This window comes from Ruminococcus bromii, assembly GCF_002834225.1.
Classification (GTDB): domain Bacteria; phylum Bacillota; class Clostridia; order Oscillospirales; family Acutalibacteraceae; genus Ruminococcoides; species Ruminococcoides bromii.
The window spans coordinates 1-57671 of the sequence record NZ_NNSR01000073.1 but is presented as its reverse complement, the minus strand read 5'-3'; the positions used below and the strand labels follow the sequence as shown (position 1 = coordinate 57671).

Sequence of the window (57671 nt, the reverse complement as noted above, 5' to 3'; positions counted from 1 at the left end):
TAAAATGATAGGTCTGGCAACTCCATACAAAACTCAAAATTACGGTACAAAATTGCAGGCCTATGCCATGCAAACAATTTTTTCTGAAATAGGATACGACACTGAAATTATCAACTATACACATATTTCAAGTAAAAAAGACAAAATTCTAACTCTGCTTTCACCCAAGAAGCTCAGAGAAAAAGCCAAGTATAAAAAAGCAACAAAAAAAGCTGTCAGCAATGCCGTTTATGCGGAGTGCATTTCTCTCAGAAACAACCAATTTAATAAATTTGTCAACAACAATCTGCATACAACGCGTAACTTTGTAAATCTTGATTCATTGAGGGAATATTCTAAAAGATACGATGCGGTTATATGCGGAAGCGATCAGATATGGCTGCCTGTACATATAAGACAGAATTATTATACACTTTCATTTGTTCCTGAGGGAACACGGAAAATTGCCTATGCCCCAAGTTTTGGCATAAGCACTGTTGAAAATTCTGACAAAAAACTCTACCAAAATTCAATCAATAATTTTGACTTTCTCTCATGCAGAGAAGAAAGCGGTTGCAAGCTCGTACATAATCTTACCGGTCGTGATGCTCAGCTTGTTCTTGATCCTACCCTTATGGTAAACAAAAAAAGTTGGGATAAGATGAGCGGTGACACTCCAATCGTGGATGGAAAATACATATTCTGCTATTTTCTTGGACAGAACCCTGAACACAGAAAGGTTGTAAGGAAACTTTCTGAACAGACAGGCTTTAAAGTTGTTTGTATTCCGTATATTGAAGGATATACGGAAAGTGATGATAATTATGCAGATATTTCACTATATGATATAGGACCCGACGGTTTTATCAACTTGATAAAGAATGCTCAGTTTGTATGTACGGATTCATTTCACGGCAGTGTTTTTTCAACTATATTTGAGCGTCAGTATTTTGTTTTTGAGCGTTTTGCAAGCGGAATGAAAGGCTCAACCAACACCCGACTTGAATCACTTTTAAAAAGTCTTAAGCTTGAGTACAGACACATAAAATGCAGTGATATTTTACCGGATTGGGACAAAAAGATTGCTAAATCTATTGACTATAATAAAACCAATGCACTTCTTGACAATCTCAAAAACGAGTCATTCAACTACATTTTAAAAGCACTTGACGGAATCCCCCCGAAAAAATCAAAGCATATTGAATTATTTGACAAGTATGATTGTTGCGGATGTTCTGCATGTGCAGATAAGTGTCCAACAAACAGTATTTCTATGAAGCCCGATAAAGAAGGATTTTTATATCCTGAAATTGACGAATCAAAATGCGTTGAATGTTCGGCCTGCCTTAAAGTCTGCCCAATAAAGCAGTTTCGCAAAGGCGAAAATGATTTTACTGCTTTTGCCGCTAAAAGTAACGACAAAGAAATCAGACACGAAAGCACATCAGGCGGTATATTTACCCACCTTGCAAAAGCAATCATATCAAATGGCGGTGTAGTTGTAGGAGCTGCATTTGACGAAGAATTTAATGTAAAACACATTGTAATCGAAAATGATAAAGACATAAAAAAAATCAGCGGTTCAAAATATGTGCAAAGCAGTACTCAAGGCATCTATAAAAAAATCAAAGAACTTCTTAATACAGGGAAAACAGTTATGTTTTCCGGCACGCCTTGTCAAATAAGAGCATTGAAAAGCTATCTTGACAAAAATTACGATAATCTTATTTTGATAGATCTTTTCTGCCATGGAGTACCTTCTCCCAAAATATGGCAAAGGTATCTTGAATTTATAAATCCTGAAAAAAAATGTATACAGTCTGTTTCATTCAGAGATAAACGAATCAGTTGGGAAGACTATTCACTAACCGTCAAATATGATGAAACTGAAAAAAGTACATTTTGGAAAGATGACAGCTATGCCCGTGGATTTGGTTTTTCATTATTTAACCGTCCGTCATGCAGCAAATGCCGTCTTAAATCATTCCCGAGAGTAAGCGACATTACTCTTGGCGACTTGTGGCTTATCGGACAGATTTTCCCTGATTTTGATGACCACAAAGGAACTTCTTTTGTTATCCTAAACAGTGATAAAGGCTGTAAGCTTTTTGAAAAAATAAAGAATGAAATAACATTCAAAGAAATTCCAAAAGATATGCTCAATCTCACCTACCCTGTAATGGGTTCTCCAACCAAAGCACATCAGAATCGAAGCAAGTTTTTTGAACAGCTTGACACAATCCCATTTGATGTACTTGTTAAAAGATACGCAACAATAGACAGAAAACGGGAGTATAAAATAAAACGAAATAAAATTCTTAATAAAATTGGAGTTCTTCCATTACTTAAAAAGATAAAAAGAAAATTATGACGGGAGAGTACTGATGAAAAAACTAATGAATCAAAACTGGTTTATCGCCATAGTATTTATGGTTCTGTATAAACCTGCAATATTTTCACAAATGCCTCAATATCAGACATTTGATAAAATTTCAAATGTGCTGAAGGTACTCATCATTGCCGTCCTTCTGGTGTGGTTTTGCCTCTTTTATCAAAAATTTTCAATGTACTTTGTAATATTTTTGTTTTTTGAAGTTTGGAGGATACTGGCAACGATTTATTGTGACGGAAACTATTCTTCCTTGTTTCTGACAATATTCAATTCTCTTGCAATTGTATTAGTTGTTGAAATGGGACTAAAAACTGACCCTGATGCACTGCTTGACGGTGCGACCTTTGTTTTGGGAATATTCGTGTTAATTAACTTTATCACTGTACTTTTGTTTCCACAAGGAATGTATGAGTTTAACACATTCACAACAAACTACTTCCTTGGTTATAGAAATAATTCGATTATGCTTATTTTTCCTGCAATGATTTTTTCGGTTGTTCGATCCCTCAGATTATATGACAGACTGACTGTGTCTTCTTTTCTAATTTGCGTCATATCAACCGCAACAGTAATATTAGCATTTTCCGCAACCAGTGTTATCGGTATTATGATATTTATACTGTTCCTTTTTCTGGCTCTCATCAACTGGATGCCAAAATTTCTTAACATTGTTACTTATATTGTGATAAATATCATTTACTTCTTTGGAGTAATTATCCTGCGAGTACAGGAAGCATTTTCGTTTATAATTGTTAATGTGCTTGGAAGGGATCTATCTTTCACAGGTCGCACTAACATATGGGACAGTGCTCTTGAGGCATTTTATAAATCACCTATTTTCGGTGTCGGAGAAATCGATAATCAGGCTTCAAGAGATCTGATAGGCGCTACACATGCCCATAACTATTACCTGAATCTTTTGTACAAAAGCGGAGTCCCCGGATTTCTGCTTTTCTTTACCATCCTTATTATTTGTGGTATTGCCTTATACAAAAATCGCAAAAACGGCAAGATTCCGTTTGTTGTGTCAGGTGCTCTTTGTGCATTTATGATTATGCTTCAAAGCGAGGCTTATTACAACATATACTACTTCTTTTCAATTCTCACCTTATCAACTTTTATATCGTATGCTCTTCCCAAAAGAGATAGTGACGGTAACTTTATATATAAAAATAACAAACGAATTAAATCCAAAAAAGCAACGATTAAATTTTAGGGATGTGATTCATACTTGAACAATACAAGTAAGAAAAACGATAAAAATATAAAGGCAAGTGCTTTTTATATGGTTGGCAACCTATTTAACAAAGCTCTTGCATTTTTTACCATACCAATATTTACAAGACTTCTTACAACTTCTGAGTACGGAATTGCTCAAACCTATTTGTCATGGGTCAGCATATTAACTCTTATTGTCGGACTTTCACTTGGTAACTCAATCCGAACAGCATATGTTGATTTTCACGATGACATTGAAGGTTATATGTCATCAATTTTTGGTCTGTCATTACTCAGTTTTCTTGTATCATCAGCTTTAATCATTGCCGGAATGTTTATTTTTGGTAACATTGATATAATTCTCGTCATATGCTGTCTTATACAGTCATATTTTCAATTTGTAGCAACTGCTATGACAACAAAATATATGATGAAAGTTGATTACATAAGAAAAACTCTTTTGCTGGCACTTCCAAATTTGACGATTCAGGTTATTGCAATATTCACCATTATGAATATGCACGACGGCGATAAAAAATACTTCGGATATATTATCCCATACGCCGCAGTATATATGGTGGTCGGAATATATTTTGTAATTTCGTCATTTATCCGAGGAAAAAAGCCTTTAAACAAATTATATTGGAAATATGCACTCACATATTCCCTGCCACTTATATTCCATGGTCTTTCACTTGTTCTTCTGTCAAGTTCCGACAGAATTATGATTACAAACCTGTATAACTCATCTGAAGCCGGAGTTTATAGTCTGATTTATAATTTAAGTATGGTTGCCATGGCAGTCACCGCATCTCTTGAGGCTGTGTGGGTCCCGTGGTTCACCCGAAAACTTATGACAGGTGAGAAATCAACCATTAACAAAAATATCACAAAATATCTTGAAATAGCTCTTGTGCTTATGCTATGCCTTATGTTTGTTGCTCCGGAAATAGTAAAAATTATGGCGACAAAACAGTACTACAGTGGTATATATATGATTCCCCCTCTTGTATTTGCCTCCTATGAGATGTATATGTACACTGTGTATGTAAATGTAGAATACTACTATAAGTCAACAAAATACATTGCGTTTAACACCATCGTTGCCGCAATCACAAACATTGTGCTTAATTTCATTTTTGTTCCCTTATACGGAGGAATGGCAGCCTGCTTTACTACGGTGATCTCCTATATGGTTTCATTCTTAATGCACTCAAAGCATTCACGCAAGCTTGACAGAGAATTGTTTCCCCTTAAACAGTTTGCAGTTCCAACCTTAATTTTTATTATTGCAATCATTATTGCCTATCTTTTGATGGAGTTTTGGATAGTACGATGGATAATTGCAATTGTTGGATTTATCTTTTATGCGGCATATGCACTTTTAACAAAGAGGTTTTCAAACTTTCTAAAATAATAGATCATAAGCGAATAAATTCTTTTTCTACATTAACCACCAATGGCTTTATTGAATCCTGCTACAATAAAATCATAGTGAACGATAATCCTGCTGAATGAATGCGTTCTTTGCGTGGGCAAAATCACACAGAAACATCGCATCAAAGACAAACTCGGCAAGGCGATCAATTATCTGATTGAGGAAGAACCGTATCTGAGAAGGTACATCGAAGACGGCAGACTGCAAATTGACCACAACCGTGCCGAACTAAAACAACAAAATCAAGTGATTAGTATTTCAGCCACCGTGAATTTACACGGTGGCTGTTTTGACGGTTACATTCTCAAAAGAAATGCTTACGGCTACAGAAATTTCAAGCGTTTTCGTAACCGCATCTTACATATGTTTTCCAACAAACATATCAGTTCTGCAACAAAACAAGCGACAGCTTAATTCGCCGCCGCTTGTAATTCTCACATATTCTGTTTTTTCGGGTTACCCCAACTATTGACATTGAGACTTCGTTCGCAACTACCTCTCAGTGAACTTTCACCTTAGAGCATTAATATATAATCCCTCATACTAATAAAAGATCCGATGTCACCAAAGACATCGGATCTTCTCTTATGCATTAATATTTGTTATCAATTGCAATTTAGCAATTATTTCTCACCGAGATTCCAATAGCCAAGGAACATACCGTAACCATCAGTACTAGAACCTGTTACCTTTGAGTCGCATACAACAAATGTTTCACCATTGTGGTCTGCTGTTGTAAATGTACCCTTATTGTATGTTGCGCTATAACTACCGCTCTTAGCATTTAATACATTGTATCCGGGTGAAAGGAGCGTTCTGAAATTACCTTTACTGTTGCAGAATACAACATTCTTAGCATTATCAATTGCCTCAATCTGATCACTGTTAAGTGTTACCGAGTATACAGAATACTTACCACCTACGAGAGCCTTAGTTTTTAACGATGGAGTATACTTATCGGCTGTCTTCTTCATTTCAATCTTAGTAAGATCAGCCGGTGAGTTACTTGAACCATACGCAAGATATACTCCCTTGTCCATTGCTGTCTTGCCCTTTACAGGTGCCGGGAATACGCAGTAGAGTGTTGCTGTGCTTTCTACGATTTTAACTTCTGATGTTGACCAATATCCTGTGAATGTGCCGTAACCCTCAATACTTGAACCGGTGCTAATACCGTCACAGATTACAAATGTGTTCTTTGCTCTGTCGGCAAGCTTAGCTTTTGTTTTTGTGTATTCTGATGAATACTCTTTTCCGGCAGGAGCTTTCATTACGCTGTACTTGCCGTTGATGTAAGTTCTGTATGTACCTGAAGCATTCTCAAAGATTACATATGTTGATGCATCAATTGCAGCCACCTGATCCTCTGTAAGAGTCACAGTATATACCGGATATGTACCTGATACAAGCTGACTAGTCTTTGAATCTACATCTGCATATGTGCTTGTTCTTGTCATCTTAATCTTATTGAATGAACCAATCTTGTAATCATTGCTGTATCCAATATATACACCCTGATTCCAACAGTTCTTCCACTTTGTTGATGCCGGTGCCACTGCGTATACTGTAGTACACTTTGTCCAGTATCCTGTATATGTGCCGTAACCGTCTATGCTTGTTCCTGTTGTTACTTCACCATTCATAATGAATGTGCAATCATTAAGATTTGCAAGAGATGTTTTAGCTGTGTTGTAATCTGCACTATATGTTCCTGTCGGAGCTTTAAGAAGATTGTACTTTGAACTTACATAAGTCTTGTATGTATTCGATTTGTTTACAAGTACTACATAAATTGCCTTGCTAACAGCCTCTGCCTGCTCTTTTGAAAGTGTTACAGTGTAGAGAGCATATGTACCTGCTGTAAGCTTGTCTGTCTTTAAATCAGGTGTAAGGAAATCTGTTGTCTTTGTAAGCTGAATCTTTGTAAATGTGTTAATGGCATACTTATTGCTGTATGCAAGATAGATACCGTCATCCCAACATTTCGGGCTGGATACTGTCTTTGGTACAACAAAGTTAAGTGTCGTTTCACCAACCGGCTTTGTCGGCTGTGTTGCAGGCTGAGTCGGCTTTGTTGCGGGAGCTGTTGTGGGCTGTGTTACAGTTGTAGGCTGTGTTGCTGTTGTGGGCTGAGGAGCTGTTGTTGGCTCTTCGCCCTGAACGAGAACTGCCTCAGCAGTAAATACAGCGCCGTCTGCCTTTTCGCTGCCATACTTATTGACATATGTGATATCAACATCCTTACCGTTAAAAAGATCGTCATATGAGTCAGCCATTGTACCTGTAAGAACCTCAACATCGAGGTCAACTGTTGTGTCGCCGCTGCCTACAACATCAAATGTGAATGTACAATAAACACTCTTCTGTTTGAAGTTGTAAAGATCAAGGCTTGAGCAGTTGAAGAGCACTTCATTCTTAAGAGTTTTGTTCCAAACGATTGTGTCCTTGAATACAGGGAAATCAGTGTTTCTTGTGTTTGTTGAAGCAAGCTTAAGTACAGAGCTGTCATATGAGAGTGTGCCCTGTGTGTTAAGAATCATATTCTTAGCCTGAAGATTGTATGTAACAACAACCTGTTTTGTATTTGCATTATACTCATACGAAACAGGATCTGTTACATTTGATGTAACACTGATTTTGTTTGTAGAAGTTTTTTCGGCAGCACTTGCAGAAAATGGGAGGGCGGTGAACATACACAGCACCATCATAACCGCAAGAACCACAGAAAGCTTTTTCTGGATTTTTTTCATGCTAATTACTCCTTAAAAATAAAATATACTTGTGTCACAAATTGTGACTAACTTCCAAACCTCGGTATTTCAATCGTTCCGAACTACCGAGCTCAATTAAAATTATAGCACAATGTTGTCGTTCATACAACAAAAGTGTTATTCTTTTAACGAAAATTTTTCGCCTTAAAATATGTGCAAAATAACGGTACATTTGCTATTATGCACAAATTTAATGTCTGATTATTGTGAACATCGTCTTCTTTTCGTTTCACAGTAAAGAAATAACCGATAATAATACTATAGTATTTAATTTTATCTATCAACAATTGTTTTGTAAGAAAAAGTCTGTGTCAAGAGCAATTTCGGTGCGGACAGTATTGCTGTCGGCAATTTAATCCGATTGTCCGTTTTATAAAAGCGTCAAAAAGTTTTAAACAGTTCAATTGCCTTTGCCGGATCTGCGGCTCTGAAAACAGCCGTTCCCGCAACGCACACATCAACGCCTGCGTCGGCAGCCTGTTCAATTGTATCTCTTCCGATTCCCCCGTCAGCCTCAATCAGGATATTGTCCAGACCTCTGCGGTGACATTCTCTCTTGATTTCCTTAACTTTCGGCATCATATTCGGCATAAAGCTTTGACCGCCGAATCCGGGTTCAACTGTCATAACAAGTACGACATCAAGCTTTTCAAGATACGGGAACACTGTCCATGCAGGAGTGTTTGGCTTTAGCACAAGCCCCGGCTTTACTCCTCTTGACTTGATTTTATCAATCGTACTGTCAATATCGGAATCACACTCAACATGAAATGTGATGATATCAGCGCCTGCGTCGGCAAAATCATCAATATACTTAAGCGGCTCACTTATCATAAGATGAACATCAAACGGACGGTTTGAAAGCTTTCTTACCGCCTTGATAATCGGTGCACCGAAGGTTATGTTGGGAACAAAGTGACCGTCCATAACATCAAGGTGCATCCAATCTGCACCGGCCTGATCCATTCTTTCTATTTCTTCACCCATTTTTGAAAAGTCACAAGATAAAAGTGACGGAGCTATTTTCATACTTTACATCCTTTCTACGGTTTTTGAAGTGCGGGGGCAAACACAGCGGCGGCACCCCAGAACAACGCATAAATCAAGACTTCAAGCGAACCCATAACACTCACCCCGGCATACAGCGAAAGGGTTGACGCCACAAGCAATCCGAGAATTACGGCAATCAGCTGAATTATAATTGAAAGAGAAATATTATGCTTAATCTTCACACAGCCTGTTACGGCACGGGCAAGCGAAGCGGCCTTGCCGTTTGTAATGAGGTAGGAACGGGAGGTTTCCTCAACCGTATCCTCCGCCTCCTTGAGAACATTTCCGAGTCCTGTCGGAAGCACCTTGATACTGCGGTAGAACAAATCGTAAAGATTTGCAATAAGGTCATTTGTAACATTATAATCGGTTGTTCTGATAAGAAAACTGACGCCGTTGGTTTCGGCTCTTTGCATTTCAGCCTTAAGCTGAGGGTCGGCGGTATATTTTGTAACGAACATTGCAACGAGTCTGCCCGCTCTCGAAAGATATGTAACCTGTCTGCCGCAGGAGGTGTATTTCTCCTCGTATTCAATATTAGGAACTTCAACGCTGTATTTTTCCATAAGGGTGCGTGAGCCGACAAGGATTCTCTCGCTGTTAATCCAGCCGACAAGACCGATTTCGTCCTCGTACAGCACACTTTCAACCTCGGGAAGAGTTTCGTTTGTTTCGGCAACAACCGAATCAAATGCATTTGCAATTGGGTTCTGAGCTTCTTTAAGAATTGCTATGCCACACAAAAGCGACTCGTCAATTGCGTACTCCTCAAAGGTTTTAATTCCCTCAAGTGAGATTGACTCAGCAGGAAACAGCTCGGTTGCATCTATCATAACTGCAGTGCTGTCGCAGAACTGCTTTACCGACGGATAGCCCGAAAGCATTGCACCGTAAGAAAGCAAAGTTTTGCAGAGCTTTCTCACAGGCGCATTTACCGACAAAAGCGTTGCCACCGGAACAGATACCGCCGCTACAAGCGCAAATGCGTTCAACGCGTCTGCAAACGACATTTTAACAATACCGTATATAATCGCGATTATCACTGACGCAACCGTTGTTATCGGGGCAAGCTTTGACGCCAAATCCTCACTCGGGTCGGGCGCATAAGATATTTTCAGAAAGTTTGCCGGAAATTTGGTCTTATGCTGATAGGCAATAATGGGACGGTCGGCGGCGGTGCCGCTCATCATCTGTCTTGCAACAGATTCATTATTATAAATTTTTGAAGCATACTTCTGACCCTTTGACGACACAAAGCGGAAATTGTCCTTTACACGAAGAACCATCAGAAGCTTGCCGACATTGTTCGCAAAAAAAGCAATCAACGGAATTACCGTGTAATAATTTACATAGAAGCCGTTTAAATCGCCGAGGCAGAAAAACGACACTATTATCTGAATCATTCCTGCCGCACCGGCAACTGCAACAGCCGTGTCTGAATTGCCCTTTACACGAACAAGCGGTGAAAGTCCGCTCAGCATTGCAACACGGTTAAGCACAAGTGACGCCGCCATAAGAACAAACAGTAAAATTGCATATGCCGCAGGCGCAAACGGTATTGCGGAACAGATTCCACTCGGGAAAAGTCTTGTCACAACCGTAAGCACAACAACTATAGCCGCAATAATTCCCGAAAGCAGACTTCTCATAAACAGCTTTTTTATATTATGGTTAAGCTCATAAAATATGCTTCTTTCGTCCTCTTCGCCCGTATAATCCTCAACAGGCTCGGCATTTTCGTCTTTGACGGTATCGCTGTCATCCGACTCATCCTTTGAGAAAATTCCTACAAGTGCAGAAATCACTTTTTCGCCCAAAGGACGACTGTCCTTGTGATTTTGCTCGGCAGGGGCAGCTCCTTCATCGGCAACAGCTGTTTCGGGACGAAGCACATGAGCAATTACCGAAGGATTTTTGGAACGGACATATTCCTCATACTCGTTAGCTACGGCATCGGAAAATCTGCCTGCCTTGACATTGAGAATGTTCCTCGGTTCATCGGGACGGTAAACAGGAACCTTTGCAACCACCTTGCGCGGCGGCTTTTCGGGGGGTTGAAGCTGATGGACAGGAGTATTAAGCGCCTCGGCGGAGTCCTCTTTTTTTTCTTCCTTTTTTTCAGTCTTACCGTCGGGAATATCAATATCAATTGTATGGTAGCTTTTGATTTCGGCATCCTCGCGAAACTGCTCAACCTCGCCGAGTACTTCACCCGAAAACTCTGTGTTTTCGTCGTATTCGGGGGTGAGGGTCACTATCTTATTTTCTTCCTCTGCGGCTTTTTTCTTTGCCTCTTCGTACTCACGCTTAGCCTTTTCGGCTCTTTCTGCCGCCTTTTTTTCGGCTTCTGCTTTGAGCTGTTCGGGAGTTACAAGTTCATCGTCATTTCCGTCCATTATCAGCTCTGCCTGCATCGTGGCGGCTGTTTTATCTCCGACTATTGAATTTGAGGTGTCGGGTTCGGACTCATCGAGCGGACTTACATTTTTCAATCTTGGCTTTTTATCTGCATTGCTGAAAATTTCCTCAACCTTTGGTTTTACACGGTACTTTTCAGCCGTCTGCTCCATTCGCTCCTGATCGGCAAGATAGTGGGTTTCTTCGAGTATGCTCTCAATTTCAAGCTCTTTGAGCCTGTCCTTATCCATATCAGCCAAAGCATTCACTCCTTTTTATTTACTCTCGGGCAGATAGTTAGATTTATCGGAAACTATGCCGCCCGAGCTGTACTCTCTGTTTTTACAATCTTTGACATTTAAACACACAACTTTGATAACATCAAATGATTTTATTTAAACATTAAATTTCTTCAAAACGGGCGGATAATATCCGCCCCTACGCATAAATTGTACAAATAATTTTCAACTTTCAATTTGACATCAGCGGTTTTTCATCGCTTTGTACATCAAAATTCCTGCGGCAACCGACGCGTTGAGGGAATTTATCTGACCTTTCATCGGCAACGACACGATTACATCGCACTTTTCACGAACAAGCCTTGAAATGCCCTTGCCCTCGTTGCCGATAACAATTGCGCACGCACCCGAAAAATCGCACTTGTCATAATCCGTGCCGTCCATATCTGCGCCGTAGACCCACACGCCTTTTTCTTTGAGTTCATCAAGCGTAACTGCGATATTGGTCACCCTTGCAACACGCATATATTCAATTGCGCCTGCAGACGCTTTGGCAACCGTGTAGCTTAAACCGGCACTTCTGCGTTTGGGAATAATAATTCCGTGAACTCCGGCACATTCCGCAGTTCTTATTATTGCACCGAGGTTGTGAGGGTCTTCAACCTCATCAAGCACAACAACAAACGGTGCTTCGCCTCTGCTTTCGGCATATTCAAGGATATCTTCAACCGTTGAATAATCCTTTGCCGCCGCAAATGCGACAATGCCCTGATGAGTTGCTCCGCCGCTCACATAATCAAGCTTTGTGCGGTCAACTTCTTTAACGGGTATTTTTTTGTCACGGGCTTTTGCAAGTATTCCCACAATCGCACCGCTCTTTTCGCCCCTTGCAACAAGAATTTTGTCAATCGGGCGGTTGCTGCGAACAGCCTCGCTTACAGGATTTCGTCCTGCAATTACATCGGGCTTTTGCTCTGTATTTTCAATTTTTTCGTTTTTCATCATAAATCAGCCTTGTTAAGATTTTTCGTGTCCGCATCGGACACACTCTTTCATTTTCTTTATAGCGTTAATTATAACACAAAACAAAAAATTGTAAAATACCTTTTATCTTAAAAAATCAAACTCTGTACAATGTATCAAGAGCAATCGCTCCGGAGTCGATGTATTCGGGAATAATGCCGTACATTCCCATAGCCGTATCCTCAAAAATCACCATATGCGGCGGAAACACCGTAAAGCTGCAGTACACGGCAATCAACAGCAACATCATAAACACGCAAGGCAAAAAAAGCTGTTCAATTTTTCTTTCGCCGTATTCAAGCCTTGCGCTGAGTGCAAACGCAGAAAAACACACGGCAATTGCACAAATTAACCTTGGTAGACCTGCACTTTCAACACCGAGTGCATAGATTAGCAGATATGACGCAAGACAGAATATTCCGACAAACCACAGCGAAATTATTCTTGACACGGCAAAGCGGTGGAATCCCGACCTTTTGCCCACAGCCTCAACAAGACTCCATATAAAATATGACAGCATTACAACCTTGGTCTGTTCCCACATACTGTTGTTTACCGAGCCGAAGAAAATCCCCAGCAAAGCGCCGTTTGTGAGCGAATACAGATTTTTAAACAAAATTATCATCAGCGGCACAACGATAATTCCCCATATCTGCATTTTTACGGTTTCTTTTTTCATAAAACACACCTCGCCGTTGTATTCTATGAGCCGCAATTGTCAAATATTACCCTTTAAGGTTTTCAAAAACAGTAATCCCTGTTATTTCTGTTTGCAAATTTGCGATTTATTTTTCCAAATCGGCACATTTACATTCTGTATAATTCAACATTTTCAACAACAATGTGGAAAACTATGTTGAAAGTGTTAAAAGTCGTGTTATGAAAAGCTGATATTACACGAAGTTTACAAACCTGTAACTTTTAACATCCAAAAACCGAGTTTTCCACATTTCTCATAAAGAAATTTAACATTACAGCTCTATTACTAACTGTATAATATGTGTGTCAAGGGTTATTTTTTATGTTTTTTCAACATTTTTATTCCACAGAAAATACCCGTAAAAATCAAAAAACAGGTACACAACCGTGTACCTGCAAATTTCAAGGTTATTTATCAATTTTTAGTTTCTGAGCAGATGAATAGCCGTTTCGGCTTTATCAATAATTCTCAAATCATTATCGTATGAGCACATTTTCCGTGCCTGCTGCAAGTCAACCCAAATATAACTGTCAATTTCCTCTTCCTGAATCGTCACATTATCCGTAAATGCCTGTGCAAGAAAAAAGACAACCCTTTTGCGGATTTTGCCGAAAGGACAGTACTCGCTGATTTCACGAAAGTCGTTTTCAATCACAACATCAAGCCCTGTTTCCTCTTTAATTTCACGGATAGCCGTCTGATGTTCGTTTTCGCCCTCTTCGATATGCCCCTTCGGAAAGCTCCAATACCTGCCGTTGCTGTTCTTTACAAGCAAAATTTTCGTATTCTGTCTGCTCTTATAAAAGATAACAGCGCCGCAGGACTTTTCGTAAAGGCAAACAATGCTTTTCAGCTTAATATTTTTCAGCCTTGAAAGCACCTGTCGCAGCTCGGGCTCATAAAACACCTCGCCGAACTGTGAAACAATCGGGCGCTCGCCGTCCAAACCGTCAAATTCAGCCACCGCAACAACAACGCCTTCAAAATACTCTGTAACAGGCTTGTGCGAAATGACATACGCGCTCCTGCTCGTCACAGAGCCGGAGGTAATCTGTGCCGAATAAAGCCTGTCACTGATTTTTCCGAAAACATTCACTTTTACATTGTCCGCTATCATCGGCATACACCTCCTTTTCTGCGATAAATTTGAACTGTCAGTTAAAAAGATTGCTCATACTGTCAAGCTGAACCTGAGTATTTGCACTCATTACGCCGTTAACAAACAGCACCTCGTTAATACCGTTCGTTTTGCAGTAATTAACAAGATTTTGATTGAAATATCTAAAATCGACAACATGAACCTCTTCATAGTTGTTTGTAAGATACGGAACAAGGGCATTGCCGTAGCTTTCTTTTACAACGGCAATTTTCTTGCCTGCCTCAGCATTTTCAGAGCCGGACTTGAGAACGGTAAGAGCGTTGTCGCCCATAATAAACACACCGTAGGTGTTTGAACCGCCCTCTGCGGCTTCATAGTAAGGGCTATCATAGCTTGCCGAAGAACCGTCGGCCTGAGTAATATCCATTGTCACATTATATGGTAGTTTCCAGTAACTTACCGTGTCGCTGTCAAGTCCGTCTGCCGAGTTTGTAAACGAGCCGGTAAAGCCGTTAATCTTCTGTTCCTCACAGTCGTCAAGTGAAAGAACAGGCAAATCATTTGTATCGGCAAACGCTGTGTAGGCATAGTAAGAACCAAGACCTGTCCAGTGATGATCGCTCTTGAAGTAGATGTAATCCGTGTTATGCTCCGCAAGACGGTTGTAGCAGTTAATCGGAGTCACCTTGTCCGAAAGAGCCGCATAAGCAGCCTTGATGTTGTCTGCCTGTGAGGTTGACGGAGCGTCGCTGTCCTTAAGTCTTTGCGGAAGCCCCATTTCCGTATGGTTGGGAACAATCATATCGTAAACCTTTACGGAACTGCCGAACTTGTCGGCAAAGCCGTTGATTGTCTTCGCATAGTTCTGCGCTCTTGCGTTATCGCTTGAGAACAGTTCATAGCCGGTCTTGTTCCACACATAAATGCTGTAGGCAAGAGTACCGTTAGTATTGTCATCCTTTATGTTAGGCGTCATAAAATAGGTTGGCGAAAGCTCATCTGCGGCGCCGCCGGATTTATCGGCGGTTGTTGCAGTCTGAACGGCAGGTGCTGTTGTTCCGACTGTTCCTGTCGGAATTTTTGAAAGCGAGTCGTCCTTTGAACAGCCCTTTATAATAGATGACAAAATCAATATGATAACAAGCAAAATTACAATTGCGCTTGTAACAATGATAATTCTGTTTCTTGTTCTTCTCTTATTTTTTCTTCTGACAGGTCTTCTTGAGGAGCGCTGAGAAGACGGCCTTGCGGCATAGCTTGCAGGACGGCGCTGCTGTCTGCGGCGATATTCGCGGCTGTCTATGCTGTCATCAAAATTATCAAGATCAAAATAATCGTAATCGTTTCGTCTGCTCATAGTGTTCTCTCCCAACTCTCCCGAATGAAGAATAATTATATAAAGCTGCCGGTTACTCACGGCAAATATTGTTTTTAAGTCTGCCTCAGCCACGCTTTGGATGCACAAGGACATTATCACTTAGATTATACAACAGAAAGTCATTAAAAACAATACAAAAAGCACAAAAAATACAATTTTCGAGGAGGATAATTCTCTCACATCAAAAAATCCTTTAAAAAAGTTTATCGGAACAAATAAAACAAAATTGCAAATATGCCGTTAAATTTCTTGAATATATAGGCAATTCGTGATAAAATTGTGTGGTATGAAGTTTTTAAAGCCTTATCATTTTTAAAGGAGATATACTATGGAATACAAATTTTCCGACAGGGTTTCAAACCTCAAGCCGAGTGCAATAAGAGAAATCTTTAAATATGCGGCTGACCCAAGCGTTGTTTCGCTTTCGGCAGGCAACCCTTCTCCCGATGCTTTTCCGACAAAGGAGATTGCGGAAATATCGGCAAAGGTTCTTGCGGAAGACCCTATTTCGGTTTTGCAGTACAGCGTTTCGGAGGGTTACGCTCCGCTGAGAAAGCACCTTGCGGAATATATGAAAAAAGAGCATAACACAGGCTCTGACAATGACGACATTCTCATCACAACAGGCGCACAGCAGATTATGGATTTATGCTCAAAGGCTCTTGTGAATGAGGGCGAGGTTGTAATCTGTGAGGCACCGTCGTTCATCGGTTCACTCAACACCTTCAGAAGCTATAATGCAAAGCTCGTGGGCGTTCCGGTTGAGCCTGACGGTATGAACACAGAAAAGCTTGAAGAGGCTTTAAAAGCCAATCCGAACGCAAAGCTTATTTACACAATTCCGAATTTTCAAAATCCTTCGGGTGTTACAATGAGCCTTGAAAAGCGTAAGAAAGTTTATGAGCTTGCCAAAAAATACGGCGTTCTCATCATTGAGGACAACCCGTACGGCGATTTGCGTTACAGCGGCGAATATGTTCCGAACATAAAAAGCCTTGATACTGACGGCATTGTAATCTATGCAGGCTCGTTCTCAAAGGTAATTTCACCGGGTATGCGTGTTGCCTACACAATTGCACCAAAGCCGATTTTCCAAAAGCTTGTTGTGTGCAAGCAGGGCAACGATGTTCACACTAATATTTGGTCGCAGTATGTATGCGATGAATTTATCACAAAGTACGACTTCAACGCTCACCTTGCAAGGCTGCGTGAAATCTACACAAAGAAAGCAAGCTTCTGTATGGAGCTTCTTGACAAATACTGCGCACCGAAAATAACCTATCATAAAATTGACGGCGGTCTTTTCATATGGTGCGACCTGCCCGAGGATATTGATATGCCGAAATTCTGCAGGGAACTCGTTCTCAAAAAGGTTTGCGTAGTTCCGGGCAATGCTTTTTTAACTGACGAAAACGAAACCTGCCACAGTTTCAGAATAAACTTTTCAACACCGACTGACGAACAGCTTGAAAGAGGAATTAAAATCCTCGGCGAGTATGCAAACAGTCTTTAATCACGGAGGACAATTATGGAAAATCAGACAAAAAAAGAGGTTGTATTCAGCGCAATACAGCCCAGCGGAACAATTACACTCGGCAACTATCTCGGTGCGGTTCGCAACTGGGTTACAATGCAGAACGAATACAACTGCATTTATGCTCTTGCAGACCTGCACACAATCACGGTAAGACAGACTCCTGCCGTTATGCGCAAAAACATAATTGACGCTTATGCTTCAATTATGGCTTGCGGCATTGATGTTGAAAAAAGTCTTTTCTTCATTCAGAGCCATGTTCACACCCACGCAGAGCTTGCATGGGCGCTCAGCTGTTACACTCAGTTCGGTGAGCTTTCAAGAATGACGCAGTTTAAGGACAAGTCCGCAAAGCACGCAGACAACATCAACGCAGGTCTTTTCACATATCCCGTACTTATGGCTGCCGACATTCTTCTCTATCAGGCTGACAAAGTGCCTGTCGGTGCAGACCAGAAACAGCACATTGAAATTACAAGAAACATTGCGGAGCGTTTTAACGGTCTTTACGGCAATGTGTTCAAGATTCCGGACGGTTTCATTCCGAAGAACGGCGCAAGGGTTATGAGTCTTCAGGACCCGACAAGAAAGATGAGCAAGTCCGATGAAAATGTAAACGGCTGTGTACATCTTCTTGATACACCCGAGGCTATAATGAAGAAGTTCAAGAGAGCCGTTACGGACAGCGAGGCAAAGGTTCGCTATGCTGAGGGCAAAGACGGCGTAAATAACCTTATGGCAATTTACAGCGCAGTTACAGGTCTTTCATACGAGCAGATTGAAAGGGATTTTGACGGCAAGGGCTACGGCGACTTCAAGACTGCGGTAGGCGAGGCAGTTGTTGAAGAACTCCGTCCGATTCGCGAACGCTACGAAAAGCTTGTTGCAGACAAGGCATACCTTGAAAGCTGTTACAGAAAAGCCGATGAAATCGCTCTTAAAATCAGCAGCCGCACAATGGGCAAGGTTATGAAGAAAATCGGATTTATTTAATCGGGAGAAGTTATATTAATGACAAAAATCGAAAGTAAGGCAATCGGCTTTATCAAGAAATATATTCTTTTATTCCTGCTCGGTGCAATTACAATTTTGGCTGTTTTTATCAGAATTTGCGGAATGGATTTTCAAAGCGATGATTTTAACAGCTTTCTGAATCCTTGGTGGGGCATTATCAAGTATAATGATTTTACGGGGCTTGCAGCTCAGGTGGGCAACTACAACATTCCGTATCAAGTCATAATCTATCTTATGACTCTTTTGCCGCTAAATGCTCTGTATGCGTACAAAATCGTATCAATAATATTCGATTTTGTACTTGCAATTTCAACCGCAATGCTTGTTTGTTCGTTTGCAAAGAATAACCGACGGCTCAAAGCGATACTCACCTACTCAGCCGTACTTCTTTCGGCAACCGTTATTTTTAACTCATCGTTTTGGGCGCAATGCGATTCAATTTACACCTCGTTTATAATTCTTGCAATCCTGTTTTTGCACAAAGACAAGCCGATTGCATCGTTTGTGTTCACCGGCATTGCGTTTGCATTCAAGCTGCAAACCGTGTTCATCCTTCCCGTTCTGCTTTATTACTGGATTTCGACAAAGAAAATTTCAATTCTTCATTTCTTTATAATTCCTGCGGTTGATGTGATAATGTGCCTGCCTGCAATTATTATGGGCAGACCGTTTATTGATATCATCACAATCTACGCTGAACAGACCGACTACGGAAAGCTTATTCAGATGAACTGTCCAAACTTCTACGCACTTATGTGTGACGGAAACGATATGACATATTATTATCTGTTCAAGCAGTTTTCGGTCTTTCTCACAATTGCCGTACTCGGAATTATGATGTGCATTATCATCTATAAAAAGGTTGATTTGAAGAACATTGAAGTTTTTCTTCTGACAACAGCGTGGACCGTCTTCACCTGTATCATGTTCCTTTCGTCAATGCACGAACGCTACAGCTATCTGCTTGACATTATTTTAGTTGTCTATGTGGCAGTAAGCGCAAAGCATTTGTGGCTTCCGATTGTGTCAACGCTTATAAGCCTGAGAGGCTACTGCTACTATCTGTTCTCCTATGAGCTTGTAAGCCTCAAGGTGACCGCAATCATCTGCACCGCACTTTATGTTTATATAACATTCCTGCTCGTAAAAACAATTTTCAGAGCAAAATCATCTGATAATGTTTTTGCAAAAACAATTTAAAATTAAACATATTTTAAATAACAAACAACCGCCAAAATCCATTATATCGGGTTTTGGCGGTTGTTATTTTTATTTATTCAATGATTTTTAATTTTTGCAAATACAACAGCAACAAGGAATGTGACAAATTCTGTAATTGGGAACGCAAGCCATATGCCTGTCATTTGAACAGTGCTGTTTAAAAGCCAAATTACGGGGACTAACAGCACGCCCTGTCGCAACAGTTGAACTACAACGCCGGGCATAATACTGTCTGTTGCCTGTTCATAGGTTGCAATCATTGCGGAAAAGCCGCTGAACACAAATCCGAGTGACATAATTCTCATTGCCGGCACTCCAAAAGCACACATTTCTTCCGATGCCGAAAACAAAAACAATATCTCTTTCGGGAAAATCAGCACCAAGAGCATACCGACAATCATCATAACAGTCGCGATAATTGTTCCGCTCTTATTTGCTTGTTTAAGGCGACCATGCTCTTTTGCTCTGTAATTAAACCGCATTATAGGCAAACAGCCTTGAATTAGTCCGTTCACCGTCATAAAAATCAACTGCTGAACCTTGAAATATGCTCCGAAAAATGCAACCGCCGTGTCCGAATATCGCACCAAAAACATATTTGCAAAATTCACGGTGAATGCTCCCAACGCATTCATAACAAACGAGGGCAATCCGTAGGAAAATATCAGCTTTATCATCTGCGGTTCAAGGCAGTTTTTAAACACCGGCTTAACCTTTTGTTTTGTAAGAAACAGCTGTATCAACGCAATGATTGTTGAAACAACATAGCCTAAAACCGTGGCAACTGCAGCTCCGACCACACCCATTTTCGGAAACGGACCTATGCCGAAAATGAGCAAAGGGTCAAACACAAAATTGAATACAACACCTGCAATTTGAAACCACATCGGAGCAATCATATTGCCTGTTGCCTGAAGTATTTTTTGAATTACAATATGCACCATATTTGGTATCTGCATAAAAACGCAGACGCTCATATACGCAATTCCGTATTCAAAAATCTCTTTGTTTTGCGTAAAAGCTGAATAATAGGGATTTATTATGAAAAGCGAAAGGAAATTTATCAGCACTCCGACAACTACCGAAATTACCACTCCGAGAGCCGCTGCAGAATTTGCCTTTTGCTGATTTTTCTGTCCCAAATAACCTGCAATCAAAACATTAACACCCACACCTATCCACACGGACAACGCATTCATAAGCGTTGTAATCGGGAATGCAAGCGATACTGCCGCAAGTGCCTGTTCATTTATCCCCGCAACAAACATACTGTCAACAAGGTTGTATGAATACTGAAAAAACATTGAAATCAGCGGCGGTGCCGACATTTGAATTATAAGTTTGTTGACAGGTTCATAAGCCATTTTGTTTTCCGTTTTAACGCCCATATTAACACCCCTTGCGTAAAATAAAAATCGCCATACACCCATAATGAGTGTATGGCGAAAATAAGAATCACATCTTAGAAAAATCCATACCAATTAGATTTATCATATCAATGAGTTAATTATATCATACCTGTAAAAAATATTCAAGATTATCACCAAAAATTTACTTTTTGCTTTCAAGCCACATATCAAGGGCTTTTTCATAGACATCAATGCTTGTGATTCCGAGATTCATAATGAAGGTGTGATAATCCTTTGCGTCAAAGCTTGAGCCAAGCTCGCTTTCGGCTGTTTCACGCATATCAATCATCTTGAGGTATCCTACGGTATAGGGGAGAAAATAACCCGGATTTGAACGGGCAAGGTCATACGCCTCTTTTGTTGCGGCTGTAACACTCTCATCGTCGGCCGAACCGAGTGCCGTTGACATATACTCCTTGACTTTTTCATAATCCCAGCCGTTGTAGTTCACACCGACATCGACCATGGAGTAAAGAATATAGCCGAGAATATCATTTGCGTAGATAAGCTTCTTAATGCCATCGCTTGTATCAAGGTAATCAAGCGTACATTTCGAGGCATACTGCGCCCAACCCTCGGTTGCGCCCATAAAGCTTAAAATCTTGCGTACATTCGGGATATCCTTGTTTGCATTTGATGCGGTAAGCTGATAAAGATGACCCGGATAACCTTCATGGGCAAGGGTTGTGTACACCTTAGTCATACCCTTATTTGCAAAGTCGGGGTTGATTTTGATGATATTAACGCTTGTATCGTCAATTCGTCCCTGAACATAGTACGCTACCACATTGTCACTCTTTGCGGAATCGCTCATATAATCTGCCGTGTAAGAGGTTGTAACGGGAGTCGGAAAGTCCTCCTCGATATTCTCAATCAAAAATTCAAGCACCTCGTCGGCATCCTTAAAGTCGGGATTGTAGTCCTGAAATTTACTCAAGTCATCCTGCGAAACATTGCTCATGCTCATTCCGACCTTTGTAAAGCTGTTTGTAAGATATGAAGTAAGCTCTTTCGGAGTCATACTGCTGCTTGTTTTGTCTTTGACAATTGCCGAATAATACTTTTTGCCGATTTCACCGTAACCGCAAAGACCTTCTTCGTTTTTGCCTGATTTTTTGAGACTTTCAAGTGCTGATTTTGCTGCTTTTAAGGCAGGAATGTAGTATTCTTCAAAATACTTTTTGTTGGTTTCGACAACGGTTTTTTTCTCGGAATCGCTAAGGCCGAGTGATTTTATTCTCGACTCGAACTCATCAACAAGCACGGACTTGTCGTTCTTGATATGCTTTTCACACTCATCAATTGACTGCTTCGCAATTTCTTCTGTCATAAAGTAGCCGTCCTCAGCCTGTTTCTTTGTGAACGCAATGCACTCGTCCATATAGCGTTTTGTATCCTTCAAAACAGCGAGGTAGAGGTCTGTATCATCCTTTTCATAGAAAGTAAACTCTGACAAAGTTGTAAAGAGGCTTGCAACAATTCCCGACTGCGGTGCAAAAATGCTCTGCAATTCTGTTGTTCCCTCATATGAAAGCTGAATTTCAAAGTAGCTTGCAAGTGTGTCATAGGTTTGCTTTTGAGAGGAAGTAAGTCCCGAACGGTCAAACTCCTCCAAATCCTTTTTTGCCTGTTTCAGCTCATCAAAGGATTCCTTTGTATCTTCATCGGACACATGACCGAGGGTGTAGTCCTCCTCGTCATATTTCAGACCGTAGTCCGACGGATTTGAAATGTCAAAATGTGCGGTAAGTGCGTCATCCTCGAGTTCTTCCGTAAACAAATCGTCACAATATTTGTCAAACTGGATTTGTGCGTCTGTTTTTGTCGGTTCGGCGTCAGAGTCAACATCACAGGCACAGACAGAAAAAGCCATAACGGCACACAGCATAACAGCAAGCATACCCTTGAGCGACTTTTTATTTATAATTTTATTCATTTTGTCCTCCGTAAAAGTTATTGTTTACCAAAGTATAACATATTATCGTGCTGTTATTCAATGATTATTTTTCTTTTTGTTCTTTTTCGCAGTAACCGTAGAAACGCTCAACAGGCATTGCCGTTCTTTTTCAACAATTGTTGAAAACTATGTGGAAAATGTGTATAATAATCAGCCCTGCTCAATTGTATTTTTGTAAATTGTAACCATTTGTAATTATTTGTAATTTTTTCAGATAACCAAGTCTGCGGCATCTTTATTTAATTCAACAAGTCCTAAGGTATTAAATCCCGCTTTTGATATTCCCAAAGCAAGTCCGCCTGCACCTGCGAACAATTCAATTGCAGAAAAGTTTTTGTTTTTTTCTTTATAATTCACTTCAATAATATCTCCTGAAACATAGTTGTTCAAAACAATGTAATGAATATTACAGGTATTAAAAATACAACTAATATTACAAATTATTTTACTTATGCATTTAAACAGTAGTATTCATTATATCAAAAATTCATCCGAAAAGCAATGACAGAAAAGCGGATAAGGGTGTAAACAGAGAGAAGAAATTCGTTTTTGTAAAAATAAGTTATTGCTTTTATATCTTTGCAAGGGTATAATTAACAGGAATGGGTTTTTTACAGATTTTAAACCCGAAAATGAGAAAGAGGGAATTCTAATGGACAAAAACAACGGCGCAATTTATGATGCCCGCAAGCTCGGAAAACCGAAGATGATAATTCTCGGTGTTCAGCATATGTTTGCAATGTTCGGCGCAACAATCCTTGTTCCGATTTTAACGGGACTTGACATTTCAACAACTTTGCTTATGGCAGGCTTGGGAACACTTTTGTTCCACTGCATTACAAAGTTTAAAGTACCTGCCTTCCTCGGCTCGTCCTTTGCTTTTTTGGGAGGCTATGCCGCAATCAAGGCACTTTCACCCGACGATCCTAACAGTATGCTCCCGTATGCGTGCCTTGGCGTTGCGTGTGCAGGTCTTATCTACTTCATCCTTGCCGCAGTTATCAAGGCGGTGGGCATTGAAAAGGTTATGAGATTTTTTCCGCCTGTTGTAACGGGACCTATTATCATTGCAATCGGTCTTGGACTTGCTCCGTCGGCTGTTTCAAACTGCACAACAAACTGGTTTTTGGCTGTTGTTGCACTTGCGGTAATTGTTGTATTCAACATCTGGGGCAAGGGAATGGCTAAAATCATTCCGATTATACTCGGCTTGCTCATCTCCTACGGCACAGGTCTTGTGCTTTACTTCATTTCACAGGCAAATCCCGACCTTATTCAGAATGTTCCGTGGCTTTTCTCGGGCGGTGCTGACGCAAACGGTGTTTATCAGCCGATTTTTGACTTTACAAGCCTGAACACAATTTGTGACAACATCTCAAAAGGTCACATTTTCGGCAGTGAGGGTCTTATCGGAATTCCGATTCACTGGGATAAAACGGTATTCGGCGGTATTGATTACTCAAATGGTGCGCTTATCGCATCTTCAATCATTGCCATTGTTCCGATTGCTTTTGCTACAATGATGGAGCATATCGGCGATATTTGCGCCATCAGTTCAACAACAGGCAATAACTACATCAAAGATCCGGGACTCCACAGAACTCTTGTCGGTGACGGCCTTGCAACAACACTTGCATCACTTTTCGGCGGCCCTGCAAACACAACATACGGTGAAAACACAGGCGTTCTCGCTCTTACGAGAGTTTATGACCCGAGAGTAATAAGAATTGCCGCTTACTTTGCCGTTGCAGTATCATTCTTCCCGATTGTTTCGGTAATTATCGGTTCAATTCCAAGCTGTATCATCGGCGGTATTTCGTTTGTTCTTTACGGTATGATTTCCGCTATCGGCGTCAGAAATGTTGTTGAAAACAAGGTTGACTTCACAAAGAGCCGTAACCTTATCGTTGCCGCAGTTATTCTTGTTTGTGCGCTCGGTCTTTCAAGCAACACGGTAAGCTTTGCAATCGGCAGTGCTGAAATCACACTTTCACCGCTTGCAGTTGCTTCAATCGCAGGTATCGTTCTCAACGCAGTTTTCCCCGGTAAGGACTATAAGTTCGATACAGAGGATGTTGCCGATGCCGTAAATTTTGAAAAAGAAGTTAAACCAAAAGAGAAGAAAGAAAAGAAGTAATTTTACTTTAATAGTCGTAACAGAAAACAGCCGTAAAAATACGGCTGTTTTTTTACGCTTTGTTTAAAGCTATGTATTCAAAGTTGAGCGCAGCTACTGAATGGCATAAAAAACAGGGTACTCGAACGAGTACCCTATATATGTTTAATTATTAAGTTAGCAGTGTTCGGAAATATGCAGATGTTATTTAATCAAACTACCTACACGAACAAGGAACAGCGGTTTGCCGTGGTCGGGAATTTACAGTTGTTTCTCAGCTAAACTGCCTACACGAACTGCGTGCCGAGGCTCTCGGCTTACATTTCGGTGATGATTTCATTGATTGTTTTTCCCGGAGGAATCATCGGGAGAACATTTGCATCGGGACTGATGCGACAGTCAACAACAACGGGCTTGTTCATTTCAAAAGCCTTTGTGAGAATCGGCTTGATTTCCTCAGGCTTTGTGATTCTTAAACCGTCAACGCCGAAAGCGTTTGCAAGCTTTACAAAGTCGGTTGCTCTGTGCGGATTGGTCTGTGAAAAACGACTGCCGTAGAAAAGCTTCTGCCACTGACGAACCATACCGAGAACCGTGTTGTTCATAACAACTACAACAACGGGGAGTTCATAGGACTTCAGTGTTACAAGTTCGTTTAAGTTCATGTGGAAACTGCCGTCACCTGTGATGAGGCAAACCCTGTCATTGGGACGGGCACACTGCGCACCGATTGCGGCGCCCATGCCGTAACCCATAGTACCCATACCGCCTGATGTGAGGAGCGTTCTGCTTTCCATAATCTTGCTGAACTGTGCAACCCACATTTGGTGCTGACCCACATCTGTTGCGATGATGTCCGACGGACACTTGATTTCGTTGATTACATCAAGAACCTGCTGTGGGAGCGGAAGGTCGCACTCGGGAAGCTTTTTATCATCAAAATGATGCTTCCATTCTTCAATCTTTGCGAGCCAGTCGGGATGATCCTGTCGGTCAAGACCGATTGTGAGTGCAATGAGAATTTCTTTTATATCGCCGAGGATGTACTCGTCAACCTTTACATTCTTGTTGATTTCTTTTTCGTCAATTTCAAGCTGGACAATTTTTGCCTGTTCGCCGAACTTTTCACGGTCACCTGCAACACGGTCGGAAAATCTTGCACCACACGCAATCATAAGGTCACATTCGGCTGTTGCCATACCTGTTTCGTAACCGCCGTGCATACCGATGTTGCCGATGCAGAGCGGGTGGTCGGCAGGAATACAGCCGAGTCCCATAAGTGAACAACAAACCGGAGCGTCAATAAGCTCTGCAAATGCTTTAAATTCTTCGCTCGCATCTGCGCTTATGATACCGCCGCCTGCGTAAATCATAGGACGCTTTGCATTCTTAATCATTTCCTGAACAACACGAATTTTTTCGGGATTCTTAATTTCAAATATCTTCGGTCTTTCGGGGATTGTCTGTACAAATTCCGTCTTGTTGGCTGTAACATCCTTAGGAACATCAACAAGAACAGGACCTTTTCTGCCGTGCTGTGCAAGTGCAAATGCCTTGCGTATCGTGTCGGCAAGATCCTCAACTCTTTCAACAAGAAAGCTTGCCTTTGTAACGGGCTTTACGATGTTTACAATGTCAACCTCCTGAAAGCTGTCTCTGCCAAGCTGATCGGTTGTTACATTGCCTGTGATTGCAACAAGCGGAATGCTGTCAATGTTGGCTGTGGCAAGACCTGTTACGATGTTTGTTGCACCGGGACCAGATGTTGTCATAACAACGCCTGTTTTGCCTGTTGCTCTTGCGTAACCGTCAGCCGCATGAGAAGCACCCTGTTCGTGTGCTGTGAGAATGTGACGGATTTTGTCGCTGTATTTATAGAGTGCGTCATATGTGTTGAGCGCCGCACCGCCCGGATAACCGAAAACCGTGTCAACACCCTGTTCAAGAAGACACTCGCAAATGATTTCTGCACCTGTAAGCTGCATATAAATCTCTCCCTTATATGTGTAGTATTATTTCATAAAATAATGCTACCTTTTATTTTATCCAAATGTGATTATATTGTCAATAGAAATCGAAAAAGACAACTCATTACAAAAGAAAAAACGGGAAACAGATGCGTTCCCCGTTTTGAGTCGGTCATAATTATTCATTTTTGAGATATTCACATATTGCGCCTACGGTTTTTTTGCTTGCAAGCTCACAGAATTTTGCATAATCAACACCCTTGTTTTCGTCAAGGTCATCGGAGATTGCCCTGATGATTCCGTAAGGAGTTTTGAGTGCGTAGCAAACATAACCGATTGCCGCACCCTCCATTTCACAGACGAGAGCGCCGAATGTGTCGGCAATTCTCTTGCGCTTTTTACGGTCTGAAATGAATATGTCGCCGCTTGCGATAACGCCCTGCTCAACCTTGGTGTCGGGAAGTGTTTTGCAAGCCTGCGTAAGCTTTTCAACAACTGTTTTGTCGCAATCAAAAAAGATCTTTGTACCGTCGGGAAACGAAACCTCGCCCCGCTTGTCGCCGAGAGCGGTCGTGTTCATATCGTGCTGAACGGATTTTGTAGCAACAACAATGTCGCCGATTGATACAAGAGGGGAGAGTGAACCGCCCACACCGCTGTTGATTACAACATCGGGATTGAACTTTTCAATAAGCACAACGGCACACATGGCGGCATTGACCTTGCCGACTCCGCAGACAACAACGGCTATGTCCTTGCCGTTAAGAGTACCTGTGGTGAATTTCATTCCTGCGATTTCTTCGGTTTGTGTGTTCTGAGAAAGGGCGATAATTCCGTCGGCCTCAATCTGCATGGCACATATAATTCCTGTCATAAATTTTCCTCCGATTTTGGTGTTGAGTTAATGTAATTTGTATATGCAACTACTATGCTACGCTCGGGCATCATTTGTCGTGCATTGCACAAACTGTCTTCACGAACTAAAATTGTCGGTTTCGTACATAATAATGGATAGGGCGGCGAGGGGGGCGGTTTCGGCACGGAGAATTCGTTTGCCGAGGGTTGCCGTCTGACCGCCGATTGCGGTTACGCTGTCAACCTCCGATTGTTCAAATCCGCCTTCACTGCCGATGAACATTCCGACGGTTTTAGGCTTTGTGCCATTCAGAATTTTTCTGACGGATTCTCCGCCCATTTCGTAAAAAAATACGGTCTTTTCGTTCTGCTTTGTCTGTTCTGCCGCCTCTTTAAACGAAATGCACGGAGTTACTTCGGGAATAATGCCCCTGCGACTCTGCATTGCTGCCTGAAGAGCAATTTTCTGCCAGCGTTCACACTTCTTTTTCAGCGACTTTTCATCGGGACGGGAAACACATCTTGCCGAAATCATCGGCACAATTCTGCTGATTCCGAGTTCCGTACACTTTTGAACGATGAAGTCCATTTTGTCGCCCTTTGGCAGAGCCTGATAGAGGGTTACAAACACATCGGGTTCGTTTTCACACGGCTTTTGTGAGATGATGTCAACCGTGACTTCACCCTGCGTGATGAGCGAAATTTTACATTCATACTGAGTTTTATCGGGAGAAACAAGGGTGATGTCCTCGCCTGTACGCATACGCAGAACCTTTGAAATATGCTTTGCGCTCTCTCCGACAAGGGTGTAGTTGTTGCCGGATATATTTTCTTCGGTAAAAAACCAAGCCATAATATTTATTACCTCTTTTGTTTTAAGAATTGCATAGGACACGCTTCCCTTTAATATACCAAAAAATAAAAACAATTGCAATATTCATATTGCGGTGTTAAAATATGGATAGAAAATTTATCGGAGATGATTATAAATGATAACTCTGACAGATATAGATGTGATTAAGCTTTTGAGAAAAAACAACCTCAACGCCGATACGCTTCAGGAAAATGTTGTTGCAAAGCTCCGTGAAAAGGGTGTAAGGCTTGCAACCGCAGAAAGCTGTACAGGCGGTCTTTTAAGCGAAAGAATTACCGCAGTAAGCGGTGCAAGCGATGTGTTTGATTTTGGCGTATGCACATATGCAAATGAAATGAAGCATAAGGTTCTCGGCGTTTCAAACGAAACGCTGTCTGTGCTTGGAGCAGTTTCGGCTGAAACGGCAATGCAGATGGCAGAGGGTGCAAGGAAAATTTCGGGCGCGGATTTAGCCGTAAGCACAACGGGAATTGCAGGACCTACGGGCGGAACTCCCGAAAAGCCCATTGGTCTTGTTTTTTGCGGAATCAGCACAAAAGACAAAAGTTATGCCGTAAAGCTTATGCTCGGCGGCAGTATAAACAAGACAAATTCGAGAAGCTATATAAGAAAACTAACTTCTGACGCAGTTTTTCTTACTATTTTGAGTATATTGCAATAACTTGTCATTGTTTAAAAAATAACTTGTAAAAATGAAGATTATGTGATAGAATTATCTTGATACTGTGGGTTCAGGGGCGAATTGCGCCCGAAACCACAGATTTAAAAATTTAATATTCCGTCAGAATGGAGTTGATTTTTATGGCTAGAAGCGCAGGTGTTCTCCTTTCGATTACTTCGCTTCCATCCCCCTACGGTATCGGCACCATCGGCAAAGAGGCTCGCAAGTTTGCTGACTATCTGAAAAAATCAGGTCAGAAGATTTGGCAGATTCTCCCCGTTGGACCGACAAGCTACGGTGATTCACCGTATCAGTCCTTTTCAACCTATGCAGGCAACCCTTACCTCATTGACCTTGACACTCTTTGTGAAGAAGGTCTTTTGACTAAGGAAGAAATTATGAGCTACGACTGGGGCTCAAACGATGCCGAGGTTGATTATGAGAAAATTTACAACAGCCGCTTTGAAGTTTTGAGAATTGCTTACAATAACTTCAAAAAAGGCGACCAGAAGGCATTTACATCCTTCAAGCGCAAAAACAGTGCATGGCTCAAAAACTACGCCCTTTATATGGCGGTTAAAAAGAGCTTTGATATGGTTTCCTGGACAGAGTGGCCGGACGAGGAAATCAAAATGCGTGATGAGGCTGCCGTGAAGCGTTATGAACGCAAGCTCAAGGATGATGTTGATTTCTGGAAATTTGTACAGTTTAAATTTTATGAGCAGTGGGAATCCTTCCGTGCGTATGTAAACGGTCTTGGCATCAAGATTTTGGGCGATATGCCGATCTATGTTGCCATGGACAGTGCAGACACATGGGCTAATCCCGAGCTATTTCAGCTTTATGACGACGGTGATCCTATTGCAGTTGCAGGCTGTCCGCCGGATTACTTCTCGGCAACAGGTCAGCTTTGGGGCAACCCTCTCTACGACTGGGATTACCTTGAGGCTACCGACTATGAGTGGTGGTTTGAGCGTATCAAGGCTGCATCAAAGCTCTATGACATCACCCGTATTGACCATTTCAGAGCTTTTGCAAGCTATTATTCAATTCCTTATCCTGCCGAAAACGCAATCAACGGTGAATGGGTTGAAGGTCCGCGCATTAAGTTCTTTGAGATGATGGAAGAGGCACTCGGCAAGATTGATATTGTTGCCGAAGACCTCGGAACACTCACCCCCGATGTAACCGAGCTTATGGAGCAGACAGGCTATCCGGGAATGAAGGTTCTTGAATTTGCTTTCGACAGCGGTGAAGAGAACGACTATCTTCCCCATAAATACACCGAAAACTGTGTTGTTTACACAGGCACCCACGATAACGATACTGTTATGGGCTGGCTTGAAACAGCTAAACCCGAAGACATTAGCTATGCAAGAAGTTACTGTCAGATGCCTGATGACGAACCGTTCAACTGGGGACTCATCCGTGTTGCTTATGAAAGCAAGGCAGATACAGCAATCGTACCTATGCAGGATATTCTCGGCCTTGGCAAGGAGGCAAGAATGAATATTCCGTCAACACTCGGCGGAAACTGGGTATGGAGACTCGATGGTGCAGCTCTTACTGATGAGCTTGCAGATAAATTAAAAACTATGTCTGAAAAAAGCGGACGACTGGAGGACTAAACAAATGGGTAATATTATGGAAAAGCTTGAACTCACAGCTCAGTCTATGTACTGCAAAAAGATTGAAGAGCTCACACCCGCTGAGCTTCACTACTCACTCGGCAAAGCAGTAATGGGCGAAATCGCAGGCAACTGGGAAGCAAGCAAGATTAAACATGACAGCGAACGCAGAGCTTACTATTTTTCTGCAGAATTCCTCATGGGCAGAATGATGTACAACAACCTCTACTGCCTCGGCATTCTTGAAGATGTTACAAAGCTCCTCAAAAAGAAGGGCATTGACATTAATGTATTTGAGGATATCGACGATGCTGCTCTCGGTAACGGCGGTCTCGGCAGACTTGCCGCTTGTTTCCTCGACAGTGCTGCTACACAGGAAGTACCGCTTGACGGCTACGGAATCCGTTACAAGTACGGTCTTTTCAAGCAGCTTATCGAAAACGGTTATCAGGTTGAAACAGCTGATAACTGGCAGAGATTTGAAGATCCGTGGTGCAACCGTGTTGAGGATGAGGCTGTTACAGTATCATTCAAGGGCCAGACAGTTAAGGCTGTTCCTTACGATATGGCTGTTATCGGCTGTAAGACAACAAACATCAACACACTTCGTCTTTGGCAGGCTGAGGCAGTAAACGATTTTGATTTTACTGCTTTCAATAACACAGAGTACAACAATGCCGTTCAGGAAAAGAACGATGCCGAAAACATCACAAAGGTTCTTTATCCTAACGATAACAAGTATGAGGGCAAGGTTCTCAGACTTAAACAGCAGTATTTCTTCTGTTCTGCATCACTTCAGGACATTATGCGCCGTTATAAGAAGAAGCACGGCAATGATTTCAGCTTCTTTGCTAAGGAAAACACAATTCAGCTTAACGATACACATCCTGTATCATGTGTTCCCGAGCTTGTAAGACTTCTTATGAACGAAGGCTTCAATTTTGACGATGCTTTTGAAATTGCAAGAAAGACATTTAACTATACAAACCACACAGTTCTCGGCGAGGCTCTCGAGAAGTGGCCTGCTGACCTTATGACACAGGTTATTCCTGAGATTTATCACATTATCTGCCTTATCGCCAACAAGTGCCAGGAAGAGCTTACTGCTAAGGGTGTGCATGAGGATACAAAGGCTAAGATGCGCATTATCGACGGTAATGTTGTTCATATGGCAAGACTTGCAACATACGCATCAACATATGTAAACGGTGTTGCCGAGCTTCACACAGAAATCCTCAAGGCTGATGTACTCAAAGAGTGGTATCAGGTATATCCCGAGAGATTCCAGAACAAGACAAACGGTATCACACAGCGCCGTTGGCTCGGTCTTTGCAACCCTGAGCTTTCTGCTCTTATCACAGAGAAGGTTGGCTCAGATGCATGGCTTACAGACCTTTCACTTCTTGAAAAGCTCAATGACAGCATTGACACAAGAACAATCACAAAGTTCAACAACATCAAGAAGAAGAAGAAACAGCAGCTCGCAGACTACATCAAGAAGATGGACGGCTACGATGTAAATCCCGATTCAATCTATGATATTCAGGTTAAGAGACTTCACGAGTACAAAAGACAGCTCCTCAACGCTTTCTCAATCATGACAATCTACTTCAGATTGAAGGATAAGAAGCTTAAAAACTGGACTCCTACAACATTTATCTTCGGCGCAAAGGCTGCTCCGGGTTATGCAAGAGCAAAGGCAATCATTAAGTACATCAATGAGATTGCCAAGCTTGTAAACAACGATCCCGAAACAAAGGATCTCCTTCAGGTTTACTTCATTTCCAACTACAATGTATCTTACGCTGAGAAGATTGTTGTTGCCGCTGACCTTTCTGAGCAGACATCAACAGCAGGTCTTGAGGCATCGGGTACAGGTAACATGAAGTTCATGCTCAACGGTGCTCCTACACTCGGTACACTTGACGGTGCTAATGTTGAAATTGCTGAGTGCGCAGGCATTGAGAACGAATACATCTTCGGCGCAAAGGTTGAGGATATCGAGAGAATGAAGAAGGAAGGCTACCATCCAAAGGCTCTTTATGACGCTAATCCGGAAATCAAGAGAGTTGTTGATACACTTATTGACGGCACATTTGATGACGGCGGTGCTCAGGGCGAAGGCAGCTTCAAGGAACTCCATGATTCACTCCTCAAGGATTCTTCATGGCAGAAGGCTGATAACTACTTCCTCATCTATGATCTTCCCGATTATGTTGATACAAAGATCAGAGCTAACACAGAGTATGCTAACCGTAAGGAATTCGGTAAGAAGTGCCTTATCAACATTGCAAATGCAGGTAAGTTCTCATCTGACCGTACAATCCTCCAGTATGCTAAGGAAATCTGGCACACATCTTACAAGAAGTAATTTATCAAATAATTTTACTTTAAATATTTGTGCGTAAAGCATCCGAGGGGCTGTTGCAGAATGCAAAATTCTGTAACAGCCCCTTTATTGTTAATGCTTATAAATGTGAACTCACCCGAAAAAAACTGCGAATATAACTTTTATTTATACTGCAATCCCCGAAAAAATGATAGCACCAAAGGACAAACTCTGACAAAACAGTATTGTGTGCTAAATTTATTTGTGTTATAATTAACGCAGTTTAACGGTTGTTAATCAATTTTAACAAGTACTTTTACCGAGGTGTTTTATATATGAAAATCAGCAGTCTGTTTAACAGCGGAAAAACAGTTTTTTCTTTTGAAGTATTTCCGCCTAAAAAGACCTCTCCGATTGAATCGGTTTACGGCAAGCTTGAAGAAATTTCGGCTTTAAAGCCTGACTTCATCAGCGTAACATACAGCGCAGGCGGCAGCGGTTCAAAGAGCCGTACCTGCGAAATCGCAACAAAAATCAAGAGAGATTTCGGAGTTGAATCCGTGGCACACCTCACCTGCATTAACAGCACAAAGGCTGATATTGACCGCAACCTTGCGCTTTTTAAAGAGAACGGCATCGAGAATATTCTTGCACTCCGCGGTGACAGGGTTGAAGGTGTTGAACCGCAGAAGGATTTCACTTATGCAAGCGATTTGTGCAGATACATTGCGTCACAGGGTGATTTTGACATTGCCGGCGCTTGTTATCCCGAGGTTCACAGCGAGGCAACCGATGAGGTTGAGGACATTCACAACCTTCGCAAAAAGGTTGAGTCGGGTGCAAGCCACCTTATTTCACAGCTTTTCTTTGACAACTCCGTTTACTATCGTTTTCTTGAAAGAGCGAAGATTGCAGGCGTGAATGTTCCGATTGAGGCAGGTATTATGCCTGTAACAAGCAAAAGTCAGATTGAAAGAATGGTTTCAATGTGCGGTGCAAGCCTTCCTGCAAAATTTGCAAAGATTATGCAGAAGTATGATACAAGGCCCGAGGCTTTGCGTGACGCAGGCATTGCATATGCGGTTGACCAGATCGTTGACCTTATCGCACACGGTGTTGACGGCATCCACCTCTACACAATGAACAACCCGTATGTTGCAAGAAAAATTACGGAGGCGGTGTCAAGTCTTTTATGATAACGCTTGACAGATTAAACCGCAAAGAGGCTATACGCTACCTCGGCGGTGCAGGAATCAGCCTTAATTACCGCATGGATGTGCTGATGGATGAATGCGAAAAAGAAATATTGAAAACAGCAGAGCCGAGATTTCTCTATGTTGAACGCAAAGCTCCGTTTGACGATATTTTACTCGGCAATGATATAAAAAAGCATCTTGAGGGCTGCCACACAGCTGTTATGATGTGTGCGACAATCGGTTCGGAAATTGACAAGCTTATCCGTATAAGCCAGATTTCCGATATGGCAAGGGCGGTTGTGCTTGACAGCTTTGCAAGCGTTGCCGTTGAACAGGTGTGTCAAAAGGTTGACGAAATTCTTGCCGAAAAATACAGCGGAAAGTATATGACCTTCCGTTTCAGCCCCGGCTATGGGGACTATCCTATTGAGATGCAGAAGGAGTATCTGAGAATACTTGACGCTCCGAGAAAAATAGGTCTTACAACAGGCGACAGCTGTTTGCTTGTGCCGTCAAAGTCGGTTACGGCGGTTCTCGGAATTTCAGACAATCCGATTGAACGAAGAAAACGAGGGTGTGCAATTTGCAGTATGAAAGGCAAATGTCGCTTCAGAAGAAATGGGGAACATTGTGGTGTTTAAGAATTTTTCAAACTTTAGTGAATATCTCAACCAAAAGAATTTTATTCTGCTTGACGGTGCAACAGGAACTCTCATTCAGAAAAGCGGTGTAAAGTACGACCATGTGCCTGAGGTGCTGAACATTACTCACCCCGAGCTTATCGAGAGCTTTCACAGGAGGTATATTGATGCCGGATCTGACATTGTGTACGCAAACACCTTCGGTGCAAATGCCTACAAGCTTCAGGACAGCGGTTACAGCGTTGAAGAAATCATCGGCGCCGGTGTTAAGATTGCAAGAAAAGCCGTTGAGGGTACAGATGCCCTCGTTGCCCTTGATATCGGTCCGATAGGTCAGTTGCTTGAACCCGCCGGTTCAATGAAATTTGACGAGGCTTATGAGTATTACAAACAGCAGATTCTTGCCGGTAAAGATGCCGATGTCATAGTTTTTGAAACAATGACCGACCTTTACGAGCTTAAAGCCGCAGTCCTTGCCGCAAAGGAAAACTGCGACAAACCTATCCTCACAACAATGACCTTTGAGAGAAACGGACGAACATTTACAGGTGTATCCCCTGCCTGTGCGGCTGTCACTCTTACGGGACTCGGTGTTGACGCTCTCGGTGTAAACTGTTCACTCGGTCCGGATGAGCTTGAACCCGTTGTTTCCGAGATGTCGAAATACACAAATCTTCCCCTTGTAATCAAGGCTAACGCAGGTTTGCCCGATCCTAACAGCAACGAGTACAACATTATGCCCGATAAATTTGCCGAGTGCGTTTGTTCACTCCTCAAATACGGTGTTAAGATTATCGGCGGATGCTGCGGAACGAATCCCGATTATATTGCAAAAATTAAGTCGGAGGTTGCCGACAGAGAATATCAGCCTCAGACAAAAAGCGTTGACACAACCGTTTGCAGTTCAACGACGGTTGTCGAAATCAACGGTCCGAGAATTATCGGCGAAAGAATTAACCCCACAGGTAAAAAGCTGTTCAAGCAGGCGCTTGTTGAAAATAATATTGACTATATTCTCACTCAGGCTCTCAGTCAGGTTCAGGGCGGTGCGGAAATTCTTGATGTCAATGTAGGTCATCCCGAAATTGACGAAAAAAAGATGATGGTGCGTGTTCTCAAGGCTATTCAGAGTGTGTGTGATGTTCCGCTCCAGATTGACTCCACAAAGCCCGAGGTTATTGAGGCAGGACTCCGCTACTACAACGGCAAACCGATTCTGAACTCCGTAAACGGTGAGGAACAGAGCCTTGCAACGGTTCTTCCTCTTGTCAAAAAATACGGTGCGTCTGTTGTCGGACTTGCACTTGACGAAAACGGTATCCCGAAAACCGCCGAGGGCAGATTTGAGATTGCAAAACGAATTGTTGAAAGAGCCGAGGCTGTCGGCATTGACAGAAAAGATGTATATATCGATTGTCTTACTCTTACGGTTTCCGCAGAACAGGCGGCTTGCCGTCAGACTCTTGAGGCCTTGCACAGAGTAAAAACAGAGCTTGGCTGTAAAACCTGTCTCGGTGTATCAAATATTTCGTTCGGACTTCCGAACCGTGAGCTTGTCAACAGAACTTTCCTTACAATGGCTATGGAACAGGGACTTGATTTGCCGATTATCAACCCGAATGTTGAGTCGATGACAGGCGCTGTAAGAGCATTCCGTGTGCTTAACGGCATTGACAAGAACTCGCTTGAATTTATCAACGCATATAACGATGCTGTTCCTGCCGCTCCCGTTAAAAAGGCAGACAGCAATGTTGATATTTTTGCGGCTGTTTATAACGGACTTAAAAACGAAGGTGCAGCCGCAACCGCAAAGCTTCTTGAAACAACCGATGCAATGCAGGTTGTAAACGAAATGCTTATCCCTGCACTTGACAGAGTGGGTGAAGATTTTGAAAAGAATAAAATCTTCCTTCCACAGCTTATCCAAAGCGCAAACACAGCTCAGGAGTGCTTTGATGTAATTAAAAAGCACCTTACAAAGACAAGCGGAACTCCCGTGAGCAAGGGCAAAATTATTGTGGCAACCGTAAAGGGTGACATTCACGATATCGGTAAGAACATTGTAAAGGTTCTTCTCGATAACTACGGCTACACAGTTGTTGACCTCGGTCGAGATGTTGATCCTCAGCTTATTGTTGATACTGCCGTTGAACAGAATATTACAATGATAGGACTTTCGGCTCTTATGACAACAACTCTCAAGAGCATGGAAGATACAATAAGGCTTGTAAGAGAATGTAAGGAACTTCAGAATCCCGATGGCTCAAGCAAATGCACAATATTTGTCGGCGGTGCGGTTCTTACAAAGGACTACGCTATGAAAATTGGCGCTGACTACTACTGCCGTGACGCAAAAGAAAGCGTTGACACGGCAAAGCTCGTTCTCGGCTGATTTAGTGACATATATCGTCAAATGTTTATTGAATGTATGCCCTGCCTGTGATAAAATGGTGGAAGGATGATTTTTGTAATTACCCGCTTTTTGCGGAAAGGATGAACTTTATGCGAGGATTATTTAACAGATTCGCCAATTTTATGCAGGGCAGATACGGCACGGATAAGCTCAACAATGCACTCTGGGTGCTGTTGCTTATACTGTGGTTCGTGAATATTTTTGTGTGGAACCGTGTTGCAAGATACATCATTGACGGAATAATGCTCTTGATTATCGTGCTTATCTGTTTTCGTATGTTCTCACGCAACATTGTTGCAAGAAGTGCCGAAAACAGAAAATTTCTTCCGATTTACAATGCGGTAACAGGTTGGTTCAAACTGACCTTCAAGAAAATTCGTGACCGCAAGGACTACCGTTATATCAAGTGTCCCGTGTGCAAGGCGCAGCTTCGTGTCCGCAACAAAAAAGGCAATCACACTGTTCGCTGTCCGAAATGCGGAAGTGAATTTAACAAAAAAATATGACCGCAGTTTTCAATACAATTTCAAACAAAATTCACACAGTTTTCATATTTAGGTTGTTTAATATAGGTGTACTCAGAAAGACGGATCCGCAACCGTCAGAGTATAATTGTTCTACCCTCCTCAATACGGGTCTATTCAGAGACTCGTAATTGTACCCCTCATTTTTTAAAGAACATAAGAAAACACCGGGTTGCCGCAAGCCTGGTGTTTTCGTCGTTTAAGAACAAATCACTTGCTGTCTGTGCAGGCACGCAAAAAATCAGGGACCGACTCAAAGAGCCGATCCCTTTTTAATTTATTGAAAAGATTGGTAATTACTTGTTAACAGCTTCATAAACTGCAACTGCGCAAGCAACTGTAGCACCAACCATCGGGTTGTTACCCATACCGATAAGGCCCATCATTTCAACATGAGCAGGAACAGAAGATGAACCTGCGAACTGAGCGTCACCGTGCATTCTGCCCATTGAGTCTGTAAGACCGTATGAAGCAGGACCTGCACCCATGTTATCGGGGTGAAGTGTACGGCCTGTGCCGCCGCCTGATGCAACCGAGAAATACTTAACGCCGTTCTCATTTGCCCACTTCTTGTATGTACCTGCAACGAGGTGCTGGAAACGGGTCGGGTTAGTAGAGTTACCTGTGATAGATACACCTACATTTTCATGCTGCATGATTGCAACACCTTCACGAACATCGTCAGCGCCGTAGCAGCGAACTGCAGCTCTTTCACCGTCTGAGAAAGCTCTCTCTTCAACGATTTTAAGCTCTGATGTGAAATAGTCAAACTGAGTCTTTACATATGTAAAGCCGTTGATTCTTGAAATAATGTAAGCAGCGTCCTTGCCAAGACCGTTAAGGATAACACGGAGCGGCTCTTTTCTTGCTTTGTTAGCGTTACGAGCGATACCGATAGCACCCTCTGCTGCTGCAAAGCTTTCGTGACCTGCGAGGAATGCAAAGCACTTTGTTTCATCTCTGAGGAGCATTGCGCCGAGGTTACCGTGACCACGACCAACATTTCTCTGCTCAGCTACTGAGCCGGGAATACAGAAAGCCTCAAGACCGATACCGATAGCTTCTGCTGCCTCCGAAGCAGTCTTTGCGCCCTTCTTAACTGCAACTGCACAACCGAGTGTGTAAGCCCAGCCTGCGTTTTCAAATGCGATCGGCTGAACGCCCTTTACGATGTCATAGGGATCAAAACCGAGATCGTTACAAATTTTTCTTGCCTCTTCAAGATTTGCAATACCGTATTCGGCAAGGCACTTCTCAATTTTAGGCATTCTTCTTTCCATACCTTCAAATGTTACTGCCATTATGGTGTCCTCCTTACCGAATTATTCTTCACGAGGGTCAATGTACTTAGCTGCGCCGTCAAAACGACCGTACTGACCGATGTTGTTCTTGTATGCTTCGTTTGGCTCAACGCCGTGACGAATGTCCTCGAGCATTTTGCCGAGCTTTACGAACTGATAGCCGATAACTTCATCGTTCTCGTCAAGTGCTGTCTTGAGAACATAGCCTTCAGCCATTTCCATGTAACGAACGCCCTTAGCGTTTGTGCTGTACATTGTACCAACCTGGCTGCGAAGACCCTTACCGAGATCCTCCATACCTGCGCCGATTGGAAGACCGCCCTCTGAGAAAGCTGTCTGGCTTCTGCCGTAAACGAGCTGCTCAAAGATGTTCTTCATAGCTGTGTTGATAGCGTCACAAACGAGGTCTGTGTTAAGGCACTCAAGGAGTGTTTTGTTAGGAAGAATTTCTGCTGCCATAGCTGCAGAGTGAGTCATACCCGAACAACCGATTGTTTCAACAAGAGCCTCTTCAACGATACCGTCTTTAACATTAAGTGTAAGCTTGCAGGCACCCTGCTGAGGAGCACACCAGCCAATGCCGTGTGAAAGACCTGAAATGTCTTTAATGTCATAAGATTTTACCCATTTGCCCTCTTCGGGAATAGGTGCAGGACCGTGCTTAGGTCCCTTTGCTACAGTGCACATATTTTCAACTTCTTTTGAATAAATCATGTGTACTTCTCCTTTCAATAAATTGTATGAGTCCGAAATCCTCAAACACCTATATTATACGGCTTAACCCGACATTTTTCAAGCATTTTTCGTTAATTTTTACAATTCCCCCACATTGTAATACTCCCCGTGGCAATTTGCCGTTTGATTTTGAAACGGTAAAAATAAAAACGGCAACAGCGAAATAAATCACTGATTGCCGTTAAAGTTTACTTATTCTTCCCAAAACAATTCGTCAAGGGTTTTGTCAAGCGCTTTACATATTGCTATGCAAAGGTTAATTGTGGGATTGTAGTCGCCCTTTTCAATTGCGCTTATTGTCTGTCTTGACACCTTTACAAGTTCCGCAAGCTGTTGCTGTGACAAATCCTTTGCGGCACGGGCGCTTTTTAATCTTAAATTCTTCATTCTTCAACTGCCTTTTTGTCAATTATTGTTTTGATGACAACCATCACAAAAATACTTATTGCCCAAATCATTACAATGATAGGAATAATGTCAAGATTTGCTATTCCGTTTGTAACAAAGGTTTTTTCGCCGAAAGCAATTCCCAAACATTCTGCTCCCGCAACAAATGCCAAAGAGCCTAAAAGACTCTTTCTGCCTTTATTTGATGTAAAATATGCGTCATTAAAAATGCTTATTCCGACGAATACGGCGGTTGAAAGAAACAGTCCTATGAACATTTGAACGCTGAGTTCAGCCCAATTAATCTCCAAAACATTAACTAAAGCGCAGGCAACTATGTACCCGATAAGCACAAAAAATGCCGATTTATAAGCCTTGCCCCGTGCAAGAACCTGTCGTTCATCGTATTCTGTGTAAGTGTTCTTTTTCCTTTTAATGTTTGCGATAATGAGCGTTACGATAACTACGGCAATAAAACCGCAACAAAAACCAAGCACCCAATAGTATTTTTCTTCCATAATAACATCTCCAAAATAAATCAGCCAATTTGCAGATTTATTCGTCCAACCGATAATCCGCAAAAATATTAAAAAATTTTATGTGTTCAGATGTGAATACTTAAAAAATCCACAATGCGTACAAAAAGCTTTCTGTACCATTATAGTACATTAAAAGTTACTTATTGTCAAGTATATTTTACATAATTTCAAAAATACTTTCATTTGGCTGTTTTGAAAAATTAAATCCGTTAAGAAACCTGTCAACTAAAAGAAAACAAGACAAGCCCATATTTCAGAGCTTGCCTTGTGGAATTACTCACCGTCACGCTGTATTGTTTCATTAATAGCACGATTAACAAAGCCGTTCACGCTTTCGCCGTTCTTTTCTGCGTGGGCTTTGATAATGTCCTTTCGACCTTTCGGCACAGCAACATTGATACGGTCATATGCTTTAGCGTTATATCGGTTGTTTGCCTCAATTCTCGCCCTGCTGTTCTTATTTTCTGCCATTTCTTCACCGCCTGACCGTTAAAAATCTATTGACTTCAACTTGTTGTTGTTGTATAATATAGGTGAAAAGGAACGGCTTTAGCTGTTTCGCTTGCAACTAGATTAAATTTTTCAACTTAACCGTCTTGTGCTGCTACACAGGGCGGTTATTTCTTTATATTCTTAATGACTTCATTAAAAGCCACGAAAACAATTGCGAGAACAAATAAGTATGTAATCTCTGCCATTGGAATACACCCCCTTTCGCAAGGGAGTCGAAACAGCCGCCACCGTTCCTTTACAAATATTATTATAACATACCTCTTTACACTTAACAAGTACCAATATGCACAAATTATACGCTTAAACATTGTAGTATAATATAGTCACAGGATAAGGAAAGGGGAAAGCGATAATCAGTATGACCGCAACGCAATTGCAGTATATGCAAGATAGGTTGTACAAGAATAATATTAATCAGTTTGGATTTGGCAACGGTATTGTTTTCTAAACAACAATAAAAAGGTATCGGTCTTTTTAACCAATACCCTTTTATGGAGCTGATAACTATTCTGTGCATGGCGAGAGTGCATACCTCGCTTGTTGCTTGCGGTGCAAATTCTGAACGCTCATCAACGCTACGCCCTAAAAACGCTTTACTAAAGCGTTTTCTAAACGGGCTTTCGAATCCCTTATCTTAATCTAAAACAACAATAAAAAGGTATCGGTCTTTTTAACCAATACCTTTTTATGGAGCTGATAACTATTCTGTGCATTGCGAGAGTACATACCTCGCTTGTTGTTTGCGGTGCAAATTCTGAACACTCATCAACGCTACGCCCTAAAAACGCTTTACTAAAGCGTTTTCTAAACGGGCTTTCGAATCCCTTATCTTAATCTAAAACAACAATAAAAAGGTATCGGTCTTTTTAACCAATACCTTTTTATGGAGCTGATAACGGGATTCGAACCCGTGACCTCGTCCTTACCAAGGACGCACTCTGCCTACTGAGCTATATCAGCATATTTAATTGTAGGGTTGCAACCTTTATAATGTTAATCTCGCAAAATTTCGGACATTAACAATCAAATCATTGCTATAAAAACAGTAAAAATACGGCAATAACAAAATCAAAAACTAATTTTAATTTTTCACACGGTTGCAAAACCACGGTGATTATATCACAAAAACATCGTGATGTAAAGTGTCCACGAAATATAATAACACATTTGCACGGTGATTTCAAATGTTTTTTTAAACTTTTTTGTAAAAAATACGAAAAGATTTGAAAAACACTTGATTATAAGCCGTTTTGGTGCTATAATTTTCTTGTAAATAATGAAAGCTAAAGGAGTGGGCAACAAACCCGCTCCTTATTTATTAGTTTTCACTTTGTTCCTCGGTGCGGTTTATCTGTCTGCAATATTTCGCACAGGGTATTTTTGCAGACAGGAAGGCAGTGAATTTATGGCAAAAAGCAAAGGCGGTGTAACCGTATCAAAAGTATGGGAGCTTTGTCAGCCGATTGTTGAAGGTCTCGGACTTTCACTTTGGGATGTGCGTTATGTCAAGGAAGGTGCAGACCGTTTTCTGCGTGTTTACATTGACAAGCCCGAAGGCATTGACATTAACGATTGCGAAAATGTTTCCCGTGCAATCAACGGTCCTCTTGATGAGCTTGATCCGATTGAAGAGGCGTACTGTCTTGAGGTCTGCTCCCCCGGAATTGAGCGTGAGCTTATCCGTGACGAACATTTTATGCAGTTCATCGGTGCGGATATTATGGTTAAGATGCTCCGCCCCATTGACGGAATAGGCAGAGAATTTAAAGGGGTTTTAAAGGATTATTCCGACGGTAAGGTCACAATTGAGGATCACATCGGTGAGAATGAAATCACAATCAGCAAAAAGGACGCCGCATGGATTAAGCTTGACGATTTTAATTAAAAATTGCAGTTTGAACACTACGGATACACATAACAGCATAACAATTTGTATATAACCGAAAAATAAGAAAAGGATGATTTGGAAAATGACTAACAAAGATTTATTTGAGGCATTGAGAACATTTGAAAAGGAAAAGGGCATTCCTATGGACTATATGCTTCAGAACATTGAAAAGGCAATTTCCGTTGCCTGCAAGAACTACTACGGCGGTAATGAAAATGTTGTATTCAAGGTTGATCCGGAAAAGAACAGCTTTGATGCAAAGCTTGTCAAAACAGTAGTTGACGAGGTTTTTGATCCTAACTTTGAGGTTACTGTTGAGGAGGCTCAGCAGATTAACAAGAGAAAGAAATTTGTTGTAGGCGATGAGATTGAAATTCCGATTGATCCCAAGCACCTCGGCTGGACATCTGTTTCTTCTGCAAGAAATGTTATCCGTCAGGGCATTCGTCAGGGCGAAAAGGGTCAGTCACTTATTGAGTTTCAGAACAAGCTCGGCGAGATTGTTACGGCAACTGTTGAAAGAATCGATCCTAAGTCAGGCGTTGCAACAATTAAAATCGGCAAGAGCGAGGCTACTCTGCCAAAGAGCGAACAGCTCGGACATGACGACCTTAAAGAAGGCGACCACATTAAGGTTTACATTGCAGATGTCAAGGACAACGAAAGAGGTCCTCACGCAATCATCTCAAGAACTCATCCCGGTCTTGTAAAGCGTTTGTTTGAGCAGGAGGTTCCTGAAATCTATGACGGCGTTGTTGAAATCAAGTCAATCTCCCGTGAGGCAGGCAGTCGTACAAAGATGGCTGTTTACAGCTCAAATCCCGATGTTGACGCAATCGGTTCATGTATAGGCAACAAGGGCAGTCGTGTAAACAAAATTGTTGAGGAGCTTGGCGGTGAGAAAATCGACATTGTTCTTTACAGCGATGATCCCGAAAAGTATATTTCAGCGGCTCTCTCTCCTGCAAGCGTTTGCAAGGTTGAAATTACGGATGAAGAAACAAAGAGCTGCCGTGTAACAGTTCCCGACGGTCAGCTTTCACTTGCTATCGGCAACAAGGGACAGAATGCCCGTCTTGCCGCAAGACTTACAGGCTGGAGAATTGACATCCGCCCCGAAAGCGGTTTCTACGGCGAAGATGAGGACGATGAACCAAAGGCTGACGAAAAGTCCGAAGATGTTCTCGACCTTGACGAAAGCACAGAAGGCGAAACAGTTGTTTCGGATGAAACAGAAGAATAATCAGATTAAACAGAGAGGGATTTTATGAAGCAAAGAAAAATGCCGCTGCGTAAATGTACGGGTTGCGGAGAGATGAAAGAAAAGCGTGAGCTTATCCGTGTTGTCAAAGCACCCGACACCAAAGATGAAAACGGTGAAATCATTGCAAAAGGCGAAATTTCGCTTGACCTCACAGGTCGCAAGGCAGGCAGAGGCGCATATGTGTGCAGGAATCTTGCCTGCTTTGAAAAGGCTCGCAAGGCACGCCGCTTTGAACGCTCGTTAAGCTGTAAAATCCCCGATGAAGTATATGAGCAGATGCAAAGTGAACTTGCCGCAGCAGACGGCAGGTAGGCGAAAGGATTTTTTATGAACGACAGGATTTTGTCGCTGCTTGGCATTTGCAAAAGGGCAGGCAAGCTGATTACAGGTGCCGACACGACGATTGACTCAATACGAAAAAATAAGGCAAAGCTTGTTATTTTTGCAAATGATTTTTCAAAGAGCAGTAAGAAAAGCGTGCAGACAGCCGCTGATGAATGCAATGTGAAAACATTGACAATAAACCGAAGCAAAGAAGGAATCGGATTTGCTCTCGGAAAAATCTGCGGAGTTATGACAACCGAAGACAAAGGCTTTGCAGATAAGCTTGAACAGCTTATTGAAAACGAATTGGGAGGAGAATTGTATGATAAAATATAAGGTAAAGGACGCAGCAGCAGATCTCGGAGTTTCAAACAAGGAAATTATTGAGATTCTCGAAAAACATTGCGGTGTTACAAAGAAAACAATGACAACACTCGAGGAAAGCGAACTCGATGTGATTTTTGATGTAATCACAAAGAAGAACAAGGTTGAAAACTTTGACGAATACTTTGCGGCACGCAACAACAAGCTTGACAACGAAAGCAAGCCGCAGCAGGAAGATAAGCCCGCAAAGCAGAATGCAAAGGCTGACAATCAGAAGAAAAAGACCGATAAAAACGACAAAAAGCCTAACAACAAGGATGCAAAGCCTGCATCAAAACAGGAAAAGGTCGAAGTTACTCAGGAAAAGAGCGTTGAGGAGTCTGCTCCCCGCAAGCGCAGAGTAATTGACACCCGTGCAACAAATGTTGATGTTGAGCGTTACAACCAGAAGTATGATGACCTTGCAAGCGACAGCTCAAAGGGCAGAAGCACGGACAACATTGTTAAAAAGCAGAAGTTCACAAACCGTACCCAGCGTCAGAAGGGCAGACGGCAGAAGCGTGAAACGGAGCAGGAGCGTCTGAACCGTATTGCTCTTGAGCGTAAGCAGAAACCGATTACAGTTCAGATTCCTGACGAAATCGTAGTTTCGGAGCTTGCTCTCAGACTCAAGGCTACCGTTGCCGAGGTTGTTAAAAAGGCATTCCTTATGGGTACAATGGTAACGGCAACAGATACAATCGACTTTGACACGGCGTCACTTATCGCCATGGAATTTCATGCAAAGGTTGAAAAAGAGGTTGTTGTTACAATCGAAGAACAGATTATTGATGACAGCGAGGACGATGAGGCAAATCTCGTTGAGAGAGCTCCGGTTGTTGTTGTTATGGGTCATGTTGACCACGGTAAAACCTCAATCCTCGACGCTATCCGTCACTCAAATGTAACAGCAGGCGAGGCAGGCGGTATCACTCAGCATATTGGTGCTTACAGAGTTATGGTAAACGGCAAGCCTGTTACATTCCTCGACACACCGGGACATGAGGCATTCACAACAATGCGTGCAAGAGGTGCTCAGGTTACTGATATTGCAATCCTCGTTGTAGCCGCCGATGACGGTATTATGCCGCAGACGGTTGAGGCTATCCACCATGCAAAAGCCGCAGGTGTATCTGTTATTGTTGCCATCAACAAAATGGATAAGGTCGGCGCAAATCCCGAAAATGTTAAACAGCAGCTCACAGAGTATGAACTTATTCCGGAGGAGTGGGGTGGTGATACACCGTGTATCCCTGTTTCCGCAAAGACAAAGGAAGGTCTTGACGATCTTCTTGAAATGGTTACTCTTGTTGCAGAGATGAAAGAACTCAAGGCTAACCCCGACAGAGCCGCAAAGGGTACTGTTATCGAGGCAAGACTTGACAAGGGCAGAGGTCCTATTGCAACTGTACTCGTTCAGAACGGTACACTTCACAAGGGCGATACAATCATCGCAGGCACAAGCGTTGGCCGTGTAAGAGTTATGACAAACGATAAGGGCGAAAGAGTTACCGAAGCAGGTCCTTCTGTTCCTGTTGAAATCACAGGTCTTGACGAAGTTCCGGTTGGCGGCGATATCTTTGACGCAGTTTCCGATGAGCGTCTTGCAAGAACTCTTGTTGACCAGAGAAAGGCTGCTAAGAAGGAAGAAATCTTCAACGCACAGACTAAGGTTACTCTTGACAATCTCTTTGACCAGATGAAACTCGGTGAAATCAAGGAACTTCAGATTATCGTTAAAGCCGATGTACAGGGTTCTGCCGAGGCTGTTAAGCAGTCACTTGAAAAGCTTTCAAATGACGAGGTAAGAGTAAATGTAATTCACAGCGCAGTAGGTGCAATCAACGAGTCCGATGTAATGCTTGCAGAAGCATCTAACGCAATCATCGTAGGATTCAATGTTCGTCCCGATGCAGTTGCCGCAGAAAATGCAGAGCGTTCAGGCGTAGATATGCGTCTTTACAGCATTATCTACGATTGTATCAACGAAATCGAATCTGCTATGAAGGGTATGCTTGCTCCTAAGACAAGAGAAGTTGTTCTCGGTATGGCTGAGTGTCGTAATGTTATCAAGATTAAGTCAGTCGGCACAATCGCAGGTTCATATGTTAAGAGCGGTAAGATTCAGCGTGGCGCAAGCGTAAGAGTTATCCGTGACGGTATCGTTATTGCAGATGACGCAATTGCATCTCTCCAGAGATTCAAGGACGCTGTCAAGGAAGTTAGCGAAGGCTACGAATGCGGTATCGGTCTTGAAAGATTCAACGACCTCAAAGAGGGCGATATGTTCGAGGTTTATACAATCGAAGAATACAGGGATTAAAGCTTGTATATTAAACCAAATTTTATAAATAACACAAATTCACCGTTATTTTGTAGGGGCGGTCATTGGGCGCCCGCAGGTAACGGCAGAAATTTTCTGTTTAAATAAATACTGTATAGTTCAAGTCAGTAGCTGTAAAATAACAAAATATTTCATCAAAGCGGGCGGCCGATGACCGCCCCTACGGAAATAAGATAAAAGGATGTGATAGCATGGGAAGCCATAGAATTGAAAGAACAACAGAGGACATCAAAAGAGAGCTTACTGCTATTTTCAGAGAATTAAAAGACCCACGGGTTCAGCAGGCGTTTATCTCTATCGTAAGAGTTGAGGTTACAAACGACCTTTCATACTGCACGGTACAGGTCAGCGCAATTGAAGGTCTTGACAGAGCCAAAGAGGCTGTCAAGGGCTTGAAATCTGCATCGGGCTTTATCAGACGAGAGCTTGGACACAGACTTCATCTTCGCCATGTTCCCGAACTCATTTTCCACGCAACAGACAGCATAGAATACAGCGCAAACATCAGCCGTATTCTCAACAGCCTTGACATTAAGGAAGACGAGGAAGAAAATGATGAATCTGTATGAGGTTGCCCGTTTTCTTGAGGCACACGATAATTATGATATTCTGACTCACGCTTATCCTGACGGTGACACCCTCGGCAGCGGATTTGCGCTCTGCCTTGCGCTCCGCCAAATCGGCAAAAAAGCAAGAGTTATCACAACAGGTGTTCCGACAAAATTTGCCTATCTTCAAAAAAATATCGAAGAAGAAGGTTTTACATCCGAAACGGTTGTCAGCGTTGATGTTGCGGCTGACAGCCTTCTCGGTTCAAATATGGACAAATATATCGGCAAGGTTGATTTGTGCATTGACCACCACGGTTCAAACACATTTACCGCCAAGGAAAAGTTTGTTGACAAATATGCGGCGGCAAACTGCGAAATTCTCTACAAGCTGTTCCTCAGAATGCACATCAACTTTACAAAGGACATTGCAGACTGCCTCTACACAGGCATTTCAACCGACACCGGCTGTTTCAGATACACAAACACAACCGCCGAAACCATGCGTGTTGCCGCAAGTCTTATGGACTTTGGCTGTAACACCGCATACATAAACAAGGCGATGTTTGAAACAAAGTCGAAAAACAAAATTCAGCTTGAAAGAGCCGTTTACGACTCAATGACCTATTGTGCAGACGGCAGGTGCGCAATAATTTACACAACGCTTGATATGCTAAAAAAGCTCAACACGGGTGATGACGAAATGGAGGGACTTGCCTCTATTCCCCGTCAGATTGAGGGTGTTCTCATCGGAATTACAATGCGTGAAAAAGAGGGCGGATTCTTCAAGATTTCCGTTCGTACAAACAATAATATCAATGCCTCGGATTTCTGTTCGCAGTTCGGAGGCGGAGGTCATCCTGCGGCGGCAGGATGCTCAATTGAGGGCGACCTTGAAACCGTAAAGACAACGCTTGAAAAAGCTGCGGAGAAGTTTTTATCATGAGCAATCTTAACGGTGTACTGCTGATTGACAAGCCGAAGAAATTCACCTCTTTTGATGTTATTGCCGTTGTCCGCAGACTGACAGGGCAGAAAAAGCTCGGTCACACGGGAACACTTGATCCGAACGCAACGGGCGTTCTGCCTGTTTTGCTCGGAACTGCAACGAAAACACAGGATTTGATTCTCAATCATGACAAGTCATACACGGCAGAATTTCAGCTTGGCAAAACCACCGACACCCTCGACATCTGGGGTACGGTGACAGGCGAATGCGAAGCCTCGGTTACAGAGGAGCAGATCCGCAGAGTACTTCCCAATTTCACGGGCGAAATTGAGCAGATTCCGCCGATGTACTCTGCCGTACAAAAGAACGGTCAAAGGCTTTATGACCTTGCAAGGCAGGGAATCGAGGTTGAGCGTGAGAGCCGAAAGGTTACTGTCTATTCTCTTTCGCTTGTAAATTTTGACGAAAAAACGCAGACAGGCACGCTTGAAATTTCCTGTTCAAAGGGAACTTATGTACGCACGATAATTGATGACATCGGCAAGGTTCTCGGTGTCGGTGCGGTTATGACAGCACTTTGCAGAACCTCGGCATGCGGATTTTCGCTTGACGAGTGCATAACGCTTGATGAGCTGAAAAGCATTTGCGAAAACGGAAATGTTGAAGAAAAACTGCGTTCCGTTGAAAGTCTGTTTATGAGTTTGGGCTATCTTGCCGTATCGCCTGCGCAGGCAAAACGATTTGCAAACGGCGGTGCGTTGAGTGCCGACAGAACATACCTTGCCAAGTCGGGGTACGAGAACGGTCAGCTTTTCAGAATGAAAACCCATGACGGTGATTTTTTAGGCATAGGCATTGCCGACAAGCCGAATAATCTCATCAAAATATATTTTCAAAACTGCAGGTAGCGTGTCGCTACGCCCTGTTCGTGAAGACAGTTTGCGATAGTTCAAGCATTATCGCCCGAGCGTTACTTTTAAATTGAAAGTTGAAAATTTAAAATGGAAAATTGTGGTCGGCAGTGTGCCACCGTTGCCTGTTCGTGAAGACAGCTTGCGGTAGTTCAAGCATTATCGCCCGAGCGTTACTTTTAAATTGAAAGTTGAAAATTAAAAATGGAAAATTATGGTCGGCGGTAAACCGTGTCCTTCCGTCTGAAATACAGCCGCCATTTCCTTACCGAATGGTTATAACAAAAATATTTCTTGTGTTAAAGCCCATAAATAATTACACAAATCTTTTACAAACAAATACATATCCGAAAAAAATGAAACAGCCTTCCGAAAAAAACTCGGAAAGCTGTTTTTTTAATCTACATTAACTTTTATTTAATTATCTCATACGAAAAGTCGTTATCTTTTGCGTAATTTTCGGCGGCAGAACCCTTTTTGCAATACATTTTAAAGTCTTGAATCTTAACTTTTTTATAATTATCGTCAGTATTAAAGCCAAGACCGCAATCGTCCATTTCCTTTACGGAATCGGGAACGGTTATCTTTTTAAGCTTTGGATCGCCTACAAAAGCATCGCTGCCGATTACTTCTACGCTGTTCGGAATTTCTACTGCAACAACATCATCGCTGTAGCAGAAAGCGTAACTTCCGATAATCTTAACGGTATCCGGAATTACAATCGTAATCTCTTTGTCCGGAACATAAACTGTTATATATTCAACTTCAACAACCTTTTTGCCGTTCAGCTCCGACGGAATGTTGATTGTAAATTTCTTTTCGTCACTGTTTATGTAGCTTTCATAGAACTCATACTCTGCGCCCGTAATTACGATGCCGTCATAATTATCGCTCTCTCTGTATCTCAGATGAGTATTTTCATCGACCTTATCGTAAGCGTCAGGATCTTCTGTCGGAGCGATAGTTTCTTGTTGAAATTCATCAGAAATATAGCTTGACGCTGCGTCAAAAGCACTGTCGGCATATTCATTCGCCATATCCATAAACTTTGGCAGTAAATTGCAAATCAAAATAGCTGTGACAACTATTATAAGTATAATTATACCGCTGATAACGCTTATTATTATAGCAGCGGTTTTTTTGCTGTTCGGAGCACTTGAAAACTGCTGACCGCTGCCATTATGTGAATTTGTGAACTGCTGACCGCTGCCCGCACAATTTTGATTTTGACCGAATCCGCCGTGGCTCTGCTGACCGTACTGCTGATTATTCGGATACGACTGACCGCAGGTTTGGTTCTCTGTGTTATAATCATATCTCGGCTGTTCGGGCACTGCGTTGTGATTATCTTGCTCAAAGCTGTTTACACCTTCCGTGTTTTTTCGTGAGCTGTTTTGGGCAAGCGGTGAACCGCAATTTTCACAAAATTTTCCGTTTGCCTCAAAGCCGCAATTAGGGCATTTCATATTGCTTACTCCTCCTGTTTGCAGTTTTGAAATTATGCTTGTTAATTACAGCAAAAAAGCATAATATTGCAAATGCTTATTTGCTAAGCTCTTTTTCAATTATTTCTGCCGCATCATCAAGATAATCTCCGCTGAAAAGTTCAATTTTTCCCTCATCAACACATTTTGCAAGCTCGGGGTCAATCGGAAGCTTTGCAAGTACCTGAGTATCATATTCCTTTGCAATCCCGTCAATATGGCTGTCACCGAAAATGCTGTGTTTCTTTCCGCAATTGGGACACATAAACCAGCTCATATTTTCAACAAGACCTAAAATCGGCACATTCATCATCTTTGCCATTTTAACAGCCTTTTGAACTATCATTGAAACCAGCTCCTGCGGCGATGCAACAATAACAATGCCGTCAATCGGCAAGCTTTGGAACACAGTGAGCGGAACATCTCCTGTTCCCGGAGGCATATCAACAAACATATAATCGACATCCTCCCAGATAACATCCTTCCAAAACTGCTTTACCGTGCCTGTAATAACAGGCGAACGCCAAACTACGGGGTCGGTTTCATGTTCAAGAAGAAGGTTTACGGAAATCATCTTAATTCCCGTTTCGGTAACAACAGGAAAAATCCCCTCACCGTTGCCTCTGCATCTCTCATGTACTCCGAATGCCTTTGGAATTGACGGACCTGTTATATCGGCATCAAGAACAGCCGTCTTTTTGCCGAGTCTGTTAAATGTTACGGCAAGCATTGAGGTTACAAGGCTCTTGCCAACTCCGCCCTTGCCTGACACAACGCCGATTACTTTTTTTACACTGCTGTATTTATTGAGTTCCTCGTGCAAATCCTGAGCTTTACTTTTGCAGTCCGAAGAACAGCTTGAACAATCGTGGGTACAACCCATTCAAAACATCTCCAATTTCATAATCTATAATTTCATTTTTAAGTTATTAAAAGAAAACAATCAGTTTTCTTTAACATACGGCTCATCGCCGTTATCGCTCTGTGCCTGAGTCGGCTGTAGGTCTTCGGATACCTGTGACGATTCGGAGGTGCTGATATCACTGCTCTGCGGCGGCTCTGTTTCAGGCACATACTCCGTCTGCGGTTCTGTCTGCACGGGGGCTTCTGTTTCAGGCACATACTCCGTTTCGGGTTCGTATGTCGGCTCTTCCGTGTAAACGGGAACATAGTTATCGTCACCGTATTCGGTTGTCGGCTGTTCCGTTGTCACCTGCTCTGTTGACGGTGATGTTGTGACTTTTTCGTCTTTTTTTTGCGAGCTGCACTGCGTAAACGCAAAAACAACAGCAATTATAAGGCAGATTACCGCCGCAATCGTAAGGATAACAGCCATATTACGGCTTGTTCTCTTCTTCTTTTTCACAACCTTTTTACGCTCCGGGCGGATTGTTGACTTGGTATAGTAGTTGCCCCTGTCGTCAGCCGAAAGGTCATACTGAAAATCCATTGTTGCCTTTGACACCTGTTCTCCGGTCTGTGAATCAAAATTGTCACCGTAATCGGGAGCCTGTGCAATGTCATCTCTCTCCGACGGCATTTTTACAGGTGTTGCCATATCGTCATCAAAGTCAATCTCAGGCATATGAACGGCGTCTTCGTCATAATCCGACGGGAACATTATATCCTCGCCAAAGCTGTCGCCGTAATCCTCAACAGGCTTTTTTGCAGGGTTGCTTCTCCTTGTTGGAAAAGCGACCTCGTCATCAAAGTTGTCAGGCTCATAATCCTTGCTTTTATTATATTTATTGTTATCGTCCATTATGTAATTCTCCCTTAAAAGAAAATTTTTCAAACAGAAACACGGCACTTTTCATTACACGCACCCTGTACCAAAATAATAAAACAGCCGTGGGATTTTGTCAACTGAATATTAGCACTATTAGCTTAAGAGCGTATTTTTCCGTTACACAGACTTTTGGCACATACAAAAAGTACCCGCACAAGCCGTGTGGGTACCTGTTGTTTAAAATTTGTTTTACAGATCAAGCCTCTTCGCCGTTGTCGGTTTCATCGGTTGATTCGCTTTCGGAAACATCTTCCGATGCTTCATCTGTTTCCTCAAAGCTTGTGTCCTCGGCATTTTCATCATCTGCAAGATCAGCCTCAATACCGCCCTGAACATGCTCACTTGTTTCATCCTCGACAGCATCTTCTCTCGCAAGCTCAAAACCGCTTAAGAATGAATAAGGAATACCATAGCCGAGTGCGATACTTGCAAGCGTTACGATAACACTAAGACCCGAACCGCTTGCGTTTGCAAACACGCTGTTAAGCGGAAGTCCGGGAGCAAGCGACGCAATGATTATGTAGAGTGAAGGAAGTACCATTACAATGAGAGTTACAAGTGAAAAACGCTTTACCGCTTTGCCGTCACCGACGCGGGTTGCATAGAATACAAGCAGACCGAACACAGCGTAAACGAGAATCGGGATAATTGAACCGATCGGCTGTGAAAGAGCTGACGCGTACTGTGAAAAGAAATGTGCGCAAACGATAAATGCAACAATCAGGAATGCTGAGAAAAACAGATTGACTGTATCTCTTTTAGTAGGTTTTTTCATAATATGTCCTCCGTACATACGATATTAGTTTGATTTTAACATTGCAATGTGACAGTTTTGTGAACAAAACCATGATATATATATTTAAATAACACGAACATAGTGTTAAAACGGCAAAATCCAATTTTGTTTGACAAAATCTGCAAGGAAGTCTATCATAAATCATATAAGGGATTATGCAACCGATTTTTACATAAAGTGTAAAATAAGGTTGGTAGAAATTGCGTTACATATGAAATATACTTAAATCAGGAGGTATGAAAAGTATGATTGGTATGAATTTGAAGTATCTTCGGAAAAAGTACGGCTATTCACAAGAAGACCTTGCCGAAAAGCTTGAGGTTTCAAGACAATCTGTTGCAAAATGGGAAAATGAAGAATCTATTCCCGATGTTGAAAAATGCGTGACGATGGCGCAGATTTTTGAAACTACGGTAGAAATGCTTCTTGTGTGTCCTTTTTACGAGGAAGAATCTGACGCACTTACTCCCGACGGTGACGGAAAGTACATTTTCGGCATTGTTAAGGTCAGCGAAAGAGGACAGATTACGCTTCCGAAACACGCAAGAAAAGTTTTCGGAATTGAAGCAGGCGACAGGCTTCTGGTTCTCGGTGACGAGAAAAAGGGCATGGCACTTGCAAAGATAAAAAATCCCTTTGATAAGTTAATGAAGTAAAATTTGACTTGAATCCCTTTTATCCTGAATTGAGGAGAAAATATGTACGCAATAAAAACAGAAAAACTCACAAAAAAATATAAGGAAAAAACGGCTGTTTCCAACCTTGACCTAAAAATTAACGAGGGCGAAATGTATGGCTTGCTCGGAGTCAACGGTGCAGGAAAAACAACAACAATGAAAATGCTCACAACGCTTATTATGCCGACATCGGGTGACGCCGAACTTCTCGGTCACAGCATAAAAACCGACAGGGCGGCTGTTAAGCAGATTATCGGAATTTCACCGCAGGAAAGTGCGGCGGCAATGAACCTTACCGCAAGAGAAAATCTTGAACTTATGGCAGAGGTTTACGGCTTTTCAAAGAAAGCTGCCAAAGCCAAGGCAAGCGATATTATTGAACGCTTTTCCATGCAGGAATTTGAAAACCGCAAGGCTAAAAAGCTGTCGGGCGGTGAGGTGAGAAGATTGAGCATCGCAATGGCACTTATCTCAGAGCCGAAAATTCTCTTTCTTGACGAACCCACGCTCGGACTCGATGTAATTGCAAGACACAGCCTTTGGGCTGAGATTGAAAAGCTCAAGGGTAAAATCACCGTTATTCTCACAACGCACTACCTTGAAGAGGCTGTTGCACTCTGCGACAGAATCGGAATTATGGCTCACAGCAAATTTATGGCAGAGGGTACTGCCGATGAGCTTGTTGCCCTTTCGGGTGAAAAAGATTTTGAGTCGGCTTTTGTTAAGCTGACAAACGGAGGTGCGTTGTAATGAGATTGACTGCGTTCGCCTCACGAAACACAAAGGAAATTCTCCGTGATCCGCTGACATTCTGTTTCGGACTCGGATTTCCCGTTGTACTTCTTCTTTTGTTGTCGGCAATAAATTCGGCAATCCACGAACAGGCTCAGATGACAATGTTCAACATTGACAAGCTGACGCCCGGTATTACGGTTTTCGGAATGAGCTTTATCTCGCTGTTCTCGTCAATGCTCATTGCAAAGGACAGAACTACAAGCTTTATGATGAGATTGTTCACATCTCCGCTCAAGGCTCATGAATTTATTATCGGCTACACACTTCCGCTTTTGCCAATGGCAATTTTGCAGAGTGCCGTATGCGTTGTTGTTGCGTTCTTCCTCGGGCTTGATGTCAGCGTAAACATTTTACTTATGCTTGCGGTAAACATTCCGATTGCAGTTGTGTTTATCTCGCTCGGACTTCTGATCGGCACGCTTCTGAATGAAAAGGCTGTCGGCGGAATCTGCGGTGCATTGCTCACAAACCTTTCTGCGTGGTTCTCAAACATTTGGTTTGACACCGCAATGATCAGCGGTTGGTTCAAAAGCTTTGCAAACGCACTCCCGTTTGCTCATGCAGTTAATGCGGCAAGAGATACAATTTCGGGCAATTATTCTGATATTATGCCCGAGCTTCTCCCCGTCTGCGGATATGCGGTTGTGTTGCTTGTTTTAGCTGCGGTCGTCTTTTCCGTTATGATGAAAAGGAATAAATAATTGATGAATCCAAACGGTAAAGCCTTGTTAAAAGAAAACAAAAGATATTATCTTCTCGACTCCCTGCGTGGAATTTCAATCATCAGTATGATTGCGTTTCACCTGTGTTACGACCTGTTTATGATATACGGCATTAACACAAGCTGGTATTTTTATCCCATGACAGCGGTCTGGGAACGCAGTATCTGCGTGGTGTTCATACTTGTTTCGGGAATGTGCCTTAACTTTACGAGAAACGGCATAAAAAGAGGTATTCTTTTAAATCTTGCGGGCTTTGCCGTTACCTGCGTTACTGTGATTGCCGAACCGAATCAGGCGGTGTGGTTCGGTGTGCTGAATCTGATAGGCTGTTCAATGATGATTGTTTCCGTTCTGTCGGATAATCTCAAAAAAATTCGCCCCCTGTCGGGAGCGTTGATTTCATTTTTGCTGTATGCGGTTTCGTATGATGTGCCAAAAGGCTATGTCGGACTTTTCGGGCTGGATATCGTAAAATTGCCCGATTTTCTCTATTCGTGCAAGTACCTTGCGTTTCTGGGATTTCCTTCTTCGGACTTTTTTTCAACAGACTTTTTTCCGCTCTTTCCGTGGATTTTCCTCTTTGCGGCAGGCTTTTATCTCTGGAATTTCATTGTTGAAAAAAATCTTACGAAATACTTTGAATTAAAAATCCCCGTGCTTGATAAAATCGGCAGATACAGCCTGTGGATTTATTTAGCACACCAACCGATTATTATGGGCATTTTGATGTTGGCAATGCAACCACGTTAATTGAAAATTGAAAATTTCTGTAGCGGTAAACTCCGTTCGCCAATCACTTTGATTGCAAAACCAAACTTTTTACTATATTATGATGTATCAATTAACAACTAATCTGCACAAAATAAAACGGTGCGTAAATACTACACACCGAAAACAATTGACATATTTAAAATTAGATGTTAATATATAGGTAAGGAAACAGCTTTAGCTGTTTCGCTTACATTTTGGTTTATTTTCATTTAACCGCTCTGTCGCTACACAGGGCGGTTATTTCTTTATATTCTTAATGACTTCATTAAAAGCCACGAAAGCAATTGCGAGAACAAATAAATATGTAATCTCTGCCATTGGAATACACCCCCTTTCACAAGGGAGTCGAAACAGCCGCCACCGTTTCCTTACGAGGCTTATTATATCAAAGATGGTTTTTATATTCAAGCAGAAATGTAAACCGCCGCATACAAATAAATCCCCAAAGCCACAACTGACTTTTGGGTTGATAATAGCAAATATACAATTATCTTTTTGAAAACTGTAGCAGCGTTAAGAAAACAGTCCTGCGGACTGTTTTTAGCTGC

General features: G+C 42.2%; 49 protein-coding genes and 1 tRNA gene. 27 read left to right on the top strand and 23 right to left on the bottom strand.

Annotated features, from left to right (window positions below; all coding sequences use genetic code 11):
* Positions 1 to 4 precede the first annotated feature (4 nt).
* The 4 genes from RBATCC27255_RS09015 to RBATCC27255_RS10785 all read left to right on the top strand — a co-directional run bounded on the left by RBATCC27255_RS09015 (position 5) and on the right by RBATCC27255_RS10785 (position 5441).
* Positions 5 to 2350 (top strand): polysaccharide pyruvyl transferase family protein, encoded by a 2346-nt coding sequence (locus RBATCC27255_RS09015; protein ID WP_101029682.1) that lies wholly within the window; start codon positions 5 to 7, stop codon positions 2348 to 2350.
* Between the two features lie 13 nt (positions 2351 to 2363).
* Complete coding sequence (locus RBATCC27255_RS09010; protein WP_101029681.1) at positions 2364 to 3587, top strand: O-antigen ligase family protein; 1224 nt, start codon at positions 2364 to 2366, stop codon at positions 3585 to 3587.
* A gap of 15 nt (positions 3588 to 3602) precedes the next feature.
* On the top strand, positions 3603 to 5006 hold the full coding sequence (locus tag RBATCC27255_RS09005; protein ID WP_101029680.1) for a lipopolysaccharide biosynthesis protein: 1404 nt from the start codon (positions 3603 to 3605) through the stop codon (positions 5004 to 5006).
* A gap of 114 nt (positions 5007 to 5120) precedes the next feature.
* Positions 5121 to 5441 carry an IS66 family transposase gene (locus RBATCC27255_RS10785; protein WP_101029679.1) on the top strand — a complete coding sequence of 107 codons (321 nt, stop codon included), beginning with the start codon at positions 5121 to 5123 and terminating at the stop codon, positions 5439 to 5441.
* A gap of 209 nt (positions 5442 to 5650) precedes the next feature.
* Here RBATCC27255_RS10785 and RBATCC27255_RS08995 read toward each other — a convergent pair whose 3' ends face one another.
* From RBATCC27255_RS08995 to RBATCC27255_RS08965, 7 genes are all read right to left on the bottom strand, one after another.
* Entirely contained in the window at positions 5651 to 7777 is a 2127-nt protein-coding gene (locus RBATCC27255_RS08995; RefSeq protein ID WP_101029678.1) for a hypothetical protein, read from the bottom strand.
* Positions 7778 to 8179: 402 nt separating this feature from the next.
* A complete protein-coding gene (gene rpe, locus RBATCC27255_RS08990; protein ID WP_101029677.1) occupies positions 8180 to 8827 on the bottom strand; it encodes a ribulose-phosphate 3-epimerase in 648 nt (215 codons plus the stop codon).
* Positions 8828 to 8841: 14 nt separating this feature from the next.
* Positions 8842 to 11505 carry a hypothetical protein gene (locus RBATCC27255_RS08985; RefSeq protein ID WP_101029676.1) on the bottom strand — a complete coding sequence of 888 codons (2664 nt, stop codon included), beginning with the start codon at positions 11503 to 11505 and terminating at the stop codon, positions 8842 to 8844.
* Between the two features lie 222 nt (positions 11506 to 11727).
* Positions 11728 to 12486, bottom strand: coding sequence for a 23S rRNA (guanosine(2251)-2'-O)-methyltransferase RlmB (rlmB, locus tag RBATCC27255_RS08980; RefSeq protein WP_101029675.1), 759 nt, complete (start codon positions 12484 to 12486; stop codon positions 11728 to 11730).
* 118 nt (positions 12487 to 12604) lie between these two features.
* A complete protein-coding gene (locus RBATCC27255_RS08975) occupies positions 12605 to 13186 on the bottom strand; it encodes a DUF6512 family protein (RefSeq protein WP_101029674.1) in 582 nt (193 codons plus the stop codon).
* A gap of 442 nt (positions 13187 to 13628) precedes the next feature.
* Complete coding sequence (locus RBATCC27255_RS08970; RefSeq protein WP_169923312.1) at positions 13629 to 14324, bottom strand: bis(5'-nucleosyl)-tetraphosphatase; 696 nt, start codon at positions 14322 to 14324, stop codon at positions 13629 to 13631.
* 37 nt (positions 14325 to 14361) lie between these two features.
* Positions 14362 to 15663 (bottom strand): DHHW family protein, encoded by a 1302-nt coding sequence (locus RBATCC27255_RS08965; RefSeq protein ID WP_169923311.1) that lies wholly within the window; start codon positions 15661 to 15663, stop codon positions 14362 to 14364.
* Between the two features lie 349 nt (positions 15664 to 16012).
* On the opposite strand from RBATCC27255_RS08965, the gene RBATCC27255_RS08960 reads away from it, so the two are divergent.
* The 3 genes from RBATCC27255_RS08960 to RBATCC27255_RS08950 are packed head-to-tail and all read left to right on the top strand — an operon-like array spanning position 16013 to position 19432.
* Positions 16013 to 17197 (top strand): aminotransferase-like domain-containing protein, encoded by a 1185-nt coding sequence (locus RBATCC27255_RS08960; RefSeq protein WP_101029671.1) that lies wholly within the window; start codon positions 16013 to 16015, stop codon positions 17195 to 17197.
* A 15-nt stretch (positions 17198 to 17212) separates the two neighbouring features.
* A complete protein-coding gene (trpS, locus tag RBATCC27255_RS08955; RefSeq protein ID WP_101029670.1) occupies positions 17213 to 18211 on the top strand; it encodes a tryptophan--tRNA ligase in 999 nt (332 codons plus the stop codon).
* Positions 18212 to 18229: 18 nt separating this feature from the next.
* Positions 18230 to 19432 (top strand): hypothetical protein, encoded by a 1203-nt coding sequence (locus RBATCC27255_RS08950; RefSeq protein WP_101029669.1) that lies wholly within the window; start codon positions 18230 to 18232, stop codon positions 19430 to 19432.
* Positions 19433 to 19509: 77 nt separating this feature from the next.
* Here RBATCC27255_RS08950 and RBATCC27255_RS08945 read toward each other — a convergent pair whose 3' ends face one another.
* The 3 genes from RBATCC27255_RS08945 to RBATCC27255_RS10320 all read right to left on the bottom strand — a co-directional run bounded on the left by RBATCC27255_RS08945 (position 19510) and on the right by RBATCC27255_RS10320 (position 23176).
* Positions 19510 to 20841: an MATE family efflux transporter gene (locus RBATCC27255_RS08945; RefSeq protein ID WP_101029668.1), complete on the bottom strand. Its 1332-nt coding sequence runs from the start codon at positions 20839 to 20841 to the stop codon at positions 19510 to 19512.
* A gap of 163 nt (positions 20842 to 21004) precedes the next feature.
* Positions 21005 to 22798: a DUF885 domain-containing protein gene (locus RBATCC27255_RS08940; RefSeq protein ID WP_101029667.1), complete on the bottom strand. Its 1794-nt coding sequence runs from the start codon at positions 22796 to 22798 to the stop codon at positions 21005 to 21007.
* 231 nt (positions 22799 to 23029) lie between these two features.
* Complete coding sequence (locus RBATCC27255_RS10320; protein ID WP_341458205.1) at positions 23030 to 23176, bottom strand: DNA cytosine methyltransferase; 147 nt, start codon at positions 23174 to 23176, stop codon at positions 23030 to 23032.
* Positions 23177 to 23471: 295 nt separating this feature from the next.
* On the opposite strand from RBATCC27255_RS10320, the gene RBATCC27255_RS08935 reads away from it, so the two are divergent.
* Entirely contained in the window at positions 23472 to 24956 is a 1485-nt protein-coding gene (locus tag RBATCC27255_RS08935) for a uracil-xanthine permease family protein (protein WP_101029666.1), read from the top strand.
* A gap of 296 nt (positions 24957 to 25252) precedes the next feature.
* On the opposite strand, the gene ilvB is transcribed toward RBATCC27255_RS08935, so the two are convergent.
* The 3 genes from ilvB to RBATCC27255_RS08920 all read right to left on the bottom strand — a co-directional run bounded on the left by ilvB (position 25253) and on the right by RBATCC27255_RS08920 (position 28610).
* Complete coding sequence (gene ilvB, locus RBATCC27255_RS08930) at positions 25253 to 26920, bottom strand: biosynthetic-type acetolactate synthase large subunit (protein WP_101029665.1); 1668 nt, start codon at positions 26918 to 26920, stop codon at positions 25253 to 25255.
* Positions 26921 to 27080: 160 nt separating this feature from the next.
* Positions 27081 to 27776, bottom strand: coding sequence for a 5'-methylthioadenosine/adenosylhomocysteine nucleosidase (locus RBATCC27255_RS08925; RefSeq protein WP_101029664.1), 696 nt, complete (start codon positions 27774 to 27776; stop codon positions 27081 to 27083).
* Between the two features lie 99 nt (positions 27777 to 27875).
* On the bottom strand, positions 27876 to 28610 hold the full coding sequence (locus RBATCC27255_RS08920) for a 16S rRNA (uracil(1498)-N(3))-methyltransferase (RefSeq protein ID WP_101029663.1): 735 nt from the start codon (positions 28608 to 28610) through the stop codon (positions 27876 to 27878).
* 136 nt (positions 28611 to 28746) lie between these two features.
* Here RBATCC27255_RS08920 and RBATCC27255_RS08915 point away from each other — a divergent pair, with 136 nt between their 5' ends.
* The 7 genes from RBATCC27255_RS08915 to RBATCC27255_RS08885 all read left to right on the top strand — a co-directional run bounded on the left by RBATCC27255_RS08915 (position 28747) and on the right by RBATCC27255_RS08885 (position 38005).
* Positions 28747 to 29292, top strand: a complete 546-nt coding sequence (locus RBATCC27255_RS08915) for a CinA family protein (RefSeq protein ID WP_101029662.1) — start codon at positions 28747 to 28749, stop codon at positions 29290 to 29292.
* A gap of 140 nt (positions 29293 to 29432) precedes the next feature.
* Positions 29433 to 30920 (top strand): 4-alpha-glucanotransferase, encoded by a 1488-nt coding sequence (gene malQ / locus RBATCC27255_RS08910; RefSeq protein WP_101029661.1) that lies wholly within the window; start codon positions 29433 to 29435, stop codon positions 30918 to 30920.
* Positions 30921 to 30924: 4 nt separating this feature from the next.
* Entirely contained in the window at positions 30925 to 33291 is a 2367-nt protein-coding gene (locus RBATCC27255_RS08905) for a glycogen/starch/alpha-glucan phosphorylase (protein WP_101029660.1), read from the top strand.
* A 293-nt stretch (positions 33292 to 33584) separates the two neighbouring features.
* Positions 33585 to 34445, top strand: coding sequence for a methylenetetrahydrofolate reductase [NAD(P)H] (metF, locus tag RBATCC27255_RS08900; protein ID WP_101029659.1), 861 nt, complete (start codon positions 33585 to 33587; stop codon positions 34443 to 34445).
* The gene (locus RBATCC27255_RS08895) at positions 34442 to 35086 is read left to right on the top strand and encodes a vitamin B12 dependent-methionine synthase activation domain-containing protein (RefSeq protein WP_015523117.1); all 645 of its coding nucleotides are present in this window, start codon (positions 34442 to 34444) and stop codon (positions 35084 to 35086) included. The genes metF and RBATCC27255_RS08895 overlap by 4 nt, the downstream gene beginning before the upstream one ends.
* Positions 35064 to 37478 carry a homocysteine S-methyltransferase family protein gene (locus tag RBATCC27255_RS08890; RefSeq protein WP_101029658.1) on the top strand — a complete coding sequence of 805 codons (2415 nt, stop codon included), beginning with the start codon at positions 35064 to 35066 and terminating at the stop codon, positions 37476 to 37478. Before RBATCC27255_RS08895 ends, RBATCC27255_RS08890 begins: the two co-directional genes overlap by 23 nt.
* A 110-nt stretch (positions 37479 to 37588) precedes the next feature.
* Complete coding sequence (locus RBATCC27255_RS08885; protein ID WP_015523118.1) at positions 37589 to 38005, top strand: MJ0042-type zinc finger domain-containing protein; 417 nt, start codon at positions 37589 to 37591, stop codon at positions 38003 to 38005.
* Between the two features lie 314 nt (positions 38006 to 38319).
* Here the strand turns inward: RBATCC27255_RS08885 and RBATCC27255_RS08880 are convergent, their stop codons facing one another.
* The 6 genes from RBATCC27255_RS08880 to RBATCC27255_RS08855 all read right to left on the bottom strand — a co-directional run bounded on the left by RBATCC27255_RS08880 (position 38320) and on the right by RBATCC27255_RS08855 (position 42458).
* A complete protein-coding gene (locus RBATCC27255_RS08880) occupies positions 38320 to 39324 on the bottom strand; it encodes a GGGtGRT protein (RefSeq protein WP_015523101.1) in 1005 nt (334 codons plus the stop codon).
* Between the two features lie 21 nt (positions 39325 to 39345).
* Positions 39346 to 40038 carry an iron-sulfur cluster assembly scaffold protein gene (locus RBATCC27255_RS08875; RefSeq protein ID WP_015523100.1) on the bottom strand — a complete coding sequence of 231 codons (693 nt, stop codon included), beginning with the start codon at positions 40036 to 40038 and terminating at the stop codon, positions 39346 to 39348.
* A gap of 213 nt (positions 40039 to 40251) precedes the next feature.
* A complete protein-coding gene (locus RBATCC27255_RS08870) occupies positions 40252 to 40446 on the bottom strand; it encodes a helix-turn-helix transcriptional regulator (RefSeq protein WP_015523099.1) in 195 nt (64 codons plus the stop codon).
* Positions 40443 to 40964, bottom strand: a complete 522-nt coding sequence (locus tag RBATCC27255_RS08865) for a hypothetical protein (RefSeq protein ID WP_101029657.1) — start codon at positions 40962 to 40964, stop codon at positions 40443 to 40445. Before RBATCC27255_RS08865 ends, RBATCC27255_RS08870 begins: the two co-directional genes overlap by 4 nt.
* Positions 40965 to 41258: 294 nt before the next feature.
* Positions 41259 to 41456 (bottom strand): hypothetical protein, encoded by a 198-nt coding sequence (locus tag RBATCC27255_RS08860; protein ID WP_015523097.1) that lies wholly within the window; start codon positions 41454 to 41456, stop codon positions 41259 to 41261.
* A gap of 926 nt (positions 41457 to 42382) precedes the next feature.
* A tRNA-Thr gene (locus tag RBATCC27255_RS08855) sits at positions 42383 to 42458 on the bottom strand.
* Positions 42459 to 42903: 445 nt separating this feature from the next.
* Here RBATCC27255_RS08855 and RBATCC27255_RS08850 point away from each other — a divergent pair.
* From RBATCC27255_RS08850 to truB, 8 genes are all read left to right on the top strand, one after another.
* Positions 42904 to 43383, top strand: a complete 480-nt coding sequence (locus tag RBATCC27255_RS08850) for a ribosome maturation factor RimP (RefSeq protein ID WP_101029656.1) — start codon at positions 42904 to 42906, stop codon at positions 43381 to 43383.
* 85 nt (positions 43384 to 43468) lie between these two features.
* Complete coding sequence (gene nusA / locus RBATCC27255_RS08845) at positions 43469 to 44629, top strand: transcription termination factor NusA (protein ID WP_101029655.1); 1161 nt, start codon at positions 43469 to 43471, stop codon at positions 44627 to 44629.
* 24 nt (positions 44630 to 44653) lie between these two features.
* The gene (gene rnpM / locus RBATCC27255_RS08840; RefSeq protein WP_101029654.1) at positions 44654 to 44962 is read left to right on the top strand and encodes an RNase P modulator RnpM; all 309 of its coding nucleotides are present in this window, start codon (positions 44654 to 44656) and stop codon (positions 44960 to 44962) included.
* Between the two features lie 15 nt (positions 44963 to 44977).
* Positions 44978 to 45310, top strand: coding sequence for a L7Ae/L30e/S12e/Gadd45 family ribosomal protein (locus RBATCC27255_RS08835; protein ID WP_101029653.1), 333 nt, complete (start codon positions 44978 to 44980; stop codon positions 45308 to 45310).
* Entirely contained in the window at positions 45297 to 47660 is a 2364-nt protein-coding gene (gene infB / locus RBATCC27255_RS08830; protein WP_101029652.1) for a translation initiation factor IF-2, read from the top strand. Before RBATCC27255_RS08835 ends, infB begins: the two co-directional genes overlap by 14 nt.
* Positions 47661 to 47872: 212 nt before the next feature.
* Positions 47873 to 48250 carry a 30S ribosome-binding factor RbfA gene (gene rbfA / locus RBATCC27255_RS08825; protein WP_101029651.1) on the top strand — a complete coding sequence of 126 codons (378 nt, stop codon included), beginning with the start codon at positions 47873 to 47875 and terminating at the stop codon, positions 48248 to 48250.
* Positions 48234 to 49175: a DHH family phosphoesterase gene (locus RBATCC27255_RS08820; protein WP_101029650.1), complete on the top strand. Its 942-nt coding sequence runs from the start codon at positions 48234 to 48236 to the stop codon at positions 49173 to 49175. The genes rbfA and RBATCC27255_RS08820 overlap by 17 nt, the downstream gene beginning before the upstream one ends.
* On the top strand, positions 49172 to 50086 hold the full coding sequence (gene truB, locus RBATCC27255_RS08815) for a tRNA pseudouridine(55) synthase TruB (protein ID WP_101029649.1): 915 nt from the start codon (positions 49172 to 49174) through the stop codon (positions 50084 to 50086). Before RBATCC27255_RS08820 ends, truB begins: the two co-directional genes overlap by 4 nt.
* A gap of 416 nt (positions 50087 to 50502) precedes the next feature.
* Here the strand turns inward: truB and RBATCC27255_RS08810 are convergent, their stop codons facing one another.
* From RBATCC27255_RS08810 to RBATCC27255_RS08795, 4 genes are all read right to left on the bottom strand, one after another.
* Positions 50503 to 51555: a leucine-rich repeat protein gene (locus RBATCC27255_RS08810; protein WP_101029648.1), complete on the bottom strand. Its 1053-nt coding sequence runs from the start codon at positions 51553 to 51555 to the stop codon at positions 50503 to 50505.
* 76 nt (positions 51556 to 51631) lie between these two features.
* Positions 51632 to 52456 (bottom strand): Mrp/NBP35 family ATP-binding protein, encoded by an 825-nt coding sequence (locus tag RBATCC27255_RS08805; RefSeq protein ID WP_101029647.1) that lies wholly within the window; start codon positions 52454 to 52456, stop codon positions 51632 to 51634.
* 60 nt (positions 52457 to 52516) lie between these two features.
* A complete protein-coding gene (locus RBATCC27255_RS08800; protein ID WP_101029646.1) occupies positions 52517 to 53335 on the bottom strand; it encodes a hypothetical protein in 819 nt (272 codons plus the stop codon).
* A 223-nt stretch (positions 53336 to 53558) separates the two neighbouring features.
* Positions 53559 to 54137 (bottom strand): hypothetical protein, encoded by a 579-nt coding sequence (locus RBATCC27255_RS08795; RefSeq protein ID WP_101029645.1) that lies wholly within the window; start codon positions 54135 to 54137, stop codon positions 53559 to 53561.
* Between the two features lie 257 nt (positions 54138 to 54394).
* Here RBATCC27255_RS08795 and RBATCC27255_RS08790 point away from each other — a divergent pair, with 257 nt between their 5' ends.
* Genes RBATCC27255_RS08790 through RBATCC27255_RS08775 form a run of 4 tightly spaced genes read left to right on the top strand, consistent with a single transcriptional unit; the run spans position 54395 to position 57102 of the window.
* Complete coding sequence (locus RBATCC27255_RS08790; protein ID WP_242958630.1) at positions 54395 to 54814, top strand: helix-turn-helix domain-containing protein; 420 nt, start codon at positions 54395 to 54397, stop codon at positions 54812 to 54814.
* A gap of 42 nt (positions 54815 to 54856) precedes the next feature.
* Entirely contained in the window at positions 54857 to 55585 is a 729-nt protein-coding gene (locus RBATCC27255_RS08785) for an ABC transporter ATP-binding protein (protein WP_101029643.1), read from the top strand.
* Positions 55585 to 56331, top strand: coding sequence for an ABC transporter permease (locus RBATCC27255_RS08780; RefSeq protein WP_101029642.1), 747 nt, complete (start codon positions 55585 to 55587; stop codon positions 56329 to 56331). Before RBATCC27255_RS08785 ends, RBATCC27255_RS08780 begins: the two co-directional genes overlap by 1 nt.
* A gap of 3 nt (positions 56332 to 56334) precedes the next feature.
* The gene (locus RBATCC27255_RS08775) at positions 56335 to 57102 is read left to right on the top strand and encodes a heparan-alpha-glucosaminide N-acetyltransferase (RefSeq protein ID WP_169923310.1); all 768 of its coding nucleotides are present in this window, start codon (positions 56335 to 56337) and stop codon (positions 57100 to 57102) included.
* The last annotated feature ends 569 nt before the right edge of the window (positions 57103 to 57671 follow it).

Bases quoted from the DNA above. Each gene is read 5' to 3' on its own strand.
- RBATCC27255_RS09015 (WP_101029682.1), top strand. From the start codon at position 5: ATGATAGGTCTGGCAACTCCATACAAAACTCAAAATTACGGTACAAAA.
- RBATCC27255_RS09010 (WP_101029681.1), top strand. From the start codon at position 2,364: ATGAAAAAACTAATGAATCAAAACTGGTTTATCGCCATAGTATTTATG.
- RBATCC27255_RS08995 (WP_101029678.1), bottom strand. From the start codon at position 7,777: ATGAAAAAAATCCAGAAAAAGCTTTCTGTGGTTCTTGCGGTTATGATG.
- rpe (WP_101029677.1), bottom strand. From the start codon at position 8,827: ATGAAAATAGCTCCGTCACTTTTATCTTGTGACTTTTCAAAAATGGGT.
- rlmB (WP_101029675.1), bottom strand. From the start codon at position 12,486: ATGAAAAACGAAAAAATTGAAAATACAGAGCAAAAGCCCGATGTAATT.
- RBATCC27255_RS08975 (WP_101029674.1), bottom strand. From the start codon at position 13,186: ATGAAAAAAGAAACCGTAAAAATGCAGATATGGGGAATTATCGTTGTG.
- RBATCC27255_RS08970 (WP_169923312.1), bottom strand. From the start codon at position 14,324: ATGATAGCGGACAATGTAAAAGTGAATGTTTTCGGAAAAATCAGTGAC.
- RBATCC27255_RS08965 (WP_169923311.1), bottom strand. From the start codon at position 15,663: ATGAGCAGACGAAACGATTACGATTATTTTGATCTTGATAATTTTGAT.
- RBATCC27255_RS08960 (WP_101029671.1), top strand. From the start codon at position 16,013: ATGGAATACAAATTTTCCGACAGGGTTTCAAACCTCAAGCCGAGTGCA.
- trpS (WP_101029670.1), top strand. From the start codon at position 17,213: ATGGAAAATCAGACAAAAAAAGAGGTTGTATTCAGCGCAATACAGCCC.
- RBATCC27255_RS08950 (WP_101029669.1), top strand. From the start codon at position 18,230: ATGACAAAAATCGAAAGTAAGGCAATCGGCTTTATCAAGAAATATATT.
- RBATCC27255_RS08945 (WP_101029668.1), bottom strand. From the start codon at position 20,841: ATGGGCGTTAAAACGGAAAACAAAATGGCTTATGAACCTGTCAACAAA.
- RBATCC27255_RS08940 (WP_101029667.1), bottom strand. From the start codon at position 22,798: ATGAATAAAATTATAAATAAAAAGTCGCTCAAGGGTATGCTTGCTGTT.
- RBATCC27255_RS08935 (WP_101029666.1), top strand. From the start codon at position 23,472: ATGGACAAAAACAACGGCGCAATTTATGATGCCCGCAAGCTCGGAAAA.
- ilvB (WP_101029665.1), bottom strand. From the start codon at position 26,920: ATGCAGCTTACAGGTGCAGAAATCATTTGCGAGTGTCTTCTTGAACAG.
- RBATCC27255_RS08925 (WP_101029664.1), bottom strand. From the start codon at position 27,776: ATGACAGGAATTATATGTGCCATGCAGATTGAGGCCGACGGAATTATC.
- RBATCC27255_RS08920 (WP_101029663.1), bottom strand. From the start codon at position 28,610: ATGGCTTGGTTTTTTACCGAAGAAAATATATCCGGCAACAACTACACC.
- RBATCC27255_RS08915 (WP_101029662.1), top strand. From the start codon at position 28,747: ATGATAACTCTGACAGATATAGATGTGATTAAGCTTTTGAGAAAAAAC.
- malQ (WP_101029661.1), top strand. From the start codon at position 29,433: ATGGCTAGAAGCGCAGGTGTTCTCCTTTCGATTACTTCGCTTCCATCC.
- RBATCC27255_RS08905 (WP_101029660.1), top strand. From the start codon at position 30,925: ATGGGTAATATTATGGAAAAGCTTGAACTCACAGCTCAGTCTATGTAC.
- metF (WP_101029659.1), top strand. From the start codon at position 33,585: ATGAAAATCAGCAGTCTGTTTAACAGCGGAAAAACAGTTTTTTCTTTT.
- RBATCC27255_RS08895 (WP_015523117.1), top strand. From the start codon at position 34,442: ATGATAACGCTTGACAGATTAAACCGCAAAGAGGCTATACGCTACCTC.
- RBATCC27255_RS08890 (WP_101029658.1), top strand. From the start codon at position 35,064: ATGGGGAACATTGTGGTGTTTAAGAATTTTTCAAACTTTAGTGAATAT.
- RBATCC27255_RS08885 (WP_015523118.1), top strand. From the start codon at position 37,589: ATGCGAGGATTATTTAACAGATTCGCCAATTTTATGCAGGGCAGATAC.
- RBATCC27255_RS08880 (WP_015523101.1), bottom strand. From the start codon at position 39,324: ATGGCAGTAACATTTGAAGGTATGGAAAGAAGAATGCCTAAAATTGAG.
- RBATCC27255_RS08875 (WP_015523100.1), bottom strand. From the start codon at position 40,038: ATGATTTATTCAAAAGAAGTTGAAAATATGTGCACTGTAGCAAAGGGA.
- RBATCC27255_RS08870 (WP_015523099.1), bottom strand. From the start codon at position 40,446: ATGAAGAATTTAAGATTAAAAAGCGCCCGTGCCGCAAAGGATTTGTCA.
- RBATCC27255_RS08865 (WP_101029657.1), bottom strand. From the start codon at position 40,964: ATGGAAGAAAAATACTATTGGGTGCTTGGTTTTTGTTGCGGTTTTATT.
- RBATCC27255_RS08860 (WP_015523097.1), bottom strand. From the start codon at position 41,456: ATGGCAGAAAATAAGAACAGCAGGGCGAGAATTGAGGCAAACAACCGA.
- RBATCC27255_RS08850 (WP_101029656.1), top strand. From the start codon at position 42,904: ATGGCAAAAAGCAAAGGCGGTGTAACCGTATCAAAAGTATGGGAGCTT.
- nusA (WP_101029655.1), top strand. From the start codon at position 43,469: ATGACTAACAAAGATTTATTTGAGGCATTGAGAACATTTGAAAAGGAA.
- rnpM (WP_101029654.1), top strand. From the start codon at position 44,654: ATGAAGCAAAGAAAAATGCCGCTGCGTAAATGTACGGGTTGCGGAGAG.
- RBATCC27255_RS08835 (WP_101029653.1), top strand. From the start codon at position 44,978: ATGAACGACAGGATTTTGTCGCTGCTTGGCATTTGCAAAAGGGCAGGC.
- infB (WP_101029652.1), top strand. From the start codon at position 45,297: ATGATAAAATATAAGGTAAAGGACGCAGCAGCAGATCTCGGAGTTTCA.
- rbfA (WP_101029651.1), top strand. From the start codon at position 47,873: ATGGGAAGCCATAGAATTGAAAGAACAACAGAGGACATCAAAAGAGAG.
- RBATCC27255_RS08820 (WP_101029650.1), top strand. From the start codon at position 48,234: ATGATGAATCTGTATGAGGTTGCCCGTTTTCTTGAGGCACACGATAAT.
- truB (WP_101029649.1), top strand. From the start codon at position 49,172: ATGAGCAATCTTAACGGTGTACTGCTGATTGACAAGCCGAAGAAATTC.
- RBATCC27255_RS08810 (WP_101029648.1), bottom strand. From the start codon at position 51,555: ATGAAATGCCCTAATTGCGGCTTTGAGGCAAACGGAAAATTTTGTGAA.
- RBATCC27255_RS08805 (WP_101029647.1), bottom strand. From the start codon at position 52,456: ATGGGTTGTACCCACGATTGTTCAAGCTGTTCTTCGGACTGCAAAAGT.
- RBATCC27255_RS08800 (WP_101029646.1), bottom strand. From the start codon at position 53,335: ATGGACGATAACAATAAATATAATAAAAGCAAGGATTATGAGCCTGAC.
- RBATCC27255_RS08795 (WP_101029645.1), bottom strand. From the start codon at position 54,137: ATGAAAAAACCTACTAAAAGAGATACAGTCAATCTGTTTTTCTCAGCA.
- RBATCC27255_RS08790 (WP_242958630.1), top strand. From the start codon at position 54,395: ATGAAAAGTATGATTGGTATGAATTTGAAGTATCTTCGGAAAAAGTAC.
- RBATCC27255_RS08785 (WP_101029643.1), top strand. From the start codon at position 54,857: ATGTACGCAATAAAAACAGAAAAACTCACAAAAAAATATAAGGAAAAA.
- RBATCC27255_RS08780 (WP_101029642.1), top strand. From the start codon at position 55,585: ATGAGATTGACTGCGTTCGCCTCACGAAACACAAAGGAAATTCTCCGT.
- RBATCC27255_RS08775 (WP_169923310.1), top strand. From the start codon at position 56,335: ATGAATCCAAACGGTAAAGCCTTGTTAAAAGAAAACAAAAGATATTAT.